The sequence below is a fragment of the Aeromonas bivalvium genome, from assembly GCF_046078285.1.
Taxonomy (GTDB): Bacteria; Pseudomonadota; Gammaproteobacteria; order Enterobacterales; family Aeromonadaceae; genus Aeromonas; species Aeromonas bivalvium.
On the sequence record NZ_JBGXBV010000005.1, the window covers coordinates 53,771 to 111,441 of the forward strand.

At 58.3% G+C, this 57,671-nt stretch carries 44 protein-coding genes, 7 tRNA genes and 1 pseudogene (2 of these 52 running past the window's edge); 16 read left to right on the top strand and 36 right to left on the bottom strand.

Annotated elements, in window-relative coordinates; genetic code table 11:
- The 10 genes and pseudogenes from deoA to ACEUCR_RS12915 form a co-directional block, all read right to left on the bottom strand.
- Positions 1 to 643 carry the beginning of a thymidine phosphorylase gene (deoA, locus tag ACEUCR_RS12870; RefSeq protein WP_408790631.1) on the bottom strand. 689 nt of this gene lie to the left of the window's left edge, so 643 of the gene's 1,332 nt are visible here — the first part of the coding sequence; its start codon is at positions 641 to 643; its stop codon lies off the left edge, out of view.
- A gap of 82 nt (positions 644 to 725) precedes the next feature.
- Positions 726 to 1,499 carry a deoxyribose-phosphate aldolase gene (deoC, locus tag ACEUCR_RS12875; protein ID WP_408790634.1) on the bottom strand — a complete coding sequence of 258 codons (774 nt, stop codon included), beginning with the start codon at positions 1,497 to 1,499 and terminating at the stop codon, positions 726 to 728.
- A 387-nt stretch (positions 1,500 to 1,886) separates the two neighbouring features.
- On the bottom strand, positions 1,887 to 2,057 hold the full coding sequence (locus ACEUCR_RS12880) for a XapX domain-containing protein (RefSeq protein ID WP_042002084.1): 171 nt from the start codon (positions 2,055 to 2,057) through the stop codon (positions 1,887 to 1,889).
- 121 nt (positions 2,058 to 2,178) lie between these two features.
- Entirely contained in the window at positions 2,179 to 3,453 is a 1,275-nt protein-coding gene (locus tag ACEUCR_RS12885; RefSeq protein ID WP_042002081.1) for a NupC/NupG family nucleoside CNT transporter, read from the bottom strand.
- A gap of 225 nt (positions 3,454 to 3,678) precedes the next feature.
- Entirely contained in the window at positions 3,679 to 4,452 is a 774-nt protein-coding gene (locus ACEUCR_RS12890; protein ID WP_408790637.1) for a TatD family hydrolase, read from the bottom strand.
- 373 nt (positions 4,453 to 4,825) lie between these two features.
- The gene (locus ACEUCR_RS12895) at positions 4,826 to 5,335 is read right to left on the bottom strand and encodes a GNAT family N-acetyltransferase (protein ID WP_408790960.1); all 510 of its coding nucleotides are present in this window, start codon (positions 5,333 to 5,335) and stop codon (positions 4,826 to 4,828) included.
- A 122-nt stretch (positions 5,336 to 5,457) separates the two neighbouring features.
- Positions 5,458 to 6,810, bottom strand: coding sequence for a 23S rRNA (uracil(1939)-C(5))-methyltransferase RlmD (gene rlmD / locus ACEUCR_RS12900; RefSeq protein ID WP_408790639.1), 1,353 nt, complete (start codon positions 6,808 to 6,810; stop codon positions 5,458 to 5,460).
- Between the two features lie 863 nt (positions 6,811 to 7,673).
- Positions 7,674 to 9,104 (bottom strand): hypothetical protein, encoded by a 1,431-nt coding sequence (locus ACEUCR_RS12905; RefSeq protein WP_194759457.1) that lies wholly within the window; start codon positions 9,102 to 9,104, stop codon positions 7,674 to 7,676.
- Positions 9,101 to 13,585, bottom strand: coding sequence for a P-loop domain-containing protein (locus tag ACEUCR_RS12910; RefSeq protein WP_408790963.1), 4,485 nt, complete (start codon positions 13,583 to 13,585; stop codon positions 9,101 to 9,103). Before ACEUCR_RS12910 ends, ACEUCR_RS12905 begins: the two co-directional genes overlap by 4 nt.
- Positions 13,574 to 13,775 (bottom strand): annotated as a pseudogene (locus ACEUCR_RS12915) (transposase); the annotation flags it as partial. The gene ACEUCR_RS12910 and the pseudogene ACEUCR_RS12915, both read right to left, overlap by 12 nt.
- Positions 13,776 to 13,932: 157 nt before the next feature.
- Here ACEUCR_RS12915 and ACEUCR_RS12920 point away from each other — a divergent pair.
- On the top strand, positions 13,933 to 14,622 hold the full coding sequence (locus ACEUCR_RS12920; RefSeq protein WP_194759459.1) for a hypothetical protein: 690 nt from the start codon (positions 13,933 to 13,935) through the stop codon (positions 14,620 to 14,622).
- 29 nt (positions 14,623 to 14,651) lie between these two features.
- Here ACEUCR_RS12920 and ACEUCR_RS12925 read toward each other — a convergent pair whose 3' ends face one another.
- Complete coding sequence (locus tag ACEUCR_RS12925) at positions 14,652 to 15,341, bottom strand: RES family NAD+ phosphorylase (RefSeq protein ID WP_408790644.1); 690 nt, start codon at positions 15,339 to 15,341, stop codon at positions 14,652 to 14,654.
- A gap of 394 nt (positions 15,342 to 15,735) precedes the next feature.
- Entirely contained in the window at positions 15,736 to 16,338 is a 603-nt protein-coding gene (locus ACEUCR_RS12930; RefSeq protein WP_408790647.1) for a recombinase family protein, read from the bottom strand.
- 366 nt (positions 16,339 to 16,704) lie between these two features.
- On the opposite strand from ACEUCR_RS12930, the gene ACEUCR_RS12935 reads away from it, so the two are divergent.
- On the top strand, positions 16,705 to 18,531 hold the full coding sequence (locus ACEUCR_RS12935; RefSeq protein ID WP_408790649.1) for a hypothetical protein: 1,827 nt from the start codon (positions 16,705 to 16,707) through the stop codon (positions 18,529 to 18,531).
- 730 nt (positions 18,532 to 19,261) lie between these two features.
- On the opposite strand, the gene ACEUCR_RS12940 is transcribed toward ACEUCR_RS12935, so the two are convergent.
- The 3 genes from ACEUCR_RS12940 to ACEUCR_RS12950 form a co-directional block, all read right to left on the bottom strand.
- Entirely contained in the window at positions 19,262 to 19,822 is a 561-nt protein-coding gene (locus ACEUCR_RS12940) for a terminase small subunit-like protein (protein WP_408790652.1), read from the bottom strand.
- 748 nt (positions 19,823 to 20,570) lie between these two features.
- Positions 20,571 to 22,091, bottom strand: a complete 1,521-nt coding sequence (locus ACEUCR_RS12945; RefSeq protein ID WP_103244175.1) for a helicase RepA family protein — start codon at positions 22,089 to 22,091, stop codon at positions 20,571 to 20,573.
- 7 nt (positions 22,092 to 22,098) lie between these two features.
- Positions 22,099 to 22,308 carry a hypothetical protein gene (locus ACEUCR_RS12950; protein ID WP_203134094.1) on the bottom strand — a complete coding sequence of 70 codons (210 nt, stop codon included), beginning with the start codon at positions 22,306 to 22,308 and terminating at the stop codon, positions 22,099 to 22,101.
- Between the two features lie 110 nt (positions 22,309 to 22,418).
- On the opposite strand from ACEUCR_RS12950, the gene ACEUCR_RS12955 reads away from it, so the two are divergent.
- The 4 genes from ACEUCR_RS12955 to ACEUCR_RS12970 all read left to right on the top strand — a co-directional run bounded on the left by ACEUCR_RS12955 (position 22,419) and on the right by ACEUCR_RS12970 (position 26,952).
- On the top strand, positions 22,419 to 22,565 hold the full coding sequence (locus tag ACEUCR_RS12955) for a hypothetical protein (RefSeq protein WP_408790655.1): 147 nt from the start codon (positions 22,419 to 22,421) through the stop codon (positions 22,563 to 22,565).
- A gap of 146 nt (positions 22,566 to 22,711) precedes the next feature.
- Positions 22,712 to 23,506, top strand: coding sequence for a hypothetical protein (locus tag ACEUCR_RS12960; protein WP_408790657.1), 795 nt, complete (start codon positions 22,712 to 22,714; stop codon positions 23,504 to 23,506).
- 1 nt (position 23,507) lies between these two features.
- The gene (locus ACEUCR_RS12965; RefSeq protein ID WP_263684850.1) at positions 23,508 to 25,247 is read left to right on the top strand and encodes a hypothetical protein; all 1,740 of its coding nucleotides are present in this window, start codon (positions 23,508 to 23,510) and stop codon (positions 25,245 to 25,247) included.
- Complete coding sequence (locus tag ACEUCR_RS12970) at positions 25,219 to 26,952, top strand: LeoA/HP0731 family dynamin-like GTPase (protein ID WP_263684851.1); 1,734 nt, start codon at positions 25,219 to 25,221, stop codon at positions 26,950 to 26,952. The genes ACEUCR_RS12965 and ACEUCR_RS12970 overlap by 29 nt, the downstream gene beginning before the upstream one ends.
- 553 nt (positions 26,953 to 27,505) lie before the next feature.
- Here the strand turns inward: ACEUCR_RS12970 and ACEUCR_RS12975 are convergent.
- The 3 genes from ACEUCR_RS12975 to ACEUCR_RS12985 form a co-directional block, all read right to left on the bottom strand.
- Positions 27,506 to 28,549 carry a hypothetical protein gene (locus tag ACEUCR_RS12975; RefSeq protein ID WP_408790661.1) on the bottom strand — a complete coding sequence of 348 codons (1,044 nt, stop codon included), beginning with the start codon at positions 28,547 to 28,549 and terminating at the stop codon, positions 27,506 to 27,508.
- Positions 28,546 to 29,571: a tyrosine-type recombinase/integrase gene (locus tag ACEUCR_RS12980; protein ID WP_408790664.1), complete on the bottom strand. Its 1,026-nt coding sequence runs from the start codon at positions 29,569 to 29,571 to the stop codon at positions 28,546 to 28,548. The genes ACEUCR_RS12975 and ACEUCR_RS12980 overlap by 4 nt, the downstream gene beginning before the upstream one ends.
- A gap of 114 nt (positions 29,572 to 29,685) precedes the next feature.
- Positions 29,686 to 29,770: transfer RNA gene (locus tag ACEUCR_RS12985), tRNA-Leu, on the bottom strand.
- Positions 29,771 to 29,912: 142 nt separating this feature from the next.
- Between ACEUCR_RS12985 and ACEUCR_RS12990 the strand changes: the two genes are divergently transcribed.
- Positions 29,913 to 30,437, top strand: a complete 525-nt coding sequence (locus ACEUCR_RS12990) for an RDD family protein (protein WP_408790666.1) — start codon at positions 29,913 to 29,915, stop codon at positions 30,435 to 30,437.
- Between the two features lie 65 nt (positions 30,438 to 30,502).
- Here ACEUCR_RS12990 and lptG read toward each other — a convergent pair whose 3' ends face one another.
- Together lptG and lptF are read right to left on the bottom strand one after the other, a co-directional pair.
- Positions 30,503 to 31,573: an LPS export ABC transporter permease LptG gene (gene lptG / locus ACEUCR_RS12995; protein WP_042002062.1), complete on the bottom strand. Its 1,071-nt coding sequence runs from the start codon at positions 31,571 to 31,573 to the stop codon at positions 30,503 to 30,505.
- Between the two features lie 124 nt (positions 31,574 to 31,697).
- Positions 31,698 to 32,822, bottom strand: a complete 1,125-nt coding sequence (gene lptF, locus ACEUCR_RS13000) for an LPS export ABC transporter permease LptF (protein WP_042002059.1) — start codon at positions 32,820 to 32,822, stop codon at positions 31,698 to 31,700.
- A 171-nt stretch (positions 32,823 to 32,993) separates the two neighbouring features.
- Here lptF and pepA point away from each other — a divergent pair, with 171 nt between their 5' ends.
- The 6 genes from pepA to pbpG all read left to right on the top strand — a co-directional run bounded on the left by pepA (position 32,994) and on the right by pbpG (position 41,117).
- Positions 32,994 to 34,502 carry a leucyl aminopeptidase gene (pepA, locus tag ACEUCR_RS13005; RefSeq protein ID WP_042002056.1) on the top strand — a complete coding sequence of 503 codons (1,509 nt, stop codon included), beginning with the start codon at positions 32,994 to 32,996 and terminating at the stop codon, positions 34,500 to 34,502.
- A 162-nt stretch (positions 34,503 to 34,664) separates the two neighbouring features.
- A complete protein-coding gene (locus ACEUCR_RS13010; protein ID WP_408790669.1) occupies positions 34,665 to 35,117 on the top strand; it encodes a DNA polymerase III subunit chi in 453 nt (150 codons plus the stop codon).
- Between the two features lie 53 nt (positions 35,118 to 35,170).
- Positions 35,171 to 38,023 (top strand): valine--tRNA ligase, encoded by a 2,853-nt coding sequence (locus ACEUCR_RS13015; protein ID WP_408790672.1) that lies wholly within the window; start codon positions 35,171 to 35,173, stop codon positions 38,021 to 38,023.
- A 153-nt stretch (positions 38,024 to 38,176) separates the two neighbouring features.
- Complete coding sequence (locus tag ACEUCR_RS13020) at positions 38,177 to 39,481, top strand: hemolysin family protein (protein WP_042002048.1); 1,305 nt, start codon at positions 38,177 to 38,179, stop codon at positions 39,479 to 39,481.
- A 5-nt stretch (positions 39,482 to 39,486) separates the two neighbouring features.
- Complete coding sequence (locus ACEUCR_RS13025) at positions 39,487 to 40,158, top strand: DedA family protein (RefSeq protein ID WP_408760318.1); 672 nt, start codon at positions 39,487 to 39,489, stop codon at positions 40,156 to 40,158.
- 200 nt (positions 40,159 to 40,358) lie between these two features.
- On the top strand, positions 40,359 to 41,117 hold the full coding sequence (pbpG, locus tag ACEUCR_RS13030; protein WP_374704020.1) for a D-alanyl-D-alanine endopeptidase: 759 nt from the start codon (positions 40,359 to 40,361) through the stop codon (positions 41,115 to 41,117).
- A 342-nt stretch (positions 41,118 to 41,459) separates the two neighbouring features.
- Here the strand turns inward: pbpG and ACEUCR_RS13035 are convergent.
- The 12 genes from ACEUCR_RS13035 to pncC form a co-directional block, all read right to left on the bottom strand.
- Positions 41,460 to 41,536, bottom strand: a tRNA-Arg gene (locus ACEUCR_RS13035).
- A gap of 28 nt (positions 41,537 to 41,564) precedes the next feature.
- Positions 41,565 to 41,641 (bottom strand) — tRNA-Arg (locus ACEUCR_RS13040).
- A 29-nt stretch (positions 41,642 to 41,670) separates the two neighbouring features.
- Positions 41,671 to 41,747, bottom strand: a tRNA-Arg gene (locus tag ACEUCR_RS13045).
- A gap of 24 nt (positions 41,748 to 41,771) precedes the next feature.
- Positions 41,772 to 41,848 (bottom strand) — tRNA-Arg (locus tag ACEUCR_RS13050).
- 98 nt (positions 41,849 to 41,946) lie between these two features.
- Positions 41,947 to 42,023: transfer RNA gene (locus ACEUCR_RS13055), tRNA-Arg, on the bottom strand.
- A gap of 4 nt (positions 42,024 to 42,027) precedes the next feature.
- Positions 42,028 to 42,120 (bottom strand) — tRNA-Ser (locus tag ACEUCR_RS13060).
- Between the two features lie 214 nt (positions 42,121 to 42,334).
- Positions 42,335 to 42,523 (bottom strand): carbon storage regulator CsrA, encoded by a 189-nt coding sequence (gene csrA, locus ACEUCR_RS13065; RefSeq protein ID WP_005315760.1) that lies wholly within the window; start codon positions 42,521 to 42,523, stop codon positions 42,335 to 42,337.
- Between the two features lie 93 nt (positions 42,524 to 42,616).
- Entirely contained in the window at positions 42,617 to 43,864 is a 1,248-nt protein-coding gene (locus tag ACEUCR_RS13070; RefSeq protein ID WP_408790675.1) for an aspartate kinase, read from the bottom strand.
- 16 nt (positions 43,865 to 43,880) lie between these two features.
- Entirely contained in the window at positions 43,881 to 46,505 is a 2,625-nt protein-coding gene (gene alaS, locus ACEUCR_RS13075; protein ID WP_408790678.1) for an alanine--tRNA ligase, read from the bottom strand.
- Between the two features lie 924 nt (positions 46,506 to 47,429).
- Positions 47,430 to 47,921 carry a regulatory protein RecX gene (locus ACEUCR_RS13080; protein WP_408790965.1) on the bottom strand — a complete coding sequence of 164 codons (492 nt, stop codon included), beginning with the start codon at positions 47,919 to 47,921 and terminating at the stop codon, positions 47,430 to 47,432.
- 34 nt (positions 47,922 to 47,955) lie between these two features.
- Positions 47,956 to 49,020 (bottom strand): recombinase RecA, encoded by a 1,065-nt coding sequence (gene recA, locus ACEUCR_RS13085; RefSeq protein ID WP_042002028.1) that lies wholly within the window; start codon positions 49,018 to 49,020, stop codon positions 47,956 to 47,958.
- Between the two features lie 76 nt (positions 49,021 to 49,096).
- Positions 49,097 to 49,588: a nicotinamide-nucleotide amidase gene (gene pncC, locus ACEUCR_RS13090; protein WP_392441529.1), complete on the bottom strand. Its 492-nt coding sequence runs from the start codon at positions 49,586 to 49,588 to the stop codon at positions 49,097 to 49,099.
- Between the two features lie 161 nt (positions 49,589 to 49,749).
- On the opposite strand from pncC, the gene mutS reads away from it, so the two are divergent.
- Positions 49,750 to 52,329, top strand: a complete 2,580-nt coding sequence (mutS, locus tag ACEUCR_RS13095) for a DNA mismatch repair protein MutS (protein WP_408790682.1) — start codon at positions 49,750 to 49,752, stop codon at positions 52,327 to 52,329.
- Between the two features lie 161 nt (positions 52,330 to 52,490).
- On the opposite strand, the gene ACEUCR_RS13100 is transcribed toward mutS, so the two are convergent.
- Both ACEUCR_RS13100 and ACEUCR_RS13105 read right to left on the bottom strand, forming a co-directional pair.
- Entirely contained in the window at positions 52,491 to 54,092 is a 1,602-nt protein-coding gene (locus tag ACEUCR_RS13100; protein WP_042002019.1) for a BCCT family transporter, read from the bottom strand.
- A gap of 9 nt (positions 54,093 to 54,101) precedes the next feature.
- Positions 54,102 to 54,629, bottom strand: a complete 528-nt coding sequence (locus ACEUCR_RS13105; RefSeq protein ID WP_111873286.1) for a hypothetical protein — start codon at positions 54,627 to 54,629, stop codon at positions 54,102 to 54,104.
- A 161-nt stretch (positions 54,630 to 54,790) separates the two neighbouring features.
- Between ACEUCR_RS13105 and ACEUCR_RS13110 the strand changes: the two genes are divergently transcribed.
- Positions 54,791 to 55,261: a MarR family winged helix-turn-helix transcriptional regulator gene (locus tag ACEUCR_RS13110; RefSeq protein WP_408747762.1), complete on the top strand. Its 471-nt coding sequence runs from the start codon at positions 54,791 to 54,793 to the stop codon at positions 55,259 to 55,261.
- A 60-nt stretch (positions 55,262 to 55,321) separates the two neighbouring features.
- On the opposite strand, the gene ACEUCR_RS13115 is transcribed toward ACEUCR_RS13110, so the two are convergent.
- Positions 55,322 to 55,903 (bottom strand): YjaG family protein, encoded by a 582-nt coding sequence (locus ACEUCR_RS13115; RefSeq protein ID WP_042002012.1) that lies wholly within the window; start codon positions 55,901 to 55,903, stop codon positions 55,322 to 55,324.
- Positions 55,904 to 56,061: 158 nt separating this feature from the next.
- Between ACEUCR_RS13115 and ACEUCR_RS13120 the strand changes: the two genes are divergently transcribed.
- Positions 56,062 to 57,006: a D-2-hydroxyacid dehydrogenase gene (locus tag ACEUCR_RS13120; RefSeq protein ID WP_392441524.1), complete on the top strand. Its 945-nt coding sequence runs from the start codon at positions 56,062 to 56,064 to the stop codon at positions 57,004 to 57,006.
- An 88-nt stretch (positions 57,007 to 57,094) separates the two neighbouring features.
- On the opposite strand, the gene mepM is transcribed toward ACEUCR_RS13120, so the two are convergent.
- Positions 57,095 to 57,671: the 3' end of a murein DD-endopeptidase MepM gene (gene mepM, locus ACEUCR_RS13125; RefSeq protein ID WP_042002008.1), read on the bottom strand. The gene runs 761 nt beyond the window's last position; 577 of the gene's 1,338 nt are visible here — the last part of the coding sequence; the start codon falls outside the window, past its right edge; the stop codon is at positions 57,095 to 57,097.

Here is a 57,671-nt window from a genome sequence, read left to right on the forward strand (position 1 = left end):
CAAAGGTCGGCATGAAGGCGCCGGAGCCCACTTTCACGTCCATCACCAGGGCTTCGAGCCCGGAGGCGAGCTTCTTGGAGAGGATGGAGCCGGTGATCATGGCGATGGATTCGACGGTGGCGGTGATGTCCCGCACCGCATAGATACGCTTGTCGGCCGGAGCGAGATCGCCGGTCTGGCCTATGATGGCGACACCCGCCTCTTTCACCACTTTCAGGAAGCGATCGTTGTCGACCGAGGTCTGGTAGCCGGGGATGGCATCCAGCTTGTCCAGGGTACCGCCGGTGTGGCCCAGGCCACGGCCGGAGATCATGGGCACGAAACCGCCGCAGGCGGCGACCATGGGGCCCAGCATCAGGGAGACGACATCACCCACGCCACCGGTGGAGTGCTTGTCGACGATAGGGCCACCCAGATTGAGGTGGTCCCAGGCCAGCACCATGCCGGAATCGCGCATGGCGCAGGTCAGGGCGACCCGCTCATCCATGGTCATGTCCTTGAAGTAAACCGCCATGGCCAGGGCCGCTATCTGCCCTTCGCCTATGGTGTTGTTGGTAATTCCCTGGACGAAGAATTGAATCTCTTGGGTACTGAGCGCTTCACCGTTGCGCTTCTTGCGAATAATTTCTTGAGGCAAAAACATCTTTCATTCCCTCCGTGCATCACGCACGAACACAGACCGAACCAGACCAGAAAGGGGGCGGCGCACCGCCCCCTGTCCCCGCTTAGTAACCGCTGGTATTGGCGGGCTTGTCGCCGTGGCCCAGGGTCGCCAGCAGGCTGGCCAGCAGGCTGGAGGCACCGAAGCGGAAGGTGCGCGGGGAGACCCACTCCTTGCCCAGGATCTCTTCGGCCATGGCCAGGTACTGACCGGCAACGGCGGCGTCTTTCACGCCACCAGCAGGCTTGAAGCCCACTTTCGGGTTCTTGGCCTTGATCACTTCCATCATGATGCGGGCAGCTTCCGGGGTCGCATTGACCGGCACCTTGCCGGTGGAGGTCTTGATGAAGTCGGCACCGGCGTCGATGGAGATCTCGGAGGCGCGACGGATCAGCGCCTCTTCCTTCAGTTCGCCGGTCTCGATGATCACTTTCAGCAGCGCCTTGTCGCCACAGGCGTCCTTACAGGCTTTGACCAGATCGAAACCGATCTGTTCATTGCCGGCCATGAAGGCGCGGTACGGGAAGACCACGTCCACCTCGTCGGCACCGTAGGCGACGGCGGCGCGGGTCTCGGCCACGGCGATCTCGATGTCGTCGTTGCCGTGGGGGAAGTTGGTCACGGTGGCGATGCGCACGTCGGCGGCGCCGATGTCACGCAGGGTCTTGCGCGCGATGGGGATGAAACGGGGGTAGATGCAGACGGCGGCAGTCAGGCCGGCCGGAGACTTGGCCTTGTGGCACAGATCGATCACCTTCTGATCGGTGTCATCATCGTTCAGGGTGGTCAGGTCCATCAGGTTCAGGGCGCGTTGGGCGGCCAGTTTCAGATCGGTCATGATATTCTCCAAAGTCTTTGATTAAGCCCGACAAGGGGACATGTCAGCTGCGACAACACCATTTGCTGACAGGTTCCACCCAGCTTGGGGGCATGGAAATACAGTGCGACTGCACGGGCAATAGACTGTAAATAAGGCAAGAGCCCTGTCACTTTCTTACAAAAGTGCGGACTTGGTTCCATGAAGACTTGAGACAGGTCATGCACATCAGAGCCTGGTTCCCAATCAATTCCATTTGACCGCCAACACCCGATCCCATCGGGTATTAGTCAATGCCAGCACCCTGCTGGCAATGCCTATTTCAGCCGAGATACCCCCTGTTTGCAAGCCGGATTTGCCAATTCCAGGGGTATCTCACACCGGGCAAATCCGTCTGTTCATCCCGTTCTAAGAGAAGAAACGGGTCACTAACCAGGAGTAGGCGATACCGCCAAGATAGACTCCTACGATCCCCATCACCCCGGACAATACCGGGGGGGCCGGGATCGGCAACTTGAGGAAGGAAAACAACAAGCCAACGATAAAGCCAGCCGCCATGGCCAGTAGCACTTCGTTCATAACACCTCCGTGTGACTCACGCTTTCTTATCAGTCTAGGGAGGAAAACGGTTGTCAGCCCCCCAAATGCGAACGCCACAGCATCTGCTGTGGCGTTCGGCTTAAGGCTTGTCTGACCGCGGTTACATGGCGGACAGGGCCAGGAAGAAGCCTGCGATGGTAGCAGACATCAGGTTGGACAGAGACCCGGCCAGTACGGCTTTCAGACCGAAGCGAGCGATGTCGCCGCGACGGTTCGGTGCCATGGAGCCCAGACCACCCAGCAGGATGGCAACGGAGGACAGGTTGGCGAAGCCGCACAGAGCGAAGGAGATGATCGCCTTGGTGTGGTCGGACATGGCCACGCCGTTGATCAGCACTTCATCTTTCAGGTAGGGGGCGAAGTTCAGGTAAGCCACGAACTCGTTCACTACCAGCTTCTGGCCGATGAAGGAACCGGCGACGGTCGCCTCGCTCCAGGGTACACCGATCAGGAAGGCCAACGGGGAGAAGATCCAGCCCAGCAGCAGCTCCAGGGAGAGTTGCGGGTAACCGAACCAGCCGCCCACACCGGAGAAGATACCGTTGATCATGGCGATGAGGCCGATGAAGGCCAGCAGCATGGCGCCGACGTTCAGGGCCAGTTGCATACCGGAGGAAGCACCAGCAGCGGCGGCATCGATCACGTTGGCAGGCTTGTCGTCCAGGTCGCCATCGGCGCTGTTTTCGTCATAGTTCGGGCTCTGGGTTTCCGGCACCAGCAACTTGGCGAACAGCAGACCACCGGGGGCGGCCATGAAGGAGGCGGCGATCAGGTATTCCATCTTGACGCCCATGGCGGCATAACCGGCCAGGACGGAACCGGCAACGGAGGCCAGACCACCACACATGACGGCAAACAGCTCGGAGTCGGTCATCTTGCCGATGAAGGGACGCACCACCAGCGGCGCTTCGGTCTGACCGACGAAGATGTTGGCCGTCGCGGACAGGGATTCGGTGCGGGAGGTGCCCAGCACTTTCTGCAATGCGCCGCCCAGCAGCTTGATGATCAGCTGCATGATGCCCAGGTAATAGAGCACAGCAATCAGAGAGGAGAAGAAGATGATGACCGGCAGAACACGGAAGGCAAATACGAAGCCACCGCCACCAAATACTTCAAACATCTTGTCGCTGACCAGGCCACCGAACAGGAAATTAATACCGTCCTGGCCATAGCTGATGACACTGGAGACGGCACTGGATACGCCGACCAGAATATCGCGGCCTACCGGAACATACAGAACGAATGCCCCCAGACCGGCTTGAATAACAAACGCACCTGCCACGGTACGTATATTGATTGCCTTGCGGTTGCTGGAGAACAGCACCGCGATAAGGATGAGTGTTGCCATCCCTACCAGACCCATGATCAAACTCATTGTTATCTTCCTCGTAGTAGCACCTTCCAACTTGTTAATAAGTTGTGTCCCAAACTTATCAATCAAGGGTGCGCATTATACTAACTGGCTCGCGACAAAGTATAAGGGCGGTCACATTTCGTAAGCATCAAATCGGCTAACTGGCGTTAAATTAGACCGCAAACGATTTTTATCCGGCATTTTTTTCGCCCCGAACTCCCCTTGAGTTATCAGAGTGTTAAATATCTATTTACCGAGATGGAAAATATCTTGAGTGGATTCATATAACACCGCAGCAACATGCGAAACAGGCAAACGTTTGAGCGCTGCCAATTCATCCAGCACCCGCAGCAGGGACAAAGGGGTATTGCGCATGCCCTGATGGCCACAAATGGGCATGTCGGGAGAGTCGGTCTCCAGCAAGAGAGCCTCAAGCGGCATGGCCGCCACCGCCTCCCGGGTCTTGTTGGCCCGCTCATAGGTGATGGTACCCCCTATTCCCAGCCTGAAGCCCAGTTCCCAGAAACGCTCGGCCTGGTGCAGAGAGCCGCTGAAGGCATGGATCACGCCGCCCCGGCCGGGTCTGTGGCGACGCAGCAGCTTGAGCACAGTGTCATTGGCCCGCACCGAGTGCACGATCAGCGGCAGATCCAGGGTCATGGCCAGCCTCACTTGCGCCTCGAACAGTTGCTGCTGGCCCGCCTGAGGCAGATGGGAGCGCCCATCCAGACCGCATTCGCCGATGGCCACCAGACCCGAAGGCCGCTGCTGCACCAGCGTCGTCAGCCGGGCCATCACATCCGTGGGTTGCTGCGCCACGAAACAGGGATGAACCCCAAGGGCAAAGCAGATATCGGGCTCCCTGGCCGAGAGCGCCATCACCCGCTGCCAGTTGTCGGCGCCGATGGCGGGCACCATGAATCCGGTGATGCCGCGCAGGCGACATTCGGCCAGCAGGCCGGTGCGGTCGGCATCAAACTCGGGGGCGTCGAGGTGACAATGGCTGTCAAACAAGGGCATGGAACATGGGCTCGCTATATAAGGAAAGAGCGTGGCCACCGCCAACGGATGGGCCACGACAGGTCTGAGTTTAGCCCCACCGGCCCGGGGCATCATAGCGGCTCATCGGCGCCCGTGCCGCTCGGCCGTGCACCGATCGTCGGCCTCTGCGCATGGCTCCGACTCTTCGCCGCGATCGGCCCGGGCCTCGTCACGCCTGGGGGTGCAACAACGGCCATACTCGGGGGCCAGCCCCCAACGCCGTGACCAGGCATCATACCGGGCCAGCCAGGCCAGCAAGCTCTGCTTCATAGTCTGCTCCTTGCGCCACTGTATCTGCCCACCAGCCTGCCTCATCCCTCCTCTCTGACCAAGGATTGGCACGCCAGCGGCATCATGGCTCGCTGAGCGGCAACAGCAGCCCCATGCTGATCTCGTCGACATAGCCCTCGTCCAGCCGATACGCCTGCCGCCGCAGCCCCTCATCCAGGAAACCGCACTTGCGATAAAGTGAATGAGCCACCTCGTTATGGGCCATCACCCCCAGCTCCAGTCTGCTGATGCCGCAATCCGGCGCGCTCGCGATCAGGGTACGCAGCAGCCGCTCGCCCCAGCCCTGGCCGCGCGCACTCGACCGCAATCCCATCACCACCAGGGCGCAGTGGCGGTTGCGCGCCAGGCCGCCGCCGATGAGCACGGCAAACCCCTGCACCTCTTCGGCCAGCACCAGCAGCCACATGGCCTGATTGGGGACCTCTGCCATGGCCTCGAGCCGCTGGCGCTGCCCCTCGATATTTGAGGGGCGCTCCCCCGCCTCATAAAGCATGAAGCGGGTCTCCCGATCCAGCTGCCCAAAGAAGTGATCCAGCGCCGCTGCATCCTCCACGTCCGCCAAACGAATCATCACCCCGCTCTCCCTGCCTGGTTGTCATGCCGCTCCACGGCCATAAAAAAACGACTCCATTTGGAGTCGTTTTTATCAGAGCCATCTGGCTAATGCCATGCCCTCGTGGCGCGGCAGCCCGATCAGCCTTGCGCCGGCAGGCTCAGGCGAGCGACCGCTTCCACGTGCATGGAGTGAGGGAACATGTCCACCGGCTGCACCTCGTCCAGCACGAAGCCCTGCTTGACCAGCCAGGCAAGATCCCGGGCCAGGGTCTGGGGGTTGCAGGAGACATAGACCAGACGGCGCGGCGCCATGGCGACCAGGGTCTGCAGCACCGCCTTGTCACAACCCTTGCGGGGCGGATCCATCACCACCACATCGGCGGTCACGCCCTGGGCGTGCAGCTCGGGCATCAGTTGCTCGGCCTTGCCCACGTGGAATTCGGTGTGCTCTATGCCGTTCAGGGCGGCGTTGCGGCGGGCATCGCTGATGGCGCTCTCCACCGACTCTATGCCCACCACCTTGGCGGCCTTGCCCGCCAGGAACAGGGAGATGGTGCCGATGCCGCAATAGATGTCGAACACAGTCTCGTTGCCGGTCAGCTCGCTGTATTCCAGTGCCTTGGAGTAGAGCACATCGGTCTGGCTCGGGTTGTTCTGGAAGAAGGAGAGGGGCGAGACCTCGAACGCGAGCTCGTGGATCTTGTCGCGGATCACCCCTTCCCCCAGCAGCACGCGGTTGCTCGTCCCCAAGATACGGTTGGTGCGCTCGTCATTGATGTTCTGCACCAGGGTAGTGATGGGCAGATCCCTCAGGGCCGCCAGCAGTTCGGCCTCGAAGGGCAGCGCTTCGCCCAGGGTCACCAGCACCACCATCAGCTCGCCGCTCTTGAAGCCCTTGCGGGTCATCAGGTTGCGCACGCAGCCGGTGTGGGCCACCTCGTCATAGGCAGCGATGTCATGCGCGCGCATCCAGCCGCGCACCCTGGCATTGAGCTCCACATGCAGGGAGTCCTGCACCGCGCAGTCGTCGGCGGTGATGAGGTCGTGGGAGTGCTTGCGATAGAAGCCGATCTCGGCCCCCGCCTCGCTGCCACGCACGGCGTACTGCGCCTTGTTGCGGTAGGCGAAGGGGCTGTCCATGCCGAGGATGGGGTTGACCTGGGTCTCACCCAGCCCGACCTGCTCCAGCGCGCTCTGCACCAGGGATTGTTTCAGCTTGAGCTGGGCCGGATAGGCCAGCGGGCGCACCTGGCAGCCGCCGCACTCGGTGTTGGGGCAGAAATCGGCAACCCTGTCGGCGGACGGCTGGGTCAGCTCGACCAGTTTGCCGTGCAGATAGTTCGGCTTGACCTCGGTCAACTCGACCAGCGCCTGCTCACCGGGCAGCAGACCCTCGACAAACAGGGGGCGATCGAACAGGCGACCCTTGCCATCCCCCTTGTCGGTCAGTTCCAGAATATCGATCTGATGTTGGTGTCCCACTAACGGCATGAGCGGCTCCGAAGGCATAGAAGAAAGGGTGGAAGCAGGGTTGACCCGGCGACCCCGAATAAAGGGTGGCAGAGTTTAGCGGAGATCGGCCCAAATTGCAGGCACAAAAAAACCAGCATTGAGCTGGTTTGATGATGGTGCCCGGGGTCGGACTCGAACCGACACGGTTATTCACCGGCGGATTTTGAATCCCGAAACAACGGTTGAGATATAACTGTGGCAGTTATAACCCATTGATTCAAGCCGATTTGGTTATTTTTGGTTGCGTACAGTTTCTGGTGGTTTGCACTGAATTACACGAAATTGCACGAAAAAGGGAGGCAAAACAGAGGCTCGAATCGGGGTCCCAGCATATCAAATCAAAGACCAAGGACGTGTTCATCCCAAAGTGAACAGACCTGCGAGAGAGCACGGACGAGGAGGTTAGACAAGCGGAGCAATTGCTCAACTGGCGGCCTCGGAAATGTCTCAGGTTCAGGCAACCTGACAAGGTATTCGATGAGTATCGTCCGACTGCATAGGCTGTTGTCGCACTTCTAAGTTAAATTCGTGACTCACAGCCATGGATTGGAGGCTTGGCAACCCGGGGCGATTCACTATGAGTTTTATGGGTAGTCAGGCCGGTCTCTTCGTAATGCGAAGGTCGTAAGTTCGACTCTGTATTACCAGCACCATATACGGCAAGGTTCGCAGTGATGTAGGACTTGTTCATTTGAAGTCTGAGGTTACGCTGGGGTTACAAGCCATGCAAGTCAGCCCTCTGCCCTTGGCTTCTCCGGCGCCAACACTTCACGCCGATTACTTCACAACGTCCACCAACCAAAGACTGAGTCACCTTTAAGAACTCTGTTGTAGAACTACAATCAGCCTTTGTAGTGACCGCTTCTTTTTGTCTCAGCCCAAATACCATAGTCAGACTCACGGGTCCAAGTCGTAATTTGCCACACGTACTCCATCCTGCCGCCTAAGGGTTCGACCAACTGTCGAGCTGCATCTTGATCCAATGAGGTATAACAAGCGGTTGGAGATGGTTGATGTCGTAGGCTTGCGGGCTTCCAGTTCCAGTGCCACCAACTCCAGGAGCCTACGTTTCGACCACAAGAACGAAACACGGCACCTTCCTGCATTGGCACAAGTTCCAAGTTGGTTAAACCTTTGGATGACACAGGAACATAAGGGACTCGGCTAACAAGGTCAGACTGCAAATAGCCAACATGGGATCCAATAAGCGGTATTAACAGCGGTGTAAAACCGAGGTGCTCCAAGCCCTCATGTCCCAAGTCCGGAGAGATGAAAATTCCGAGAGAGTTGCGGTCAGGTGTAACTTTTCCCAGCAGGTATTCATAGAAACGAATCACCTGCACTGCATCTAAGTCATCGCGAGCTTTCGCAATGGCAAAGACCTCGAATTCGACATGGCATCTCGGCTCGTCAACTACAGCAAACGAGCAGTGCATAAGTTTTTCGTTTAGCTCAGCTTCTACTTTTTCAATCAGCCCCTTAGCGAAGGCAGGGGCATCCTCAGCCTCTGATGCTGTGCCACTCTGAACCTTTTGCGCCCACACGGGCGCACTTTGTGATGGTAGGCGCAGGAATATGGGCTCGGCCGGAAAGGCCGACTCGGAGACGCTAGAAGCAATAGTTACCGGCATACCCCAATTCTGTACCGCGAATGCGAGCGTGCGGAGGAAGGCAGATCTCGCTAAGTGGCTGCGATATGCAACAAATTGCCCACCAGTTTGTCTGTCGGAGCTGAGAAAGTAATTAAGATCGCCATCACCATTTCCACCGCAGCGATCACTGAGTACCTTAAATTCAAATGCCCACTGGCGAATAAAGGGTCGGCCAGACTGGCTCTCTAGCCTTTTAAGCTGATGCGAGAAAAATCGAGGAATAAAAGTACCAGAACGAAGTTGGGACTCTTCCTCATCCAGCTTTGAGAAGCTAGTTGCAGAGCCTGAATGGCAGCCGGTCCATGATGCGATCAACGTCGGCGACCCAGTCACGAGCGAGAACAACGCATCAGATGCCACCGACGGTCGACCAATAGCTTGGCGAATCAACGCAATCACTTCTGGTTTGGGCGTTGCAATCAACAGTGGGCAAATAGCCTCAAGACACTGTGATTCCAACTCGCGAGTGGAAACCCAATCGGCAAGAGCTTCGGCGAAAACAAGCGCGGTGTCGTCACTGTCTAACGCCTGTGCAACAGCTTGTATCGTTGCAAGCTTGGCCATCGGAATAGGAAGACCAAGACGGGCAACCGCCAAATCTGCGATCTGTCGTAGGTTCATGCGCGCTCCTCATCTAGCCACTCGGGTCTCGTGAGCGGCTGCACCTCGAACTCTTCCACCACGAGGTCCACGATTGTTTGCAACACGCTCATGGCACGCTGAACTTCGCCAACGCGGAGGAGAAGACTCATCAGGCCCACATCAGGAATCACACATTCGGGTTCATAGTGCTTCGACACAGATCTCGAGGTCTGGGCGACAAACTCTGCCCACCTTTTCGGATAGTGCTGTGCAACCAATGCGATACGTCGTGTGGAATCTTTCGCCCCATGGTATTGCTCAGACCACCCCCGGCGATGGCGATGAGCTTCAACAATCCAGCGAAATGCCTTATTTGGCCCGTGTAGTTTCAGGCACAGATGAAAAGCTCGATCAAGCAGTGCCGACTCTGCGCCAAGCTCCGGGCTGCCAAGTGCTATTCCCAATGCATCCAGCAACTCCACACCTTTCCCTCGATCACACCAATGCTCGAACCATCGTATGAACCATATTTCCGATTGGGAGTAGCGTTTCATATCTCGGACTGCAGCAGCAAAATCAGGAAGCATGGAGGGGGGATAGCTCTCGATCGCAGGCATCAATGATTCATCCAATGCCTCTTCTTTCGAACTTAAGTTTTCGCGGCTCTCATTTTGCAATTCAGATCGGCCTTGTTCCCATGTCGACAACATTACATCGAGCTGGAGGTTTGCCCCTTTCTTCACTCTTTTCCGGCTTTCTTCATCCCAGAGGAACGCCGTGACTACAGCTGTGGCCGGCATGCTTTCATCGATAGTCTCAATGAATGCAGCGAACACTTGTTCAGCTTCATACCACTCACCTCGGTCCAGTAAGAATCGATAGAACCGAAGGTAGGCTTCGGGCATCAGCTTTAGTAGCAGGCCTGCGAGATCGGACGTATTGGCACCGGATTTCTCGGTCATCTCTCCGATTTCTGAGTAGATTGGAGCAAGCTTTTCGAGCAAGCTTATAGCTGTCTGCGAATCGTACAGAGACGCTTCTGCCACAGCATCCAAGATAGAAGGCAATCTCCAATCTTTGCGCCAGCCATAGGCGAGACCGTAGCGATACGCATTCGCCAATAGGTGTTCCCCCAACTCCGACATCCCGTAGGCTGTGGCCCAGCCGCACAGTTCTGTCAGTTCGCTCCCTTTTTCATTGAACGGCCCCACTGTGCTGAGGACGGCTTGCGCCTGCGTCTCGATCTGAGCGCGCACCACGTTTTCAGAGAGCAAGCGGAAGTGGCGTGTCAGGAACAGCTTTCGCCAATCATGCAAAGCAAATAGCTCGCTCTGATAACTCCTCTTCCATTCGCCGGAGGGAATATAGTCCAGCCGTGAACGCGGCTTTCCCAGGAAAAACAGGTCCGCTGTAATCATCGAGAGCGCTTTGGTCAACGAGCGCAGGTCAGCCCAAGCCTCATGGTCACTAAGTGCTGGCCGCTTGAGGTCGACCAGTCGGTAAATTAGCGAGAAGTCTGGGTACTCACCGCGCGCGAACAGCGAGCCACACTTGTTCGCAGCCCCTGCCAACTTGTCTAAAGCCGCGTTTAGCCAAGTGCGTTCGCTGCTAACTCCCAATCCGCCGGGCTGTTGTGCACCTCGGAGCAACAACACATTGCCGACCGAAGCGAAAAACATGAAATGCAGATATCTGGCAAACTCCGTCTCGTCGTAGCTAACAAATTTTTGGACAAGTGCTTCATGAGGCTGGGTCGAAGGAATCTTATCGATGACAGAGTTATGCTTATAAAGTATTCGCCAGCACGACGACAACGGATGCTTCGTGAAGCGATTGAAGTCATCCCATTCATGTAGTTTCGCGTCAATCCAAGCTCCTGTACGCACAGCTTCAACTTCTACAAGTCGTCGTAAACTCACTGGCATCGGTTGCCGGACGAATGCCATGATGGGATTCAACTCACTAGCGAGACTCGCATCGCGTAGGAAGTTTTCGAAGACCTTCACTGAGCGATTATGCTGTCGAATCAATGCCAGAACTTTTGCTGGTTCATAGTGCCCTGTCCCGGCTGCGACCTCTAGATACAACTCCACCAGTTGGTCACGCTCGTGCGAAGCCATCACGCCCGACCGAAGACGATCGTTGATCTTGTGCCGCATTCGTTCCTGAACTTCAGTGCCACGCTCTGCCTGTCCTAAGGACAGGCAGAGCGTGGCAAACTGATGCAGGCCGGCGATGCTGTTCTGACTTACCTCGGACGCCAACAAGAGTGCGGGATACGGATCGGGTGTCAATCGAAGTGCATAATCCTCAAGTATGCTTGGATCATCTAGTTGGTGGGTTAGACCGCTGTCGAGCCGAATCTTCAGCCAGCGCTTGCGGATCGCCTGCTCATAGTCACCCGAAATGAAAGCAACTTCCTCCGCTGCCGCCAGAATGCGACTGATCTGTCCAACGGGGTACGCCCGGGTCAAAGCTGCTATCGCCCAGGTTCTAGTCGTTCCTGCAAGCAACGCTGTGTGCTCACCGAGGCGCGATTCATACAACCAGAGCCAAGCCCACCGTAGATAGGCTGGTGCTTCGTCCGTAAGCCAGCACCTCACATTGGGAAGAAGTGACTGCAATCGCGCATGATGATCGGCCTGACTGGAGACAAAGACGTAAAGGCTACCGTGGAACGCTATCAAACCAGCATCCACGGCGACCAATAAATGCCCGACCTCATCCTCCAGTTTCGAATTCGCAGTCCCTAGGCAGACGCCCAGCGCCCCCATCGGCCAAATGAAGCCATCTTCGGCCATGAGATGTAGAGCGTCCTTTGCCTGCCATGACAAACCTTGCCACAGCGCTCGATAATAGGCGCGAGCATCACCCAAAGGGTGGGGCGTGTGCTCGTAGATACGCCGCGCAGTCAACACCGGCGAGAGCTGTATGAGTGCAAGGTAGGTATAGGTCAGGACCAACGGATGTCCTTCAGTGATGTGTTCGAACGCTAAGGACAACTCCGCCAGTTGATCTGGCTGCTGCGTAACACTAACACTCTCGAGTCGGAACGTGCTGGCGACGAACTGGGCATCTAGCCATGCGCGTATAGAGCTGAGGCGCATACGTGGCAATTCTACCCAGTGCTCCTGCTCAGTGTATCTGTTCAGACGCGCTGGAAGCTGTGCGGGCTCGACGCGCTGAGTGCCCAGGATGAGTGACGTGTTCGCTGGCAACGGGAGCAACTGTGCAAAGAGCGACTCCAGCGGTTCGATTATCTCGGCATTCTCTCGCCACACGTGATCAAGGCCATCAATGATGACCACGAAGCGCTTCCCGATGGCCGCATAGGCATCGCCGTAGGCAGTAAGCCACGTCCTCAGGTCCTCAGGCTGGCTCCCTACGGGGGGGAGCACAACCGGGTCGGCCGCTTGCATCTGCGCGATCAAGGAGTGTGCGACACTCTTTAGGCTGAATCGGTCAGACGGATCCTGAAGATCTAGGAAGTAGTGATGCCTAACGAATGGCAACCCATATTCGGTCATTCGACTACACAGGTAGCTCAGAAATGTGCTTTTCCCCTGGCCCGGAGAGCCCCACAAAACGCGAATATTCCAGGATCCAGATGCAACCTCCTCAACGAAGGCATCTGCAAATTCTGGATCAGGTGGAAGATAGCCAGTAGGGATTCGGAAATTTTGATCAAGAGGCCGTGGTTGCCGCTCTGATATCGTGGCCCGCAGTACTTCGAGCGTGATTAGTCCATCCGGCGAAGGTGAATTGCGTCGAATGCTCCAGTCGATTGCTTGACGATACAGCGCGAGCCACCCTTGATGATCGGTGTGACGTCTCTCTAGTTCGGCACTCACATGCCTATCAAGGGTTTCATACCCTTCGTAGCTGTGTGAAAACTCGAATCTGTCGAAGAACAGCGTGGCGTTTGAGGCACCACCAACATGTTCTGCGACCTCATCTCGCAGTGCTTCTGGCAGCACAGTCAGATCTACTTTAGTGCCATACAACTGTGAGGAAAAACTAGCGTCAGGGCGTCGATTTGTGGTCAGGCTGACCTTACCAAGCCTGTCCAAACCAATACGAAATGCAGCAGCGGACCATTTCTCAAGCAGCGATTTTCCCTTAGTCCCCTTCCGCTGAAGTAGCCAAGACCATGAGAGTGCATTTTTAGGCTCAAAGGGATCCACTGTAAACTTAACTTGAACAAGCTCCAGCAGCCCATCAGGCCGTTGCGCCACGATATCATCTAGTCCTTTAGCATCCTCTTGATCGTCAGCCTCGAACTGGACCCAGTCGTACAACGCTGGGTTACTCAACCAGTCACAAAGCAATCGGATTCCGACAAGAGTCTGATATATGTAGCCACTGGCTGGGATTGCGGTGCGTTTGATTCTGTGCTGCACATCCACCCCTGATTGATAATCATCTCGATCAATTTGAACAATTCCATCAAACACCATCGTACTGATTTGCCGAAGTAAAATACACTGCGCCGCCCGAACGTAGTTCGGTCTGACCGCCATAGCTTTTGTCCACAACTGAATGCTGACACAGCTATAGTCCGGGGTGCACAGCCGCACATTCATCAGTTTGAACAGGGGGTCGAGTTGCCTCTTGGTTGCTCGCAGAGTGAGGCTGAAAGTCCCTTTGAGCATCATGAAGGTTGAGATGGTTTCGTCGATAAGAGCTGGCTGCGGCAAGTCGCCCATGGTGGTAATCAGATCACCGCCCCCTCAATGGGTTCCATTCAAACCGCACCGATTGAGCAGCGACGTAGTTAAAACCATTGCATAGAGTTAACAGGACAAAAGTTGTGCAACTTTTCGATTTATCGTACAATGCAATATGTGAAATCGAAAAGGAGGTTAAAATGACCACGACAGCACAAAAACGAAACGGTAGCGATCGTTCCTCCGCCAAGAACAATTTCCCTGACGTCGGTATTCCGGCGGCACGTCTGCAGAACTTTATTCTGGAATTGGCTGAAGACGTCCGGTCAGGCAATACCCCTATCAGTCAGGAAAGCATGGCTGAGACTGATGCCGTTTTTGCCATGGATATCATTCTGCAGTATTTGAAACACCGCGCAGTTAACAGTGTGACCAAAGAAAAGAGCCGTCAGCAGCGACGCCTGTATAGCAAGGCTCTATTTCTTCAAGCGCTTGAGAAAGATGGTGGGGTGTATAACTCAGTTCAGGCTGCAAAGATCTTGGGAAAAACCAAAACAACGGTCAGAAACTGGAAGGATGCTGGGCAACTGCTTGCCCTAGACATTGACGGTGAGTTTTACTTTCCGGTATTCCAGTTCACTGATGACGAGCGCGTATCAGAAAAAGGTGTACTCAGAGGGATCGCTGAGCTGCTTCCAATGCTGAGGAAGTTCAGTGACAGAATGCAGTACTCCTTCTTTATGGAAAAACGTAACACCGTATTAAATGGCCTATCGCCCGCCGGTCGGACCTTTACGGTAGCAGAGGTCCTGAAAAACAATCCTAGCAAGGAACTCCAAGCTGAGCTCCAGCGCCTAGCGCGCATCTACGGAACCCAAGATGCAGCATAATTAAGGGGGGTGCTTGCCCCCCCTTTTAGTTATTCTTCAACCGGAATACCCAGTCTATAAACAAGGATGTCAGCAGCTTCCTGACCTCCGTGTTTGAACTCACTTAGCCTGGTCTGGTCACGGGTTGTGGCCAACCCGGCTCCTGACGGCTCACCATGCCACAGTACGAGGCATGACTCACCGGTAACATTTGATAGAAACTCCATTCCATCAAATCCTGCTGAGTGTACTTTTTTGGCCAGCAAACGAGTCACGTCCCGCGTTGCAGTGGTTAAGTCGTGCAAAGTCACGCCGCTTTTTTTGATTAGCGTAGTGACCTGTAGGACTTTTACATCTCGTTCAATAATTACGGCACCCATAAAGTAATTATCGAGGTCCGACTCTTTGAGCCCCGTTTTGTTCTGGAAGACTTCTTTCATCGCGGTATCGGGAGCCCGGGCAAGATACATCGACCCGTTTTCACCATCGGTCAGACTAAAACGGTAATCCTTACCATTACGATTGAAAAAGACATTGCTTCCACCGTGGTCACCCGGTTGAAGCCGGTACGTCTCCGTTCCTGCGGCAACTATCTCACCGCATTGCTGGAACATATCGTCCTGCAACTGCCCAATTTTCTCGAGAGCTGCCTTATCTTGTTCATTCATGCCTGAGCTTACAGAAGCTTCAGATGTTTGTTTAACTTCGCCGTTTGGGTTTTCCCCTGATTTGATTGACATAAGAGCGTTCACCTTTCATTTTCTGGTATTCATAAGCCATAGGCTTAATCTCCATAGTTTTGAATTTTTGCCCGTGCAGGGTTCTGCTGCGGACGAGTTTACCCGCCGGTGGTACAGGCAGGGCCTGGTGAGCATAAACTATTAATCTTACTTAATAAAATCTAGAACAGAGCGTCTGTGAAAGAGTGGTGCATAAGTACTCACAGGAATAAAAGGCAATGAGTTGGCAGACAAATTGGCAAACTGGGCGATTACGACCAGTGAGGCTGAGTTCGTCAAATTCAATGAGATCTGGCAACCACATTAGAGTGAAAGACTGCTGAATCAATGGAGTCGAGGTGGTGACCAAGATTTGGTGTCATGGTGGCAGGTCGCAGAGTGAGCCTTTGGCGATTCAGTCTGTATGGTCCGCCAGACCTTGAGGCCGACAAGCGCGTTTCACACTGGCGGGCGAGATCCCAAAGTGCTCTGCGGTTAATTTAATGCTCGCTGAGTTTTCTTTACGCCAGATTGCGACGACGGCATCGTCAATAGTCTTTTCACGCCCAAGCGCCTTGCCCTCTGCCTTCGCCTTAGCGATCCCGGCCATCTGACGGATTTTGATGTTCGAGCGCTCCAGCTCTGCAACTGCGGCTAACATGGTGAGCATGGCTTTGCCGATGGGGGTGGACAGGTCGAATCCCTCCCGCAGACTGATGATTGAAACGCCCTTGCCTTGCAATGCCTCAACCGTGTTCAGCACGTCGATGGTATTGCGCCCAAGGCGATCGACAGCAGGTACGATCAGCGTGTCCCCCTTGCGTATGAACTTGAACAGTTCGGCGAACCCAGGACGCTCTAGCGCCTTCACTGCTCCCGATACGCCCTCATCAGCAAACCAGGTCTCCACCTTGTGAGTCTGCTCAATGCTGTGACGCTGCGCCCCAATGCTCTGCTCGCCCGAACTGACTCTGAGATACCCGATCACAGCCATAATACGTCCCTTTAATTGGCTCATTATCTATGGCTCTAAATGTAGGGGTGGCTCATATAAAATACAACAGCTTTGAGCCAGTGATTTGGGAAGGGGGACTAGCTGGGTCAAAAGGTACACGCTTTGAGCCATGATGAATGGGGAAGTAGCAGAAGGGGCGTCGCCCTAGATCAACTTCGCCTCGTTGACTCTCCTTGGTCGATTAGTTTAACCTTGACCTCAAGGGCTCGGAGACGCCCTGCCGGGTCGTCGGCGCCGCCAACGCCGAAAGCAAGTTCTCCTCGTTTCGAAAATCAGAACGACAAGTTATCAACATACTTGCAATCCAACTTAATCACGATCCCATACTGGCGGCCTTGGGGTAGGGGATGATTTTGTTAGGAGAACATAGTGTCTGATAACCTCAAATTTTCCGGGCGTCGTCTCGGCAACCTTCTTTTGCGCGATGGCCACGCCATTCCTCTGCGCGGAATCTCACCCGAAGACATCAAAGAAGGCGCGAAGCATCGCGTGCTTCATCCCGATGTCGATCCCTTGAAGTATCGACACACCCTCAATGCCATTGTCGACCGCTTGGGCTTTGCCGGTGACCACGGGACTTATCTCAACAAGGGCTGGCCGGAGTTTCAAGCCTTCCTGAAAAAGCACCGTTGCACCAACCAGGTCGGCGTCTTTCCGATAGATCACGGTGGCTGCATCGATCTTTTTTTTGCAAAGCATGGCGGCCCAAGCCCTCGCGAGTTGGCAGACCGTATTTTCTTCGGATCCCAAGCGCAGCGGCCTCGTCGGGTATTTCTTGGATACGGCGTGGACTGGTCCACTTGGGATAACGGGAATGGCTATCAAGTCCCAGCTGCTGCAATCAAGTCCATCAATGCGTTGCCGGAAGTTGCTGCTCAGCTTGGCAAAGATCTGTTTGCACGACGGCTCGATCTGATGGGCCAGTGGGGCTTTCTGGATAACAAGTTGGTTCATGGCCCGGTTACTTCTATCGTCGACAAAAGATACTGGGAGCTAAGTTACGGCCCCGAAGAACGGGCAAAACAACACGCAAAGACTTTTACCGCAGTCCTGGCATTCCGCGCTGTCTTTGACGCCCAGCCTGAAGGATGGGTTGATGTGCTCCCTTACAACGACCGCCTCGTCGTCCTGCGTGCTCATGACGGTGGCTGGGACCTGCTGTGGCGTAGCTACAGGGAAACTGAACCGCCCAAGCCGGAAGATGTGGCCGACTCATACAAGTTGGCGATTGCAGATTTGCCGTCAAGGTTGATGAGTGAAAGCGACCTACTCCGAGCCATTCATTTCCGCCAAGAGTTCTGGGACGAAGACGAAGCCCACAAAGCGGAACAAGCCTTCTACGACCGAGGCGGAAGCATAATGGAGCGGCAACTCACAACGTCCGTCGATGTGCGCCGCACATGGCTGACAGAGCAAGGCATTTGGCCATCACCAGAGCGCGCAAAATGGGCTGGGCCGCTACCAAGCGGGTTTCATCTCGTGGAGATTGATGGCCGCAAGCTGGCTGTCAGCGACCTAATCGACCTCGCTTCATTCCGGCAGATGCTGGTGGAAACCGGATTCGGTGAACGGCAGGGTGAACGTCGCGAGCCTTGGGATCGCGCCAATGAAGGAGCCTCTGATGATGCTCCCGTCGGCGCGTCGTGGGTTGATGCTCAGGCCTATTGCGCATGGCGCGAGCGGCAACTTGGTGTCAGCCTCAGGCTACTCACCCAGAAAGAGCTTCGCGCTATTCGTCCTGCTTACTCCAAGCACTACGAATCGATGGCGTTTGGTGATTTTCCGTGGGAAAACTGGCCACCTCGTCCACTGGTAGAAGCAAGCGAACAGGCTATCCGCCAAGATGTGCCATCAGCAGTCAATTGGTCTGAGCCAAGGTTTCTGGAGCCCAGTCCGGACGTCGCTGAATTCCCGCATACCAGCGGAATTAATGTCAGCAGCTCCAAAGCCATCAACGGTGGAGTTCACAAAATCTGGATCAAGGACTTTCCCCCTCATGCGGCATGGAAAGAGCAGATCCCATGGACAGAACATCAGGGCCTCGAGTTCATTGATGCGTGGGACGCCTACGAATGGTGTCAAGAAAAGGGCCACATTAGCGGGCGTTTTTGGGAAGGCGACATAGGATCAACTTCTTGGGGGGCCTATAAAAACATCAAGGTCTCTTTTCGAGTAGTCATGGACATCGAGGGATAGCGCGATGTTCAACAACTCAATCTGCCTCAACGCCCAAGGAAAGCCTCGTCGCGCCTACCCACGAAGACGGCGCGCGACATGCTCTCGTATCCTATGGCAAACGCATGATGCCCTACCATTGCGACCGATGCGGATCCTGGCACTTGTGCCCGGCAGATCGGCACACGCCAGGGCATCACTGCAATGACTGTTTGAAGCAGGCGTACGCCTCAGAAAGTGCAGCGGAGCGACGTGCACTCATTCTGGAACGAGAGCAGGGGACATTACTTCGTGTGTATGAATGTCCCTATGGCGAGGGATGGCACCTGACGAGTAAGCTTTAAACGGCGTATAGCGGGGCGGGGCATACGTGGCCCGCCCCCACCCCAAAACTTTGCTTAGCGCGAACCTTCATCCCCGCTTTCCCATTGCAGGTAGATCGCATCACCCCGTCCTTCTTGCTGCAAGACTAGGCAGACACACCTGTGGCAACCGCGCGGCTTCCCTCAACTGCGGATAAGTAGCCAAGAACAGGCCATTGCGGAGGGGATGAACAAGGGGTAGCAAAACAAAATGCCCCACAAATGCCCCACAGAACGGGAGGGCTAGAAATGCACAAGGGCCTAGCCGAAGCTAAGCCCTTGTTGAATTTGGTCGGTGTGAGAGGATTCGAACCTCCGACCCCTTCGTCCCGAACTAGATTGCCACGATGGCTTTGGGGCTTTCATTCGATCTTGCAAAATCAGTCATCCTAATCAACCTCGCTATCTTCGTCCCAGTTGGGTGGATGCACAAACGTGACTGTCGATTTCACCTGCATGCTCCCGTGGCTAAGGTCCGAATTTTCTCGCCGCCCCCCATCGCCGTACTTCTTGGGAGCCAACTTCGAGGCCAGCCATTTACGAACATCGATCTGCAGGCGGGCACGAGCAATCACATCATGATTAACTTTTACGTTCCCGTTGGCGTCGAGAAAGGTGTCATTACTGCTGTCATCGGCAATCTGGAGGATCTCGTCGGCCAGTTTGTCGGCCAGATCCTCACGCGCGCACGCGTACTGGTCCCTAAATTCTATGTAACGTTCATCAGCCAACCAGCGCATAACCATGGATTTGGACGGCATGCCTGGACGCGCAAGCAGTGCGCGTAGACTCACTCCATCAGCAATGGCGCTGCATATAGCCTCACCCAACTCGTTTGTGAATGCACTCCGACGACCTCTTGTTACCGTCTTGGGATTCGACGTATTGGTTTCCACAGTGGAAACCTGAGGAGTAAAAACTGGGATCATAACTTGAGTTGTAAAATCCACGTGTTCAGATCCCCTGATAGGGGGCGTAGGCATACCTGAAGATGAGGTAGCGTTCACGGGTGCTGTGACTCTTGACCATTTGTGTGTCTTGGCCCGCTTGTTAATGGCGGTATGTGAAACACCGTACTCTATCGCTATTTGGCGCACACTCTGGCGGCCAGCACAGTACGCGAGTTCGATACCGTGCCAGTCTGGGGAATCTTGTGTATGCATAGGAGAATGGGTCAAGTTGGTCATCGGCGACCAGTATTTACGAGGGAGGTAGACTGGTTCCAGCCCTACAGGGGGACGATGATAATCGTTGCCCGGATGTGCGGAATTAAATCAGCTTGCCCTCCTTAGCTGAAACAGTGGATTACGCATCCGGCGCTAAGCTACTCAGGGCAAGGCATTACGGCCAGCAGCGGGAAAAAACGTGTGCAAAAACGAAAAAAGGCCCTGGGGGACCTTTGACCATGATACTTTTAGCGGGCTTTGCCTGCTTCCGGATCTCCTTCTCGAATTTTTCCTAGGACAGCGCCTTGTCGCGAAATAGCTGCCACTTCGCCATCACTAGGTCATCACTTTTACTCGCCATCACTACCACCTGAAAAAATAGACCCAGTGATGGCCGCCTTATCCCAGTAACCGCGCGGTTTTCAGGTCAATTTATCCCCTTCACCATCACTTTATTCGTATAAGCAAGAAAGTGATGGTGGCTGGTTATTTGCAGTGATGGCCATCATCGGCCATCACCTCACCATCACTTTTAGTCCTCGGCGCTCCCCATTACCCAGACTGTCTTTTTTTGGGAGTCGAAACCGATAACCCCCTCATCTATCAGCTTCTTGAACCAGCGGGAGCCGTTGGCTTTGTGCCAAGTGCCCGCCGCCTTCATCTGCTCGATGATGGTTGCCCGCTTGGCGGGCCCTCCCTGCTTTTCGCAAGCCTCCCGGATGACGTGGAACAGCGCCTTGTGGTTCACGGTCACGTTGCCAGCATCCTCCAGTTCGTCAGGGTCTGCCGGGTCGCGACTATCAGCGATAACCACCAAGCTCGTTACCTCGTCGTTGTCGTCGTCATAACAAACGACACGGGTACGCAGGTCGTATGCGCGGCGGCCGGGCTCGTCGCCGTCCTTCATTTTGGTGCAGAGCAAGGTGAACGCTTGGGCGTCTGTCACTTCACGCTTGAGAAGAAATTCAGCATCCAGGGCAGCACGGAACGCGCTGGAGCCGCGAGCGCCGTTGTCCTCGTTCTTACCGGTGTGGTGAACCAGAAGAATAACGGCCTTGGTCAGCGCCTTGATTGTGTCGCAACCGTTGATGAAGGCCCCCATATCCGCAGCCCTATTCTCATCGGCACCACCAAAGCAGCGAGCCACCGTATCAACCACAATGAGCCGCACGGGCTGACCGGTAGCCTCCTTCACCTGATTAACGGCAGCATTCAGGCGGGCGATCTGGGCACCATCAGCCATGAATACCGGCATATCAATGCGGTAGAAGTTGAACACATCCTGACCACGGTTGTACTGGTCGCACCAAGCGCGGATGCGCCGTGACACACCTGGGCCACCCTCACCAGCGATATAGAGCACAGCGCCCTCCTCCACACGGCGACCATCCCACTCCTTGCCGGTCGCAACATGGCAAGCCAGCGACACGGCAGCAAACGACTTGTACGAGCCGGACGGGCCGTAGATGGAACACATGCTCTCAGCAGGCAGCAGCCCCTTGATCAAATACGCCGATTGCCGATCAAACCCGGCATAACCAGCAACCAACGGGAATGACTCGGGTTGATGGGCCTCATCATTAGCAGCCAGCACGGCATTCACCAAATTGTCCCAGGGTTCGGCTGTGTCACCATTGCGCCCGCGATAGATGGCGGCATTGGGTGCCTGCTTGCGCAGCTCGGAGGCCAGCCGTTGCAGCTTCTGGACTGGGAGGGAACCGCGAACATGAATGATTAACTTGGTCGTCATGTCACCATCAGCCATCTGATACAGCTTGCCGCCTTCCTCCAATTGCTTATTGCTCACGTAGAGGCTCTGGACTGGCTCCTGCTCTCCGGTGATGGGGTCGGCGGATTGGATGGAGACATTGTTGGTACGCTGCCAGATTTCGCGGTTCTCGGCGTTCGGGTCTGCTTGGTGCCCAGTATGGATAACGATGGTGCCCAAACTCTTCAGGTCCGAAAACTTGGTGAAGGGCGCCATTTGCACGACATTCTGCACGTCATTGGCACGGGGGCCGCGCTGTGCTTGAGTTTCAGTGGGTTTGGTCATCCGTCACCTACTGCTGTTCAGGCAATTGACCTGCCAACCACAGGCCGAACAACGGCACGTTGACATACAGGCGTTTCCCCACCAGACGGCTACACCTTTCCAGGCCGGGGCGGTCGGCACGTTTCCAGAAAAGAGTCTTCAGTGTCGAATAGCCAAACTGCTTATAGATGTTCGGCAACTGGCTCATCGGGACCCAGTTGTCCAGATTCTGCGTCATGCTAATAAGCTCGCTATTAGTCATCTAATACCCCTACATTTGTTGTCTTGAGTCACTGCGGTTTTGGTCAAACGCAGGATGCAACAAATCCGACCGCCATTTGGAAAGAAATGAAAAATGGTTTTTTTCCAACCTATCCGGAAGTCGATATCGATTGTGAAATGCACAACGGTGAGGAGGGGCAAGCAACGGCCTTGCAGGTGAAGCATCCCGTGCGGTGGGGCACTGTTGATTTACAACAGCAACAGCAAACGTAAACATGGTTCCAATGATCTGCTGAGCCCGGTAGAGTTCGAGACCCGTTACCGAGAACGGCTGGGAAGTGTCTCGGAAAGTAGGGGCGATTCAGAGTATATTGCCGAACGAACCCCTGCCTGACATAGCCTCATCACAAGGACGCGTAATGAACTCCCCTGAAGACCTAAACCGCCTCTATACCTATGTGTCGGACAGCATTGGCAGCGCAATGGCAGACATTCTCGCGCTCAATGTTGAGCACAAGGATGGTAAGCGAGAAATCGGTAATATCACCGACAAGCTGCGTGACATACGGGGCCGATTCGACAGCGAATTGCAGCAGTTGAAAACCCATGCCGAGTGGGACACGTTCACCCTGGCGTTTTTCGGTGAGACCAACGCGGGCAAGAGCACGATCATCGAATCTCTGCGCATCCTGTTCAAGGAAGAATCCCGCCAGGCACTGCTGCAACAACATGCCGACGACCTGGAACAGTTCTCCCAGGCCCTTACCGCTCAGCTCGAACACGTCCGCGAAGGCTTGCGTGCCTTGTACAGTGAGTACACCGGTGAAGTGGCCAGCATCTGCCAAAGCACAGCCCGACTGACGCAAATTGTTCAGAGCGAAGCCCAGGAACGAAACACGATTGCCCAAGCCGAAGCAGATGCAAGAACCCGGATTGCCCAGCAAGAGGCTGAGGCACGCATTGCGGTGCAACAACAGGTAGCAGCGCATCGCCAGCAGATAGCCGAGGCTGACGCGAGGGCCAAGCGCGATCTCGCCGAACAGGAGTCCAACGCACGCCTGGCACTGGAACAGCAGGAAACCTCACAGCGTCTGGAAATTGCGCAAGCGCATGCGATATCGCGTTTCAAGGTCCGCTTGGCCTTGTTCGGCGTCGGTGGGGTTTTGATCGGCGCCTCAGCTGTGGCGGCAGTCCTGACGTTGGCAGGAGCCTGAAATGTCCCGACATGAACTCGATGAACTGTTCGATGAGGCTACCTCAACGCCCTTGCCTGTTTCCTCGGATGATGCGCCTGCCCTCCAATACATCGAGGCTCGCTCCCCGGCGCTGGATGCCCTGGTCAATCAGCAACTCACGGCACTGCATGACAAGTTGTTGGCGCACGAGCGTAAGAAGGCTCAAACACGCCGGGTAGACGGGCTGATCATCGGCACTGGTGAAGCTGATTTCACCAAGGGCAACACGCTCTACCCCCTGAACTACAAGGGCAAACGCTTTCAGCTGATCGACGTGCCCGGTATCGAGGGTGACGAAAGCAAGTACGCGCACATGGTTCGCGAAGCGGTGGCCAAGGCTCATCTTGTCCTCTATGTGAACGGCACCAATAAAAAGCCTGAAAAGGCCACCGCAGAGAAAATTCGTTCCTATCTGCGGCTAGGAACTCAGGTCTGTCCCTTGGTCAACGTGCGTGGTAATGCTGATGCCTACGAGTTCGAGGAAGACCGCGAGTCGCTGACAGCGCACGGCGGAGCTACCGCTGCCTTGCAACAGACCGAGGACGTGCTGCGTTCGGTATTGGGCAGCAAGGTCTTGCAGCCCGGCTACTGCGTGCAGGGCCTGCTAGCGTTTTCGTCGCTGGCGAGCGATGCGCAAACTGGGCGCACGACAATCGACCCTGCCCGTGGCCGAGACTTGGTCATTCAGCAGCGCAATTATCAGAAGCACTTCGCCTCGTCGAAAGCGATGTACGAATTCAGCCAGATCAAGTCGGTCGCCAAAGTGCTGCATTCCAAACTTGCGACGTTCCGCGAAGACATGGTCGAGAGCAACAAGACCAAGGTGTACGAACTGCTGGTTGAAAACATCTCGACCTTGCAATCATTGCACTCCGCCCATGAAGCATTTGTGGCTAGATCCAAGCCAGAGTTTGAGAAGTGCCGCGAAGCGATCAAGGGTTCCATGGAGCGATTCGAACGGCTGGTCATGACCGGAAGGCGAAACCTTTGGGACAATCTGTTCAATAGCCTGAAGGAAGACGCCGACGATATCGTCGAACGCCATTTCGGCGACAACGACGCTATTTCCAGCCAGATCAATCGTGCCTTCAAGACCCGGCAGAGTTCGCTCAAGGAAAAACTGCAGGAGCAGTTCGAGCGGTACCTCGACGACTTGGGCAAAGACCTGCAGCAGGCCATTCAGCGCCTATTGGAGGACGTTGCACGGGTGGAGTTCGAGCAGCTTCTCTATGACACCGAAACCCTGAACATCAATTACAAGACACCTGACTTGGACCTTGGCCTTGAGCTGGGTGACTATGGCTGGATGGCCTTCAACATAGGCTCCTACGCATTAGCAGGGGCAGGTATCGGCACAGCGTTTCCTGTGATAGGTAACCTGATAGGCGCTGCTGCCGGTGCTCTAGTGGGCATCCTAGTCAGTTTGCTGAGCGTCTTCACCGGCAAGGAAAAGCGTATTCGCAAGGCGCAGGGGCAAGTGCAGGAGAAGATCGATGAAGCCTGTTTTGAAGCACATAAAGCCTTGAAGGAAGAGCGCAAAACTCTGTTTGCCCCCGTGCGCAAGCAAATTGATGAGACCGTGTTGTCTCGTGTGCAGCAACTTGACGAGTCGCTCAGGCGCCCTCTGAAGATCATCGAACAGCAGATAGCGCTGATGACCCGTACCAAAGAACAACTGGAGAGCATGCCTTATGGAACAATTCAAACAGTTCAATGCTGAGAAGCAGACCGCACTCAAAGGGTTGGAGCAACTGCGAGCAGTGCTCGACGAGTTGGGCGAGATGGGCGCGGATGTCGGCAGCGAGCTGCAGAAAATAGACTCGGCGGTACAGGCGGTCGAGTCCGACGTTCTGCGTATCGCCTTGCTCGGTGCTTTTTCCGATGGCAAGACCAGTGTGATTGCCGCTTGGTTGGGCAAGATCATGGCTGACATGAACATCGACATGGACGAGTCCTCCGACCGCCTGGCCATCTACTCCCCAGAGGGGCTGCCGGAAAAGTGCGAAATCGTCGACACCCCCGGCCTGTTCGGCGACAAGGAAAAGAGTGTCGACGGCGAGCAGGTGATGTACGAAGACCTGACCAAGCGCTACATCTCTGAGGCGCACCTGATTCTGTATGTGGTGGACGCCACTAACCCGCTCAAGGAAAGCCACTACGACATCGTCAAGTGGGTGCTGCGGGACTTGAACAAGCTGTCCTCGACCATTTTCGTGATCAACAAGATGGACGAAGTGACCGACCTCACTGAACAAGTGCTGTTCGATGCCCAGGCTACGATCAAGAAGGACAACCTCAAGGGCAAACTGCAGCGTGCGGCCAATCTCAGCTCAGACGAAATGGCCAGGCTGAACATTGTCTGCCTGGCATCCAACCCCAATGGGCGTGGCCTACCGTTCTGGTTCGGCAAGCCGGAGCACTATGAAAGCCGCTCGCGCATCAACGACCTCAAAGCCATGACCACAGAAGTGCTGCGGAACAATGTGCCGGCGATGCTGATCGCTAAGACAGGCTTGGATGTGGTGCGGGATGTTGTCGGCCAGCATGTACTACGCGCCGAAGAGCAATTGGAGCAACTCAAGGTCTTTGCCGAACAGAATGCCGAAGAATCGGCACGCATCAGTCAGGACATTGCCACGGGCCGCCGTGAGGTCAAGCGATTGGCTGGCGAGCTCTTCGAGGAACTTCAGAACCTTGAAAAAGGTTTGCTGGGCAAGCTCCGTCCTCTTGGCCTGGAAAACATTCGTGAATTCCTCGAGGACGAACTCGGTTACACCGAGGAAGGCATAGGCTTCAAGCTGAACCTGAAGATCAAGGGTGCGATCGACCGCTCATTCGATCAATCGTCCAAAGTGACCTGTCGCATCTCTCAGGATATTGGCCGCCAGCTCAACTCCAGCGAAAGTTTTCTCAATGCCATGGGCGACAGTGCATTGAAGTCGATGGGTGGTGCTGCCAAAGGCATTGCGAATCTGAGCCCAGACATTATCAAGGGCGCGGTCTTCGCGGCCCGCGATGCGCTCAGCGCGGTGACCGGTGTCGCGATCAAGTTCAAGCCCTGGCAGGCGACTAAAATCGCCGGAGCCATTTCGAAATGGGCAGGCCCTGCAGGTGCAGCCATCACTCTTACCTCGGACCTGCTCAGCGCATACAAAGCGCATGAACTGGAACAAGAGTTGAAGAGCGCCAAGGAGTCGATTGCCGAGGTGATCAAAAGTGCTTTCAAGGATATCTACAACATCATCGGCGACGACGAAAAGCTGCTGGATTTCTTTGCACCACAGCTCAAGGCGTTCGAGAAGATCGTGGAAACGGTGGAGGAGCGCTCGGCTTTTATCAGAGCCAATCAGGCCAAGCTTCAGGGTGTGAAGGCTAAGTTGAATGCACTTGCGTCTACGCCAGCGCGGTTGAAAGCGACTGTTTGAAGGAATGGCGAGGGGCGCTGGCGCCGGCGCCCAACCATTCGCTGCAGGCCGACGTCCCTGACGGGCCGCGGCCTGAGTTCAAACGTTAGCAGGCTTATGGTGAATTTCTCTTCGAGGCAAAAGTTTTCGGCATGGCCCAATCCGGACCTGCCGCCAGTTGCTGCCGGGGTATATGCGGTATGGGAAGGAGATACTCTTATTTACTGCGGTATGTCAGGCCGTGAGTTTGAAAAGGCCGTTTCAGCCGCTAAGCCAAAATTTGGCCTAGGCTGTGTTCCTAAAGTGGTCACGGGTGGAGTGGATGATTTTATGAATGCGCGCAGTTGTGGCCGCGGTATGGGTGGTAAGATGGCCATCAACTCAGTCCTTTGGGTGTGATTGGTTTTGTTTGGCGACTAATCAGATCGCACAAACTGGACTGAGTTCCCTTCCTCCTGTGATCTACTATTCGGAACAGTTATTTAGATCTGTACACCCTGAGAAGCTTGCCCTGAATCGCTTTCTTGTCGAATTGGGTGACCGCTTGAACGGTCACCTGTAATGGAGTGGGTAGTTACACAGAATGATTTACAGGCTCAGAGTGACCGCTTTTGGTTACTCCAAGTAGTTGGTCATTAAGGCCCCTCCATTGATTCACAATGAGCTGCCTTCGGTTCAAAAGGTACTGCCATCGGTTCTCAGGTTCCTGCCATCGATTCTCAAGTTCCAACCATAGGCCCTCAAGATCATGCCATCGCTCCTGAAGGCCCTGCCAGCGGTTCAAAAGGTCCTCCCATCGGCTTAAAAGGTCCGGCAATTCCGTAGAACGAGATTTAAAGTCCAGGAGTTCCTGCGTTTCTTCCCGTAGGATTTCACGCATGTGCTCGAGTAATTGTTCCTGAAGGTCATTAACTTGGTTCAGCAATTGTATGGTGTTGCGATCCTCTTCTTTACGACGCATGCGCCGCCTCGCATCGCGAAACCGAGGAATTCGCTCCACTAAGTCATTCGGAAGCGGCGTAAAGGGGACCCAAAGCTTCATCAGGTCAAGTTCATCGTGATCATAGTGATACTTGGCCAACTCCGTGAGAGTGCTGAGCATTTCATACCGTTCAGCTTTGCGCATATCCTGCGTATCTTGTGCTGGGTACACCCACCGAAAGAAGTCGACGTGATACTCGACGTCATTCCCAGTGATGGTTAGATAGTTACCTACCGTACGAGGATGGCAATCCAGTTCGGCTGCTATTTCGCTTCGGAGTTTTTGGTCGCTGACCCCATCGCTCATTCCGAAGCGTTCATAGATGACTTGCACCATGCCGACCACTCGCGGGCACAGAGATCGCTTTGCATTTGTCGGCCATGGCACACCATTAGCACAAAATTTGCCAGCACCATCGGCCATGAAATCCATCATCCAATCGGGTGGTACAATCTTTTCCGCCCACAAGCTGCGGAAGTTTGTAAGCACGCCTTTAATCCTGCGAATGTCCGCTCTATGGGGCTCATACAAAAAAGGATTTTGTTGCCGTGGGTCCTGCTTATGCCAGTCCTCCAAGAATCTTTTGGTCGGTAGAAATTCATCCTCATTTTCATCGTTGTATTCGTATTTTTTCATTTTTCAATGCTCGTTATGTCACCAAAAACACGTTCTGTCAGGGCTGATTTATGGGCCACACACAAGTGGGCATACCGCATAACCATCGCCAGCGTCTTGTGTCCCAAGTGGTTGGCAATCTCCAACAGGGTGGCACCATTCATGGCAAGCAAGGAGGCGCAGGTATGGCGCAAATCGTGGAATCGGAAGTCGGTGATTGCGGCCTCGATAAGGCATGCTTTCCAGTGATGATCGAAATGCTCAAACGGACCATGCAGCTCTGAAGTGTGGGGGAACAGATAGACATCGCCCACCTGGCGGAACGGCATAAGCTCTTGAATGACGGATGCAGTCAGCGCCAAGATGCGCGGATCCTCATTCTTAGTACGCGGAAGGCGAGCGGTTTTGCGTTGAAAATCGATGTCCGCCCATTTCAGGTTGATCAGCTCGCTCCTGCGGGCACCGGTGGCGATAGCCATGTGGATAAGCAGATGCAGGCGTTCCCACTTACTGGCACTTGCGGCTTTCAGCAGGCGGGACAGCTCATCATCAGATAAGAAGCGGGTGCAACCATTGTCCTCAGTCTTCTGGCGAACTTCACGGGCGGGGTTGTGCTTAACGTCGTGCTTGTCGTTGAACCATTGGAATACGGAAGAAATGGCCGCTTTGTAGCGGTTGAGCGTGCCGGGGCTTTTCTCATCTTTTTGGAGAGCCTCGAGAGCAGATTTGATGTGCTGCCGAGAAACCTTACCGACGGGCTTGCCCTTGAGACGGTCAGCCCACCAGCCAAGACGCTGGATGATCGAACGATCACGGCCTTTATACTGGTCGAGAAATGCCGTTATTGCGGAATCAATGAGGATTGTGGAAAGGCTGGAGTGCGTCAAAGCATCGGCCATGTCATCGTAAACAATGAGCTGTGCCATAAAGGCTTCGGCGGCTTTTTTGGTTTTGAAGGTTTGACCGATTCGACGGCCATTTTTCATGAACTGTACGCGATAGCTACTGCCACGCTTACCGGTGATTTTTTGAATGTTTGCCATGGTTGAAACCCTTTGCACGAAATTGCACGAAGTTTTGGTTTTCAACCGCAGTACTCAGGAGACATAACGCCGCATTTGCCACGTTAACCTGTTGACCAAACAGGGTTTTAATAATGGTGCCCGGGGTCGGACTCGAACCGACACGTTTTGCAACGGCGGATTTTGAATCCGCTGCGTCTACCGATTTCGCCACCCGGGCAACTGCGAGGGATTATACGAATGGCGCCTGACCATGCAAGGTGTTTTTCGCAGGCCTCTCGCTGTTTGCTCATTTATTCAACGTCTTGCCGTCGATTGCCCAGTTACTTAGAATGCCCTCAACTTCTTGATGGAAAATCCCCATGGCCAAGCGCAAGTCAGTCACGCCTCCTCCGGCGACGCCCCCCGTCCACACTCACCCCTCCGCAGGTCTGTTACGCCGCCTCGGCGCCCTGCTCTATGACTACCTGGTGGTCATCTCGCTGCTGGTGATCGCCGGCTTCATCGGCATGGGGGTGGCCCAGTTGCTGCTCGTCACCGGCCTGGCGACCGTGCCCGAGGGCAGAGATGCCAGCTGGCTGCTGACCAGCCCCCTCTACAGCGCCTGGCTGGCGCTGGTGATCATGGGTTTCTATGTCTGGTTCTGGACCCGGGCCGGCCAGACCATCGGCATGCGCGCCTGGCGGCTGCGCATCCAGAATGTGGATGGCAGCAATATCCGCATCACCCAGGCACTGATCCGGCTCGCCACGGCGGCATTCGGTCTGGGCAACCTGATGTGCCTGCTGGGCGGCGAGCGGCCCAAGGCGTTTCAGGACATCTGGGCAGAGTGCGAGGTCATCGTGCTGAGCAAGGATGAGAACCTGAACATGCTCGACAAGTCATGACGAAGAGCAGACAGCAGAAAGGGCACCCAGGTGCCCTTTCTTGTTTCTAGCCACTGTGACCCTATCTAGCGCCTGCGACTCAGGATATAGAGGGACACACCGCCGAACAGCAGGCTGGGTGCCACGGCCGCTATGATGGGGGGCACCGAATAGACCAGGCTGACCGGGCCGAACACCCGATCGCTCACATAGACCACGAAGCCGGTCATGATCCCCATCAGCATCCGCGCCCCCATGCTCACCGAGCGCAGCGGCCCGAAGATGAAGGAGGAGGCCAGCAGTATCATGGCCACCACCGAGAGCGGCGCCAGCAACTTGCGCCACAGCTCCAGCTTGTAGCGCCCCGCATCCTGCTTGTTGGCATCCAGATAGCCGACATAGTCCCGCAACCCGGAAATGGAGAGGTTCTCGGGATCTATGCTGACCACCCCCAGCTGCTTGGGGGTGAGATCCGATTGCCAGGTCATCTGGGGCAGATCCTCACTCACGACCCGGGTCGGATCATCGAAGCGGGTGGCATGAACCGATTTCAGTACCCAGTGGTGCTGCTCGAACATTCCCTCCTGGGCCTGCACCACATCGATCAGCTTGCGCGCCGGGGTGAAGCGGTAGAGGGTGATGCCGGTCAGGGCGCCATCGTTGCGCACCCCGTTGATGCTGACGAAGTTGTTGCCGTCCCGCGCCCAGACCCCGGACGCCGAGATGGTCAGTCGCCCCTCGGACATGGCACCGGCCTTGATATCGTCTGCGGTGCGCTTGGCGATGGGAGCCACATACTCACCCACCAGGCTGAACACCAGCATCAGCGGAATGGCCGTCTTGAGCGCCGCCACCACTATGCTGAGCTTGGAGCGACCCGCCGCCTGCATCACCACCAGCTCGGAGCTGCTCGCCAGCTGGCCGAGGCCGATGAGACCACCCAGCAGCGCCGCCAGCGGGAAGAAGAGCACCGCCTCCTTGGGCATGGAGAGCATGACGAAATAGAAGGCGCTCACCATGTCATAGTTGCCGTCACCGACCGACTTGAGCTGCTCCACATACTTGATGAGGGCGGAGAGGCCGACCAGGGTCACCTCGCACAGCAGGATCGACATGAAGATGACCCGGCCTATGTATCTGTCGAGAATGCCAAACATCAGCAGAGGTTCCTATATTGCAGCATCATGCTTTTTCTCTTGGAATATCGCGCACCGCAGAGGTTCGACTTAAAGGCGACCCCATCAACATGCCTGGCGAGAATGTCACACATCGGCAGAATCCCTATTTGGCAGCATCGGCGGATCCTCCATTGAAGAAGCGCCCCTTGGCCCCGTTCCACCAGGCGGTCCCCTGCAGGTTGAGCGGCACCCCGATCAACAGCAGATAGGCAACCGGCACCCAGAACATGCCGGGCCAGTGGGGCAGGCGGCCGCTGTCGATGGCCGAACGCGCCGCGGACAGCAACAGGAAATAGGAGAGATAGAGCAGGATGGCCGGCAGTAGCTTGGCGTAGCGCCCCTGGCGTGGATTGACCCGGGCCAGGGGCACCACCAGGAAGGTGAGCACAGGAATGGAGAGCGGCAGGGAGATGCGCCACTGCAATTCGGCCATCAGCTGGTTGTCCTGGGTACCGAACAATTCCATGGTCGGCTTGGCCGCCGACTTGCGATTGGAATGCTCCGCCTCCTGCTGGCGGATCACCAGGCTGTATTCCCGAAAATCGGAGATCTGAAATTTCCTGGTGTTGAAGTCCCCCTCGTAGCGAGAGCCATCCTTCAGGGTCAGCCACTGCAGACCATTCTCATCCACCGTCACCTGACCTTCGGTCGCGATCACCACCGAGGGCGGTGTCGTGCCCTGAGCCCGCTGCAGCACGAAGATCTTCTGCAGCACAGATCCCTTGTCATTGAGATCCTGGATATAGGCCACCAGCTTGCCGCCGTCGAGGTCCATGAAACGCCCCGCCTGCAGGAAGGAGATGCCGGGATCGGCCTTGAACTCGTCGATCACCTGATACTCCCGCTCCTTGGCGAGCGGCGCGACCCAACCTGTGTTGAAACCGGCGACCAGGGCGGTAAGCAGGGCCAGCACCATGGTGGTCAGCATGACCCGGCGCGGGCTGACCCCCACCGCATGCATCACTGTCATCTCACTTTCGGCATAGAGACGACCGTGAGCGAACAAGATGGCCAAAAACAGACTGATTGGCAGCATCAGCAGCGCCATGTTGGGCAGGTTGAGCAGCATCAGGGTGGAGATCAGGCGCGTCGGCACCTCGCCATCGGCGGCATCGCCAATGATCTTGATGAATTGCTGGCTGACGAAGATAAGCAGGAGTACGAACAGCACCGCCAGCTGGGTTTTCAGGGTTTCCCTGAACAAATATCGGAAAACGATCACAGTCATTCCCAAGTAAACTTGTGTTTTTAGTCGAATGCCTGAAAAATAGGGCCCTATATTGGATTTTTACCAGTTTGAACTGCGGAGCCTGTGGCTGTTCGCTCCGCCTCTGATACCCAACAAGCACTGCATTATTCAATAAAAGGTGCCTTTTGTCTTTAGGATGTAGGAGATTCCATGGAGTTCAGTGTAAAGAGTGGCAGTCCTGAGAAGCAGCGCAGTGCCTGCGTCGTGGTCGGTGTGTTTGAACCCCGCCGCCTCTCTCCGGTGGCCGAACAACTGGACAAGATCAGCGATGGCTACCTGAGCTCGCTGCTGCGCCGTGGTGACCTGGAAGGGAAACCAGGCCAGATGCTGCTGCTCCATCAAGTACCGGGCGTACTGAGCGAACGGGTACTGCTGGTGGGCTGCGGCAAGGAGCGGGAGCTCGACGAACGCCAATACAAGCAGATCATCAACAAGACCATCACCACCCTGAACGAAACCGGCTCCATGGAGGCTGTCTGCTTCCTGACCGAGTTGCACGTCAAGGGTCGGGACACCTACTGGAAGGTGCGTCAGGCGGTGGAGAGCACCAAGGCGGGCCTCTACAGTTTCGATCAGTTCAAGACCAACAAGGCCGAGCCACGCCGCCCCCTGCGCAAGCTGGTGTTCAACGTGCCGACGCGTCGGGAACTGACCATAGGCGAGAAAGCCATCGCCCACGGCCTGGCTGTGGCGAAAGGGGTGCGCGTCTGTCGCGACGTGGCCAACATGCCGCCCAACGTCTGCAACCCCGCCTATCTCGCCTCCCAGGCCCGTCGTCTGGCCGATGCCTTCGACAACATCACCACCAAGGTGGTGGGTGAGCAGGAGATGGCCGAGCTCGGCATGAACTCCTATCTGGCGGTGGCCCGCGGCTCCGAGAACGAAGCCATGATGGCCATCATCGAATACAAGGGTCATCCCGAGGCCAAGCCCATCGTGCTGGTGGGCAAGGGGCTGACCTTCGATTCCGGCGGCATCTCCATCAAGCCGGCGGACGGCATGGACGAGATGAAATACGATATGGGCGGCGCCGCCTCCGTGCTCGGCACCATGCACGCCCTGGCCGAACTGCAGCTGCCCATCAACGTCATCGGCGTGCTGGCGGGCTGCGAGAACATGCCGGGCGGCAATGCCTATCGCCCGGGGGACATCCTTACCTCCATGTCCGGCCAGACCATCGAAGTGCTCAACACCGACGCGGAAGGTCGCCTGGTGCTGTGCGATGCCCTCACCTATGTGGACAGATTCGACCCGGATACGGTCATCGACGTGGCCACCCTGACCGGTGCCTGCATCATCGCCCTGGGCCACCACACCTCGGGCCTGCTGGCCAACCACAACCCGCTGGCCCATGAGCTGCTGGGGGCCTCCGAGCAGGCGGGCGATCGCGCCTGGCGCCTGCCGCTGTTCGACGAATACCAGGAACAGCTGGAGAGCCCGTTTGCCGACATGGCCAACATAGGGGGCCGTCCGGCCGGCACCATCACGGCTGCCGCCTTCCTGTCACGCTTCACCAAGAAGTACAACTGGGCCCACCTGGATGTGGCCGGCACGGCCTGGAAGAGTGGCAAGGACAAGGGCGCCACTGGGCGCCCCGTGCCCCTGCTGACCCAGTTCCTGCTCAACCGGGCCGGCGTCGATATCGAAGAGAAGGAGTAACTCCCCTACCCCTTCCGATGAATGCGTCGGAAGCCAGGGAGTTGCCCAGTACCACAAGGAAGAGGCTCGCCTCTTCCTTGTTTCATTGAGCGTCGGCAGGCATACCCGCGGTCGACCCTCACGGCGGTCAAGCGTCCGTCACAGCCAAACGGGACCAAGCTGATGAGCCAAGTGACCTTTTACCTGATGAGTGCGCCCGACGACGCTCAGGCGTCTGCGGTCGAACGCCTCGCCTGCCAGCTTGCGGCCGATGGCTGGAGCGCGGGCCATATCTACCTGCTGTGCGACGACGAGGCCCAGGCCCTGCGCCTGGACGAGCTGTTGTGGCAACTGCCGCCGGATCGCTTCGTGCCGCACCAGTTGCAGGGGGAGAGCGGTCAGGCTCCGGTGGAGATAGGCCATCAGCCACCGAAGCGGCGCTATGCCCGCCTCATCAACCTGGCCCGGCAGACACCTTTGTTTGCAGGACACTTCGCTCAAGTGGTAGATTTTGTCCCCACTGACGAAACGCAGAAGCAGCAAGCCCGCGAGCGCTACAAGCACTATCGCCAGGCAGGCCATACCCTCGAGATGAGGGATCAGCCCGTTGCTCCCCCGGATCCGGCGCAGCCCTGACTGCCCCGCGAGATCCAGCACCAGAATCCATCCATCCAGATTACGGCGAGACCATGGAAAAGACTTTTAATCACAACGCCATCGAACAGGCGCTCTACCAGCACTGGGAATCTCAGGGCTACTTCAAGCCCCACGGCGACACCAGCAAAGACTCCTTCTGCATCATGATCCCGCCGCCGAACGTCACCGGCAGCCTGCACATGGGTCACGCCTTCCAGCAGACCCTGATGGACACCCTGATCCGCTACAACCGCATGCAGGGCAAGAACACCCTGTGGCAGGCGGGCACCGACCACGCCGGCATCGCCACCCAGATGGTGGTGGAGCGCAAGATCGCCGCCGAAGAGGGCAAGACCCGTCACGACTACGGCCGTGACGCCTTCATCGACAAGATCTGGCAGTGGAAGGAAGAGTCCGGCGGCACCATCACCCGCCAGATGCGCCGCCTCGGCGACTCCGTGGACTGGGAGCGCGAGCGCTTCACCATGGATGAGGGCCTCTCCGACGCCGTCCAGGAAGTGTTCGTGCGTCTCTACGAAGATGGCCTCATGTATCGCGGCAAGCGTCTGGTGAACTGGGATCCCAAGCTCAACACCGCCATCTCCGATCTGGAAGTGGAAAACCGCGAGATCAAGGGCCACATGTGGCACCTTCGCTACCCCCTGGCCAACGGCGCCAAGACCAGCGATGGCCAGGATCACCTGATCGTCGCCACCACTCGTCCGGAGACCATGCTGGGCGATACCGCCGTGGCCGTGAACCCGGAAGACCCGCGCTACAAGGCACTGATCGGCCAGCACATACTGCTGCCGCTGGTGAACCGTCTGATCCCCATCGTCGCCGACGAGCACGCCGACATGGAGAAGGGCACCGGCTGCGTGAAGATCACCCCGGCCCACGACTTCAACGACAACGAAGTGGGCAAGCGCCACAACCTGCCGATGATCAACATCTTCACCCTGGACGCTCACGTGCGTGCCGAGGCCGAAGTGGTCGATGCCAACGGCAACCCCAGCACCGCCTATGACGCCGCCCTGCCGACCGAGTTCGCCGGCATGGAGCGCTTCGCCGCTCGCAAGGCCATCGTCGCCAGGCTGAACGAGCTGGGCCTGCTGGCCGAAATCAAGGATCACGTGCTGCAGCAGCCCTACGGCGATCGCGGCGGCGTCCCCATCGAGCCCATGCTGACCGACCAGTGGTACGTGCGCGTGGCCCCCATGGCCAAGACCGCCATCGAGGCGGTGGAAGATGGCCGCATCCAGTTCGTGCCCAAGCAGTACGAAAACATGTACTTCTCCTGGATGCGCGACATTCAGGACTGGTGCGTCTCCCGTCAGCTGTGGTGGGGTCACCGCATCCCGGCCTGGTATGACGAGGCCGGCAAGGTCTACGTGGGCCGTGATGAAGCCGAGGTGCGCGCCAAGCACAATATTCCGTCCGTGACCGTGCTGCGTCAGGACGAAGATGTGCTCGACACCTGGTTCAGCTCCGCCCTGTGGACCTTCTCCACCCTGGGCTGGCCGAACAACACAGAGGCGCTCAAGACCTTCCACCCCACCGACGTACTGATGAGCGGCTTCGACATCATCTTCTTCTGGATTGCCCGGATGATCATGATGACCATGCACTTCATCAAGGACGAGAACGGCCAGCCGCAAGTTCCGTTCAAGACCGTCTACATCACGGGGCTCATCCGTGACGAAGAAGGGCAGAAGATGTCCAAGTCCAAGGGCAACGTGCTGGACCCCCTCGACATGATCGACGGCATCTCCCTGGAAGATCTGCTGGAGAAACGCACCGGCAACATGATGCAGCCGCAGATGGCCGAGAAGATCGGCAAGCGTACCGCCAAGCAGTTCCCGGAAGGGATCGAGGCCCACGGCACCGACGCCCTGCGCTTCACCCTGGCGGCGCTGGCCTCTACCGGTCGTGACATCAACTGGGACATGAAGCGCCTGGACGGCTACAACAACTTCTGCAACAAGCTGTGGAACGCCTCCCGCTACGTGCTGATGAACACCGAGGATCAGGATTGCGGCCTTAACGGCGGCGAAATGCAGTTCAGCCTGGCGGATCGCTGGATCCAGTCCCAGCTGCAAGTTGCCATCCGTGACTTCCGCACCGCCCTCGATACCTATCGCTTCGATATCGCCGCAGGCGTGCTGTACGAATTTATCTGGAACCAGTTCTGCGACTGGTATCTGGAGCTGACCAAGCCGGTGCTGGGCAAGGGCTCGGACGCCGAGCAGCGCGCCACCCGTCACACGCTGGTGACCGTGCTGGAGACCCTGCTGCGTCTGGCACATCCCATCATCCCCTTCATCACCGAGACCATCTGGAAATCGGTGGCGCCGCTGACCGGTGTGCACGCCGACACCATCATGGTGCAGGCCTTCCCCGAGTTCGATGCCGCCAAGGTAGACGAAACCGCCATGGCGGATAGTGAGTGGGTGAAGGAGTTCATCGTCAGCATCCGCAACATCCGCGCCGAGATGAACGTGGCGCCGAGCGTGCCCCTCAACGTGCTGCTCAAGTGCGATGGCAAGGACGCCCAGCGGGCCACCGACAACGAGGCCTTCCTCAAGTCCCTGGCCCGTCTGGAATCCATCCGCGTGCTTGGCGAAGGTGAAGTCGCCCCCCTATCGGTCAAGAAACTGATCGGCAACACAGAGCTGATGATCCCCATGGCCGGTCTCATCGACAAGGAGGCCGAGCTGGCCCGTCTGGCCAAAGAAGTGGCCCGTCTGGTCGGTGAGTGCGGCCGTATCGAAGGCAAGCTTGGCAACGAGGCTTTCGTGGCCAAGGCGCCGGAAGCCGTCATCGCCAAGGAGCGCGAGAAGCTGGAAGATTACCGTCACCAGCTGGTGAAACTCGAGGCCCAGCAGGCCGAGATCGCCGCCCTGTAAGGGTCACGTCCCTCCCAAGAGCCCCCTGTCAGCAGGGGGCTTTTTTGTATCCCCTTGCCGCCGCGCCGACGCTCCACCATGAGTTTTACAAGCGCGGCCTCGTCAAATTCATTACACTGCCGCAGTATTCACCCCGTGGAGTTAGCTTCCTGTATGGAAATGTTGATCCTGATTGGATTGATCGTACTGAACGGCATTTTTGCCATGTCTGAAATCGCCATCGTCACGGCCCGCAAGGCGCGGCTCGGCAAACTCGCCGCCGAGGGCTCAGGATCGGCCGCCATCGCCCTGCGTCTGGCCGAGGACCCCACCCATTTTCTCTCTGCGGTGCAGATAGGCATCACCAGCATAGGCCTGCTCAACGGCATCTATGGTGAATCCGTGCTGGCCAAGCCCTTCGCCCTCTGGTTGCAGGAGTGGGGGCTGAGCGCCAGCGGCAGCAGCCTGCTCGCCACCGTACTGGTGGTGGTCAGCGTCACCTATCTCTCCATCGTTGTCGGCGAACTGGTGCCCAAACGTCTCGGCCAGATCAGTCCGGAACGCATCGCCTGCCTGGTGGCTCGCCCCATGCTCTGGCTGGCGACCCTGACCCGCCCCTTCGTCTGGCTGCTCTCCGCCTCGACCCATGGCTGCCTGCGGCTGCTGCGGGTCAGCCAGGAGAACAGCCATCAACTGACCCAGGAGGAGATCCACGCCATGCTGGAGGAGGGCTCCCAGGCCGGGGTCATCGAGGACCATGAGCGCACCATGCTGCGCAACGTGTTTCGCCTCGACGAACGCCGCCTCGAGTCCATGATGGTGCCCCGCAGCGACATCCGCTATCTGGATCTGGCCCAACCCACCGAGGTCAACCTGATGCGCATGGTGGAGTATGGTCACAGCTTCTTCCCGGTCTGCGACGGCAGCCTCTCCAACCTGGTGGGCATACTCAACGTCAACAAGGTTCTGCACGCCTATGTGCGCGGCGAGGACATCAATCTGGCGGCCCTCACCCAGGATGGCAGCCTGCTGCCTGAGACCCTCAACGGCCTGGAGCTGCTCAACCATTTTCGCAGTCATGCCGAACACATGGTGCTGGTGGTGGATGAGTATGGCGAGTTGCAGGGGCTGGTCACCCAGCAGGATCTGCTGGAAGCCCTGGCCGGTGACTTTCAACAAGGGGAGGCCCAGGATCACTGGGTCTACCAGCGCGCCGACGGCAGCCTGCTGCTCGACGGCCTCATCCCCCTGCCCGAGCTGAAGGATTGCCTGGGGCTCAACCGGCTGCCGGAAGAGGAGGAACATCACTATCACACCCTGGGCGGCCTCATCATGATGCTGCTGGGGCGCATGCCCCAGACCGGGGATCAGGTTGCCCTGGCCCAGTGGCAATTGGAAATCGTCGACATGGATGGTCTGCGTATCGACAAGGTGCTGGCGACGCCCGTACCCGAGCAGACGGCGCAAGCCGCGGAGTAAACGCGATGGAAGACTTCTATCAACTGGCACACGCCTTCATGCACCATGATCTGGTGACCTTGTCCGATCCCAAGATGGCGTTCATGGTCTGCGGTGTGCTGCTGACGTTTCTGGTACTGGAGAATGGCTTCATCCCCACGGCATTTCTGCCAGGTGACAGCCTGTTGCTGCTGACGGGGGTACTCATCTATCAGGAGGTACTCTCCCTCTGGGTGGTTCCCCTGCTGATCCTGGCCACCTTCGTCGGCACCTGGCTTGGTTACATGCAGGGCCGCCTGCTCGGCCACACCCGCACCTACCATCGCCTGATGTCCCACATGGACGAGAAGCACAAGCAGAAGGTGTTTTACCTGCTGGACAAGTACGGCATCCTGACCCTGATCACGGCGCGCTACATCGCCTTCGTGCGCACCGTCTACCCCTATATCGTCGGGGCCACCGAGATCCCCCAGGGGCGTTTTCTGATGGTGAATCTCGTCAGCTCCATTCTCTGGGTCAGCCCCCTGGTCAGCCTGGGCTACTACCTGAGCCACACCAGGCTGGCGGCCCAGTACGAGACCCAGTTCCTCAGCATCATCCTCTACCTGCCGCTGGTGCTGCTCGCCGCCGGTCTGCTGGCCCTGCTCTGGCGCACCCTGCTGCGGCGCAAGCGGGCGCCGGGGCGCCTGCCACAGTAAGCGAAGAGGCCATGGTGACATGGCCTTTTTTAATCACGCTCATTAATAAAATAGCCGCGGCTCCCCTTGTAAAGCCGGGGCAAAAATGCGTGAATCTACCGCCTTTTTTCTCGTGTTGGATGGAGTGTTGTATGAGGGGTCAGATCCGCGCCTTGGCGCTGTTGAGTACATTGGCTGGCCTGTTTCTGCCCGGCCAGGCCATGGCAGCGCCCAACCCGGCCAAGCTGCAGCTGCGCTCGAGCAGCGCCCTGGTGCTGGACGTGAATAGCGGCAAGACGCTCTACCAGAAGAATGCCGCCAGCCGACGCCCCATCGCCTCCCTCACCAAGCTGATGACGGCGCTGGTGGTGCTCGATGCCAGGCAGGATCTCGACCAGATCCTCACCGTGGATGGCCATGATCGCGATACCATCAAGCACACCTACTCCCGGATACGCATGGGCACCAGGATCAGCCGCCGCGATGCTTTGCACCTGGCGCTGATGTCTTCGGAGAATCGCATGGCCTCGGCGCTTGCCCGCCACTACCCAGGGGGGCGCGCTGCCTTCATTCGTGCCATGAACCACAAGGCCAGACAACTGGGCATGCGCAACAGCCGCTTCCATGATGCCACCGGCCTCTCCAGCAGCAATGTCTCCACCGCCCAGGATCTGGCCAGGCTCCTCTCGGCAGCCTATCGCCAGCCACTGATCCGCCAGTTCACCCAGGACGGCGATGAGGAGATGCGCTTTCGCACCCCGGACTACAGCCTCCATTTCAACAACACCAACCCCCTGGTCAAGAACCCGGACTGGAATGTACGCCTCTCCAAGACCGGCTTTACCAACGAAGCGGGACGCTGCCTGCTGATGCGCGCCAAACCGGACCGCCAGGAGCTGGCCATCGTCTTGCTCAACTCCTTCGGCAAGCGCACCCCCATCGGTGATGCCAACCGCATTCGCAAGTGGCTCAAGAGCTGAGACGTGAACAAAGGAAGGAGAAAGGATGCTGCGGCATCCTTTTTTATTGCCCGCACAGCGTACTCAGTCACACCGAGCCACCTGGGCAAGGGAGATGATAGCTCGACGGGCGAGGAGGATGCCTGGAGACCATGGTGAGGCGACCTTGCCAGGCACAAGGACAGCCGTGCCTGCTGGCAAGGACATGGCCAAGGATGGACGAAGCGACAGGAGAGAAGGCGAAACGCCATAACAGGGCGAGAGGGCAGGCGAAGCTGCATGGCCGGTGCGTGCTGTGCGGCGACAGAGCGCAGCCTCACGCACATAAAAAAACAGCCCCGACCGAGGTCGAGGCTGTCTGTATGGTGCGCCCGGGAGGATTCGAACCTCCGACCACCTGGTTCGTAGCCAGGTACTCTATCCAGCTGAGCTACGGGCGCTCATCAACTTTTGCTACTGCTTTCAAAATGGTGCGCCCGGGAGGATTCGAACCTCCGACCACCTGGTTCGTAGCCAGGTACTCTATCCAGCTGAGCTACGGGCGCTCACAAACTTTTGTGTACTGCTTTCAAAATGGTGCGCCCGAGAGGATTCGAACCTCTGACCACCTGGTTCGTAGCCAGGTACTCTATCCAGCTGAGCTACGGGCGCTCATGAAATCTGTGTTGCGTTAAATGGTGCGCCCGGGAGGATTCGAACCTCCGACCACCTGGTTCGTAGCCAGGTACTCTATCCAGCTGAGCTACGGGCGCCCTGATTTAAAGCGATAAAAAAAGCTTACTCATCAGTAAGCCTTTTCTATCGTGTCGACTTGCTGATGGTCAACACATGACCCTTTCGAGTCGTAATATGGTGCGCCCGAGAGGATTCGAACCTCTGACCACCTGGTTCGTAGCCAGGTACTCTATCCAGCTGAGCTACGGGCGCAAAATGGCGGAGAAGGGGGGATTCGAACCCCCGATGCGGGTATAAGCCGCATACTCCCTTAGCAGGGGAGCGCCTTCAGCCTCTCGGCCACCTCTCCGTTTGCGGGGCTGATAATACTTCACAGGGATTTTTAGTCAAACACTTTTTTGTAGAAAAAAGCGTGTTCGCTCAGCATTTGGCCAAAGCGTGGAATATTCAAACAAAATCGATACTTATCCCGCAGTTTGCTGCCTTGCAAAGCGTTCTGAGCCCCCAGAAAAACAAAAGGCGACACGGGAAGGTGTCGCCTGAACGCTGCTATGAAAAGCGGCTTAGAAATTCGGCTGGCCCGGTACTTTCTCGGCCTGTATCCGCATGTAGATCTCTTCGCGGTGTACGGAAACCTCTTTCGGTGCGTTCACACCGATGCGTACCTGGTTGCCTTTCACGCCCAGTACGGTGACAGTCACTTCGTCACCAATCATCAGGGTTTCCCCTACACGACGAGTCAAAATAAGCATTCGCTTGCTCCTGTATCCTGTTTTGTATTCATATCGACATGGGACATTATCTTACAAAGATATCGATATGGTAAATGGTTGAAACTAAATCAATCAGGGATTGTTGCCCAGCGGCTGTTCGCTCGGCGCCTGATCCAGCCCAAAGGCGCCATGCAGGGACCGTACCGCCAGCTCCAGATACTTCTCGTCAATCACCACGGATATCTTGATTTCGGAGGTGGAAATCAACTGCATGTTGATCCCCTCCTCACCCAGTACCTTGAACATGGTGCGGGCCACACCGGGGTGATTCCACATCCCCACCCCGACGATGGAAACCTTGGCTATCTCACCATTGCCCTGCACACAGGCCGCCCCCAGGTCGCTGGCGGTCTGCTCCAGCAGGGCGCGGGCCCGTCGGTAGTCATCGCGATTCACCGTGAAGGTAAAATCTGCACTGCCATCCCCCAACGTATTCTGAACAATCATGTCCACGTCGATATTGGCATCGCTGATGGGACCCAGGATCTGGGCCGCGACCGTGGGCCTGTCCGGCACACCGAGTATGGTCAGGCTGGCCTCGTTGCGATTGAACGCTATGCCCGATACCAGGGGAGCTTCCATCCTCTCACCTCCATATGTGATTAAGGTTCCCTCGCCATCGATGAAGCTCGACAGCACCCTTAGCGGCACCCGGTACTTGCCCGCAAATTCCACCGAACGGATCTGCAGCACCTTGGCCCCCAGGCTCGCCATCTCCAGCATCTCCTCGAAGGTGATGGTAGCGAGGCGACGGGCCTTGGGCTCGATGCGCGGATCCGTGGTATAGACCCCATCCACGTCGGTGAATATCTGGCATTCGTCTGCCTCGAGTGCCGCCGCGATCGCCACCGCAGTGGTATCTGAGCCACCCCGGCCCAGGGTAGTGATGGCATTGTGCTCATCACGCCCCTGGAATCCGGCCACCACCACCACCTTGCCCGCACCCAGCTCGGAGCGAAGCGAGGCCGTGTCTATGTGGGTGATCCTGGCCTTGCCATGGGCGGAGTCGGTGTGGATACGCACCTGATCCCCGGTCATGGAGACCGCCGGACAGTCCCGACGGGTCAAGGCGATGGCCAGCAGGGCAATGGTGACCTGCTCGCCGGTGGAGACCAGCACATCCATCTCGCGCCGATTGGCATCGGGGTCCAGCTGCTGGGCCATGCCCAGCAAGCGGTTGGTTTCCCCCGACATGGCGGAGACCACCACCACCACATCATGGCCCTGGGCCCTGGTCTGAGCGACCCGCTCGGCGACCGCCTCGATCCGCTCCAGGGAGCCGACCGATGTACCGCCAAATTTCTGTACATAGAGTGCCACAGATCACCTCGCCCGATTACAGGCGCTCTTCCAGCCAGGAGTGAACGGATTGCAGTGCCGCAGGCACGGCCTCTGGCTGGGTGCCCCCCGCCTGTGCCATGTCCGGACGACCACCGCCCTTGCCGCCCACCTGCTGGGCCACCAGGTTGACCAGCTCGCCGGCTTTGACCTTGCCGGTCAGGTCATTGGTCACACCGGCGATCAGATTGACCTTGCCCTCACCGCTGGTCGCCAGCAGCACGACACCGGACTTCATCTGATTCTTCAGCTCGTCCAGCATGCCGCGCAGGGATTTGGGATCTGCCCCTTCCAGTGCCGCTACCAGCACCTTCTGGCCATTGATCTCGATCACCTGGCCCAGCAAATCGTTACCGGCCTGCGCGGCCAGCTTGGCCTTGAGCTGCTCCAGCTCGCGCTCCATCATCTTGGCCTTGTCCATCATCTGACGCACTTTATCGGCGATGGAGAATTGATCCCCCTTCACCAGGGCCGCGGCTTCCTCGATTTGCTCACCTATCTGGTGCATGAAGTCGATGGCGCCCTTGCCGGTCACCGCTTCGATGCGGCGCACGCCAGCGGCGATGCCACTCTCGGCGATGATCTTGAAGAAGCCGATATCGCCGGTGCGCCTGGCGTGGGTTCCGCCGCACAGCTCGGTGGAGTAGTCACCCATGCGTACGACACGCACGTCGTCTTCGTATTTCTCGCCAAACAGCGCCATGGCGCCGGCCGCCTTGGCCGCTTCCAGATCCATCACCTGGGTGGCGACCTCGTGGTTGGCGCGGATCTGGGCGTTCACCAGCTCTTCGACCCGGCGAATGGTCGCCATGGTCAGCCCCTCGAAGTGGGAGAAGTCAAAGCGCAGACGCTCGGCGCCCACCAGAGAGCCTTTCTGGGTCACGTGATCACCGAGCGCCTGACGCAGGGCCGCGTGCAACAGGTGGGTGACGGAGTGGTTGAGAGCCACGGCCTGACGGCGTTCGCCATCGACCTCGGCCACGACTGCGGCCCCCTCTTCCAGGGTGCCCAGCTCCAGGTAACCCGTGTGGACGATGGCCTTGCCCGCCTTCTGGGTGTCGGTCACGGCGAAGATGCCGTCATCCACCCGGATGATCCCGGTATCGCCCACCTGACCGCCAGACTCGGCGTAGAAGGGGGTCTGCTCCAGCACCACCACGGCCTCTTCGCCGGCGATGAGGCCGCTCACCTGAACGCCCTCTTTGTAGATGCCCAGCACCCGGGTCTGCTCGGTCAGGGTCTTGTAGCCGGTGAAGGGGGTCTCGAAGTCGAGCTTGAGCACGTCGTTGTAGTTGACGCCAAAGCTGGACGCCTCCTTGGCACGGGCGCGCTGCTTCGCCATCTCGGCGTGGAAACCCTCTTCGTCGATGGCGATGTCGCGATCGCGCACCACGTCGGCGGTCAAATCCGCCGGGAAGCCGTAGGTATCATAAAGCTTGAAGACCACCTCGCCCGGCACGACCTTGGCATCCCCCAGGTTTGCCAGCACGTCTTCGAGCAGCAGCAGCCCCCTGTCCAGGGTGCGGACGAACTGCTCCTCCTCGATGCGCAGCACGCGCTCGACCAGGGGCAGCTGGGCGATAAGCTCTTCGGCCACATCCTTCATCTGCACCGACAGCTCGGCAGCGAGTTTGTAGAAGAAGACCTCGGTGGCACCCAGCTTGCGGCCGTGACGCACGGCGCGACGAATGATGCGACGCAGCACATAGCCACGCCCCTCGTTGGAGGGCATGACGCCGTCGGCAATCAGGAAGGCACAGGAGCGGATGTGGTCGGCGATGACTCGCAGGGACTGGTTGTTCAGGTCGCTGCAACCCACTATCTCGGCCGCCTTCTTGATCAGCGCCTGGAAGATGTCGATCTCGTAGTTGGAGTGCACGCCCTGCATGATGGCGGAGATACGCTCCAGCCCCATGCCGGTATCCACGGACGGGCGAGGCAGCGGCTCCATGGTGCCATCGGCCTGACGATTGAACTGCATGAAGACCACGTTCCAGATCTCGATGAAACGGTCGCCATCCTCTTCCGGTGAGCCGGGAGGGCCACCCCAGATGTGGTCGCCATGGTCGTAGAAGATCTCGGTGCAGGGGCCGCAGGGGCCTGTATCGCCCATCTGCCAGAAGTTATCGGAAGCGAAGGCCGCCCCCTTGTTGTCACCGATGCGCACGATGCGATCCGTCGGGACACCGATCTCCTTGGCCCAGATGTCGAATGCCTCGTCATCTGTCTCATAGACGGTGACCAGCAGGCGCTCCTTGGGCAGCTTCAGGGTTCCGGTCAGGAATTCCCAGGCGAAGCGGATGGCATCCTGCTTGAAATAGTCGCCGAAGCTGAAGTTGCCCAGCATCTCGAAGAAGGTGTGGTGACGGGCGGTATAGCCCACGTTTTCCAGGTCATTGTGCTTGCCGCCGGCACGCACGCAGCGCTGGGAGCTGGTGGCCCGGTTGTAGGCACGCTTGTCGGCACCGAGGAAGACATCCTTGAACTGGTTCATCCCTGCGTTGGTGAACAGCAGAGTCGGATCGTTGTGCGGCACCAGTGAACTGGACGACACCACCTGGTGCCCCTGAGAGCGGAAGTACTCGAGAAACGCGCTGCGGATCTCTGACGTGGACATATACATGGAAAATCCTGCTTGATTCGGATACGGACTTTTAATCGCCCTAATGTAAGTTTTCTGCGCAGTAAAGTAAAACCCGCAGGCCACGGGGCCCCGAAAAAGCCGGGGTGGCGTGACCTCACAGGAACGCACTGTTGCTGATGGGCTGAGCGGCAGCGGCCAGACGCCATCGACGGCTGGATGCAAGCGCCGCCAGCCCATGACGCCGCCATGCCAGACGGGGTAAATCGCCATGAGCATCGCCATCGATGGCGCCACTCCCCTCCCGCCAAGAACCGAGCCGACGAAGTGAAACGCGATCCGTTCCACATAGGGGGTCGGCTTGCATGGCGGTGAAGAGACCTAACCAGGGAGATCCGGCCCGTGGCGCACTGCCAGGAAAAGGACACAAGGAGGGAAAACGCGGCCAACGAGGGGATAGCCTTACGAGACATATCCAGAACCCGGTGACAAGAGAGCGAACTTTAGATGTTGGGACCGGTTGTCGATGAAGAGGCCACTCAGGAAATCAAGCGCAGAGCATTCAACATGGGGCCCACTCGTCGAGATAGGCAAGACGGTCAGGAGTATGCTCGAGGCGCAGGAACAGGGTGTCGATGAAGGGGCTATTCAGGGAATCAAGCGCAGAGCATTCAACATGGGGCCCGCTCGTCGAGATAGGACAAGACAGTCAGGAGTGTGCTCGAGGCGCAGGAACAGGGTGTCGATGAAGGGGCTATTCAGGGAATCAAGCGCAGGCCATTCAACAAGTGAACCAGCTTGAGGGGATCTAACCCGTTGGCAGCGACAGGACAGGTTTGGGGGCACGGCGAGCGAGCCGCGCGCCACGGGCCAGCCTAGAGCCCGGCCTTCGCCCCTGACAGACGGATCCGGCGCCCCTAGCCAGGTGCGCCAGGAGGCTGCCTGTCAGCTTTGCTGATCTTCCTGCTAGGCTCGCTCCTGCAAGGTGGCGATGGCATAACGCGCCTGATCCTGGCTAAAACCGCGCCCCAGCAGGAACTTGAGCCACTTCATGCGCGGTTTGAACTCCTTGAGTGCGGAGCCATCGGTGCGCCGCTCAAGCAGGGTCAGCGCCAGCTCGAACCAGTCCAGCTCGGGTTGTGCGAATGCCAGATCCAGCTCGGTATCGCTCAGCCCCTTGCGGCGCAGATCGAAGCGGATCCTGGTCGGGCCATGACCCTTGGCCGCCCCGGCCCGTACCGCCATGGCGCCGTAACGCTCGTCGGATACCCAGTGATGGTCGCGGCAATAATCGAGCACGGCCTGACTCACCGCCTCATCATAGCCCTGCTTGCGCAGGCGCATCAGCAACTCTGACTCGGCGCTCTCGCGCCTGGCCAGGCTGCGCATGGCATAGGCACGGGCGGCGGCGAACCGCTCTTCGAAGGTCAACTCGGGCGGTGCGTCCTGCCCCTCCATAACAACAAAGCCGGGGGTTAGCCCGGCCTTGTTGTTATTCAAATTCCTGTTCATCTTCAGGCTCGAACTCGTCGATGGCGGCCACAGCCACCTTCTCGTCCGGGGCGCCGCCCTTGGTCAGCAGCAGTTCACGCAGCTTGGCTTCGATCTCCCCCGCCATCGCCTTGTTCTCGGCAAACAGTTTCATGACGTTGGCCTTGCCCTGACCGATCTTCTCGCCGTTGTAGCTGTACCAGGCACCGGCCTTGTCGATCAGCTTGTGTTTGACGCCCAGATCCACCAGCTCACCCTCCTTGGAAATGCCGGCACCGTAGAAGATCTGGAATTCGGCCTGCTTGAAGGGGGGCGCCACCTTGTTCTTGACCACCTTGACCCGGGTCTCGTTGCCGACCACTTCGTCCCCTTCCTTGATGGCGCCGGTGCGACGGATATCCAGACGCACGGAGGCGTAGAACTTGAGGGCGTTACCACCCGTGGTGGTCTCGGGGCTGCCGAACATGACGCCGATCTTCATCCGGATCTGGTTGATGAAGATGCACAGGCAGTTGGCGTTCTTGATGTTGGCGGTCAGCTTGCGCAGCGCCTGGGACATGAGACGGGCCTGCAGGCCGACATGGGAATCCCCCATCTCGCCTTCGATCTCCGCCTTCGGCGTCAGGGCCGCCACCGAGTCGACTATGATGACGTCCACGGCGTTGGAGCGTACCAGCATGTCGCAGATCTCCAGCGCCTGTTCGCCGGTATCCGGCTGGGAGATCAGCAGATCGTCGACATTGACCCCCAGCTTGGCGGCATAGACGGGATCCAGGGCGTGTTCGGCATCGACGAAAGCACAGGTCTTGCCTTTGCGCTGAGCCTCGGCGATGACTTGCAGGGTCAGCGTGGTCTTGCCCGAGGATTCCGGGCCGTAGATTTCGACCACACGGCCACAAGGCAGACCGCCGATGCCGAGCGCCACGTCCAGAGAGAGGGAGCCAGTCGAGATGGCTTCTATGTCCATGGTCTTGCTGTCGCCCAGACGCATGATGGAGCCTTTACCAAACTGCTTCTCAATCTGACCCAGCGCTGCCGCCAGTGCCTTCTGCTTGTTCTGATCCATGCCAATCTCCGCTGGAAATCGTGATAAGGTGAAGTTGGGTCAAGTATACTGTCTATTCATACAGTATCAAGCCCTTTTACTTGAGCAATGCGAGGAGACCGGACAAAGCCTGTCTGATGGCCAGTTGTCGCACCTGGTGGCGATCCCCATCGAAACGGGCGAGCAGCGAGCGTTGTCGCCCCCCCTGCTCGGCCCAGGCGAACCAGACGGTGCCGACCGGCTTGTCATCGCTGCCCCCGCCCGGCCCGGCGACGCCACTGATGGCGACGCTGATGCTGGCATCGGAGCGAGCCAGCGCTCCCCTCGCCATCTCCAGCACCACAGTCTCGCTGACGGCGCCGTGGCGCAGCAGGCTGTCGACGCTCACCCCCAGCATCTGCTGCTTGGCCTCGTTGCTGTAGGTCACGAAGCTGCGGTCGAACCAGGCCGAGCTGCCCGCCACCTCAGTGATGGCGTAGGCGACGCCGCCGCCGGTGCAGGATTCTGCCGTGGTCGCCAGCCCGCCCCTGGCGGTGAGGGCCTGGCCCAGCTCTTGGGCGAGGCTGGCTATCTCTCTATCAAGGGTCATGGCACCTCCCGTGGTCGAGTGGCCATTATGCTATCCCCGTCGGGGCGACCGCAACCGTCCGGGTCATGGCCGACAGGTTCCCCCCCCTGCCCCGTTCCGTGTAAAATGCCCCCCAAAACGACTCATCGCACCGGCCACTCGGCCACCATCCGGGATCGAACATGAACGCATTATCCGCCCACACAGGGGCGCCCAGCGCCGCCCTCAGCCAGCATACGCCCATGATGCAGCAGTACCTTACCCTCAAGGCCGAGAACCCGGAGATACTGCTGTTCTATCGGATGGGGGACTTTTATGAGCTGTTTTATGACGATGCCCGCCGGGCCGCGCAGCTGCTCGACATCTCATTGACCAAGCGCGGCCAGTCCGCCGGCACCCCCATTCCCATGGCGGGGGTGCCCTATCATGCCATCGAGGGCTATCTCGCCAAGCTGGTGCAGCTCGGGGAGTCCGCCGCCATCTGCGAACAGGTGGGGGATCCGGCCACCAGCAAGGGGCCGGTGGAGCGCAAGGTCATTCGTATCGTCACGCCGGGGACCGTCTCCGACGAGGCCCTGCTCAGCGAGCGTCAGGACAACCTGATTGCCGCCGTCTATCACGATGGCCGTCAGTTCGGCTACGGCACCCTGGACATAGGTTCTGGCCGTTTCTTCATCAATCAGTTCGAGAAGGAAGAGACCTTGCTCGCCGAGTTGCAGCGTACCAACCCGGCCGAGTTGCTCTATCCTGAGTCCTTCGAGTTCATGACCCATATCGCGGGCCGCCGCGGCCTGCGCCGCCGCCCCGAGTGGGAATTTGAGCTGGGCACGGCCCGCAAGCTGCTCTGTCAGCAGTTCGGTACCCAGGATCTGGTGGGCTTTGGCGTCGAGCGCAGCGAGACAGCCCTGTGCGCCGCCGGCTGCCTGATGCAGTACGTCAAGGACACCCAGCGCACCGCCCTGCCCCACATTCGCTCGGTGCGACTGGATCAGCCGGACCACGCCGTCATCATGGATGCCGCCACCCGCCGCAACCTGGAGCTGACCCAGAACCTGGCCGGCGGCTACGAAAATACCCTGGCCGAGGTGCTGGACCGCACCCAGACCCCCATGGGCAGCCGCTTGCTCAAGCGCTGGTTGCACCAGCCCATTCGCGATCGGGTGTTGCTGCGCGGTCGCCAGAGCACCATCTCCGAGCTGATAGAGCAGAACCTCTATGACGAGCTGGGGGCCCTGCTGCGCCAGGTGGGTGACATGGAGCGGGTGCTGGCCCGCCTCGCCCTGCGCTCCGCCCGTCCCCGGGATCTGACCCGGCTGCGCCAGGCCTTCGCCCAGCTGCCCCACCTGCAGACCCTGCTGGCGGGCAGTGAACACGAGGCGGTGCAGCGATTGAGGGAACGGGCCGCCACCTTCCCCGAGCTGCAGGACCTGCTGGAGCGCGCCATCATGGAGACGCCCCCTGTGCTGATCCGCGATGGCGGCGTCATCCGCGCCGGTTTCAATGCCGAGCTCGACGAGATACGGGATCTGGCGGACGGCGCTACCGCCGTACTGGCCCGCATCGAGGAACGGGAGAAGCAGGAGACCGGCATCAACACCCTCAAGGTGGGCTACAACAAGGTCCATGGCTTCTTCATCGAGGTGAGCCGGGCCAACAGCCATCTGGTGCCGAGCCACTATATCCGCCGTCAGACCCTCAAGAACAACGAGCGCTACATCATAGATGAGCTCAAGCAGTACGAAGACAAGATACTGACCGCCCAGAGCCGGGCCCTGGCGCTGGAGAAGCGCTTGTACGAGGAGCTGCTCGATGCCCTGCTGCCCCAGCTGGCCGAACTGCAGGAGTCGGCTGCCGCCCTGGCGGAGCTGGACGTGCTGGCCAACCTGGCGGAGCGGGCAGAGACCCTCAACTACCAGTGCCCCACCCTGACCGACGAGGATCAGATCCTGATAGAAGGGGGGCGCCACCCCGTGGTGGAGCAGGTGATGAAGGATCCCTTCATCGCCAACCCAGTCAGCCTGAAGCAGGGGCGGCAGATGCTGATCATCACGGGCCCCAACATGGGGGGTAAGTCCACCTACATGCGCCAGACGGCACTCATCGTGCTGCTGGCCCATATCGGTGCCTATGTGCCCGCCGACAGCGCCCGCATCGGCCCCATCGATCGCATCTTCACCAGGATCGGGGCATCGGACGATCTGGCCTCGGGAAGATCCACCTTCATGGTGGAGATGACGGAGACCGCCAACATCCTCAACAACGCCACCGCCCAGAGCCTGGTGCTGATGGACGAGATAGGGCGCGGCACCAGCACCTACGACGGCCTCTCCCTGGCCTGGGCCTGCGCCGAACAGCTGGCAAGCAAGATTGGCGCCTACACCCTGTTTGCCACCCACTACTTCGAGCTGACCCGCCTGCCCGAGCTACTGCCCAATCTCGCCAACGTCCATCTGGATGCGGTGGAGCACGGCGACACCATCGCCTTCATGCACGCGGTGCAGGAGGGGGCGGCCAGCCGCTCCTACGGCCTGCAGGTGGCCGCCCTGGCGGGAGTGCCAAAGTCGGTGATCCATCAGGCACGCCACAAGCTGGCGGAGCTGGAGCGCGCCGTCCCCGCCCCCAGCGGCGACGAGCGCCAGGCGCAGCCCGCGCCGGCCCCCCAGCCCCACCCCGTGGTGGAGGAGCTGGAGGCGCTGCGACCGGACGAGCTCACCCCCCGCCAGGCGCTGGATCTGCTCTATCGCCTCAAGCAGTTGCTCTGACGCTGCGGGCAAAGGGTCCGCAAGGAAAAGAGGGAGCCATTGGCTCCCTTCTTGTTGCCGTCGATCTGCGCCGGGGCACGTCGACGCCAATGCCAGGGCAAAAAGAGAGGGGAACCCTGGGGTTCCCCTCTCTCATTGCGACGTGCCCGGCAAGACGCCCATCAGGTGCCCGGACCGATGCGATCCTTGAGGCTGATGTGAACCGAGCCATCGTGCCGCTTGAGATTCTGGCGATATACCATCTGACGCTGGCTCTCCTGCTTGAGGCCGAGGATCAGCGAGTAGCACATGGCCAGCATGATCACCGAGAAGGGCAGCGCCGCTATGATGCTGGCGGCCTGCAGGGCGGCCAGGCCCCCCGATATCAGCAGGATGGCGGCGACCAGCCCCTGACCCAGACCCCAGATGGCACGGTGGCGCACCGGCGGTTCACTCTCGCCGATGGAGAGCAGCGTCGTGATCACGAGCGTGCCCGAGTCACAGGAGGTGATGAAGTAGGTGCAGATCAGCAGGGTCAGCACCCCCTTGGCGATCAGACCAATGCTGCCCCAGTCGAGCATATCCACCGTCTTGTAGAGCGCCTGGGTCACATCCTGGTTCACCGCCTCGGTGACGCCACCGGCACCAAACAGCTCGAGGTGGATGGCGCTGCCGCCGAATACGGTCAGCCAGAACATGCCAAGCAGGGACGGCACCAGCAGCACCCCCATGACGAACTCACGTATGGTCCGCCCCTTGGAGATGCGGGCGATGAACATGCCGACGAAGGGTGCCCAGGCTATCCACCAGCCCCAGTAGAAGGCAGTCCAGGAGGATTGCCAGGCCGAGGTGCCGTTCGCTTCCGTGTTGGTCCAGAAGCTCAGCTTGACCAGGTTTTGCAGGTAATCCCCTATGTTCTGCACATAGGAGTTGAGGATGTAGGTCGTCGGTCCCATCACCACGAACACCAGCAGGATCAAGGCACTGAGCCAGATGTTCAGCTCGGAGAGGATCTTGACTCCTCGTCCCACACCGGAGACCGCGGACAGGGTCGCAATCAGGCTGATGCCGGCGATGAGCCAGAGCTGGTTGGCCTGAGAGACCTCCATCCCCATCAGCTGATTGAGACCTGTATTCATCTGGGCCACACCCAGACCGAGGGAGGTCGCCACCCCGAACACGGTACCGAACACCGCCAGCACATCGGCGGCATGGCCCCAGCCACCATAGATCTTGTCGCCCAGTATGGGATAGAGCACGGAGCGAATGGCCAGGGGCAACTTGCGCCGATAGCTGAAGAAAGCCAGGGACAGGCCGACGATCACATAGATGGCCCAGGGGTGCAGACCCCAGTGGTAGAAGGTGAGTCGCATGGCGACCTGGGCCGCCTCCGACGTCATGCCCTGCTCGATGAAAGGGTTCGCCTGCAGGTGATACATGGGTTCGGCGATGCTCCAGAACACCAGTCCAATGCCCATGCCGGCGCTGAACAGCATGGAGAACCAGGCGAAGTAGCCAAATTCCGGCTCCTGATCGTCATCCCCCAGCCGGATGCTGCCAAAGCGGCTGAACATCAGATAGATGGCGAAGAACAGGAAGAGGGCAACCACCAGGATGTAGTACCATTTGAAGCTTGCAATGATGGTGTCCTTCGCCCCGCTGAACCAGGACGCCGCCGTGTCGGGATCAAATACCCCGAACAGCAGGAACAGGGTGATCACGGTCAGTGCCGTGGTCGCCATGGTGGGGTTGAGCCCTTTGAATATGCCTTTGGTCGCTCGCATTGACCCTCCTTAGTCCTGGTTGTAAAAGTCTTCGCCGACATGGTCACCGGCGCCGCCGATGGCGCGGTAGACCAGCTTGCCGGCACTCTCTTCCCTGTGGTCGACCAGGCTGACGGAGGGCTGGCCATTCACCGCGTGGCGCTTGCCGAGGAAGATGGCCATGGGAATGCCGCAGTTGGAGATACCGCTGCTGATCCAGAGGCGATTGAAGTCGTAGCTGCCGCCGATGAATTCCAGCTGGGCCAGACCATTGTCCAGGCCGGAGAGATAGAAGTTCATGGCGCTCTCATCGGGGAACAGATGCACCAGCACATAGGCATAACGCAGCTCGTTGACCAGGGCCTTGAGGGTGAACTCCCCGGTGTTGGTGCAAGAGAGCGGGATCTCGCCGTCGTAATGGTGCACCTTGAGGGTGTTGGGATCCTCATCATAACGGGGTTGATAACGGATGAAGGCTGAGGTGTCAGGCAGCTCATAGCGCACGCGCACCACGGTTAACTCGGCAACCAGAGACTTGATATCCAGATCGTTTATCATCATAGCGTTCCTCAAATATCAGGTTTAAATTTGGCAAAGGGCACACAAAATAACATAAAAATGCTTCGACCTGAAACTAATTACCATGCTGAGCCTATTGACCGGAATACTGATAAGTCCGAGAATCCGCTCCCACAACGCCCCTTTAATGGTCTTAACCCATGGAAAAACATGATGAAGTGTTGATCGCGCTGCGCCAAATCATCCGCGCCATCGATATGCATTCGAAGCGCCTGATCAAAGAAGCGGGCCTGACAGCACCACAACTATTGCTGCTCAAAGGAATAAATGAGTTGGGGCAGATCTCCATGCGCCAGCTGGCTAACCACACCAACATGAGTCAGGCCACCGCCACCACCATCATGGATCGGCTGGAGAGTCGTCAGCTGGTGGAGCGCGTGCGCAGCCAGACCGACAAGCGCAAGGTCCACGCCACCTTGACGGAACAAGGCAGGCAACTGCTCAGCAATGCGCCGACACCGCTGCAGGATCATTTCATCCAGCGCTTCCAGGCACTGGAAGGGTGGGAGCAGACGCTGCTGCTCTCTTCCCTGCAGCGCATCTCCCACATGATGAACGCCAGCAACATAGATGCCGCCCCCGTGCTCAGCGTCAACCCCCTCACGGATTGAATCCCATCAACGAAAAAGCTCCCCGAGGGGAGCTTTTTTTCATCTGAACGTCGCGCGGATCTAGTCGTCCAGCGAGATGCCGATATTGGAGACACCGTCCTGGGCTGCGAAGCCCTTGATGGCCAGGATGCGGTCGCTGTCACGCTCATGGGCGACCCGCTTGAGCAGCTCGACCTGAAACTCCAGCTCCGCCTCCATGTATTCGTGCTCGTAGAGCTCTTCTTCCGTCAGCTCCCGCTCTGCCAGCAGCTCGATGAAACCCGCAACTGTGCCCACCGAGGCGTGGCTGGCATCCGTGGCCTCTTCCCCCACCCGGCAGATCACCGAGTTGTAGGCGCAGCCCAGCGCCACACACGCATCCAGCGCCGGGTAGGCGCCGTAGGACTCGAACTTGCTGGGCTCGGGAATATAGACCTCGAACGCCTCCAGAATGGCCCCCAGATTGACCCGGGAGCCCTTGACCGTGAGGTAGTTCCACATCTGATCCAGGGCATGGCGATAGGCCTTGGCATCACCGAAGCCGGAGGCCTGGGCAAACAGGGCATAGTTCGGATACATACGCTCGGCCAGGGCCAGGGTATAGACGGTTTGCTGCCAAGGCTGCAGCTCGGCCAGTCGCTTATAAAACTTGTCACCAAACACGGCGGGGGATCCTTTACAAAATGTGGGGCAGATTGTAGCCCACGGGGGGCGCGGCGAAAACGAAAAAGCGAGCTGGTCGACTTTGTTGCCCTGGCAAGTCGCGTAAGATGAAGGCAGCGGCTCCTGTCCCCGCCGCATGCCTTATGAGGAATTCGCCAATGAGCCAACGTACCCTGCTGCTGCTCAGTCAGGACAATGCCCACTATCAGCGCCTGCTCCAGGCTGCCCGTCTGCCCCATCTTCGCATTCTGCGCGCCGACACCCCAGCCGAGGCCGAGTCGCTCATCGGCGAGGCGCACATACTGCTGGCCGAGCCCGCTCGCGCCAAACCCCTGCTGGCCAAGGCGAACAAGCTCAGCTGGCTGCAATCCAGCTATGCCGGGGTCGATGTGCTGCTCGACAGCCGCTGCCGCCGTGACTATCAGCTCACCAATGTGCGGGGCATCTTCGGCCCGCTGATGAGCGAATATGTGTTCGGCCAGCTGCTCAGCCTGACGCGCCAGCTGCCGCGCTATCGCGAGCAGCAGACGCAGCGGATCTGGCAGAGCCATCCCTATCAGGGCCTGAAGGGCAAGACGCTGCTGATCCTCGGTACCGGCAGCATAGGCCAGCATATCGCCCAGACCGGCCGCCATTTCGGCATGCGGGTACTGGGGGTGAGCCGCAGCGGCCACGAGCGGGCCGGGTTCGACGAGGTCTATCAACTGGCGGCCCTGAACCGCCTGCTGGGACAGAGCGACGTGGTCGTGAGCGTGCTGCCCGCCACCCGCGAGACTCATCACCTCTTCACCCGGGAACGCTTCGCGCACTGCAAGCCCCAGAGCATACTGTTCAACGTCGGCCGGGGCAGCGCCGTCCACACCCAGGATCTGCTCGACGCCCTGGCGGCCGGCAAGCTGGCCCACGCCGTACTGGACGTCTTCGAACAGGAGCCCCTGCCCGGTGACAGCCCGCTCTGGTCGACTCCCAACCTCACCCTGACCCCGCACAACAGTGCCTACAGCTTCCCCGAGGATGTGGCCCAGATCTTCGTGCGCAACTACATTCGCTTCCTCGATGGCCAGCCGCTCGATGGCCGCATCGATTTTGACAAGGGTTACTAAGGCCCTGCCAAGCCTGGGCTAACTCTTCCCCATCAAGCAAAAAAGAGCCCGGACGGGCTCTTTTTCGTGATGGCTATGCCGGCGGGGATCAGCTCGCCGCCAGCTCTTTTCGATAGCCTTGCACCTTGGCGAGGAACTGGCGCTTGGCCTTGCCGCTGAGGGGCTCGGCCATCGGCAGCTTGACCGTCATCGGATTGACCGGGCGATTGTTGATCCGCACCTCGTAATGCAGGTGGGCACCGGTGGAGCGGCCCGTGTTGCCAGAGAGGGCTATCTTGTCCCCCATCTTCACCTTCTGCCCCGGTTTCACCAGCAGCTTGCTCAGGTGCAGGTAACGGGTCGTCAGGGTGCGGCCGTGCTTGATGACCACATAGGTCCCCGCCAGGGGGTGACGGGTCGCCTTGAGGACGACACCGTCCCCCGTCGCCAGCACAGGGCTGCCGATGGGCATGGCGAAGTCGGTCCCTTCGTGGGGGCGCACCAGGCCCGTGATGGGATGGCGACGCGCCGGGTTGAAGGTGGAGCTGATGCGATAGCGGCTATGGGTCGGATAGCGACGGAAACCGCGCTCCAGGCTCTGGCCCTCGGCATCGTAATAATTGCCATCTTCCGCCAGCCAGGCGGAGAAACGCTTGCCCTTGCTCAGCACCTCGACCCCCAGCAGC

Coding starts and splice junctions, on each gene's coding strand:
- ACEUCR_RS13015 (WP_408790672.1), top strand. CDS start 35,171: ATGGAAAAGACTTTTAATCACAACGCCATCGAACAGGCGCTCTACCAG.
- ACEUCR_RS12920 (WP_194759459.1), top strand. CDS start 13,933: ATGACCACGACAGCACAAAAACGAAACGGTAGCGATCGTTCCTCCGCC.
- ACEUCR_RS12950 (WP_203134094.1), bottom strand. CDS start 22,308: ATGACGCAGAATCTGGACAACTGGGTCCCGATGAGCCAGTTGCCGAAC.
- mutS (WP_408790682.1), top strand. CDS start 49,750: ATGAACGCATTATCCGCCCACACAGGGGCGCCCAGCGCCGCCCTCAGC.
- ACEUCR_RS13010 (WP_408790669.1), top strand. CDS start 34,665: ATGAGCCAAGTGACCTTTTACCTGATGAGTGCGCCCGACGACGCTCAG.
- ACEUCR_RS12975 (WP_408790661.1), bottom strand. CDS start 28,549: ATGAAAAAATACGAATACAACGATGAAAATGAGGATGAATTTCTACCG.
- ACEUCR_RS12945 (WP_103244175.1), bottom strand. CDS start 22,091: ATGACCAAACCCACTGAAACTCAAGCACAGCGCGGCCCCCGTGCCAAT.
- recA (WP_042002028.1), bottom strand. CDS start 49,020: ATGGATCAGAACAAGCAGAAGGCACTGGCGGCAGCGCTGGGTCAGATT.
- ACEUCR_RS13110 (WP_408747762.1), top strand. CDS start 54,791: ATGGAAAAACATGATGAAGTGTTGATCGCGCTGCGCCAAATCATCCGC.
- ACEUCR_RS12885 (WP_042002081.1), bottom strand. CDS start 3,453: ATGAGTTTGATCATGGGTCTGGTAGGGATGGCAACACTCATCCTTATC.
- ACEUCR_RS12895 (WP_408790960.1), bottom strand. CDS start 5,335: ATGATTCGTTTGGCGGACGTGGAGGATGCAGCGGCGCTGGATCACTTC.
- deoC (WP_408790634.1), bottom strand. CDS start 1,499: ATGACCGATCTGAAACTGGCCGCCCAACGCGCCCTGAACCTGATGGAC.
- ACEUCR_RS12965 (WP_263684850.1), top strand. CDS start 23,508: ATGTCCCGACATGAACTCGATGAACTGTTCGATGAGGCTACCTCAACG.
- lptF (WP_042002059.1), bottom strand. CDS start 32,822: ATGACTGTGATCGTTTTCCGATATTTGTTCAGGGAAACCCTGAAAACC.
- ACEUCR_RS12990 (WP_408790666.1), top strand. CDS start 29,913: ATGGCCAAGCGCAAGTCAGTCACGCCTCCTCCGGCGACGCCCCCCGTC.
- csrA (WP_005315760.1), bottom strand. CDS start 42,523: ATGCTTATTTTGACTCGTCGTGTAGGGGAAACCCTGATGATTGGTGAC.
- ACEUCR_RS12910 (WP_408790963.1), bottom strand. CDS start 13,585: ATGGCGGTCAGACCGAACTACGTTCGGGCGGCGCAGTGTATTTTACTT.
- ACEUCR_RS12955 (WP_408790655.1), top strand. CDS start 22,419: ATGAAAAATGGTTTTTTTCCAACCTATCCGGAAGTCGATATCGATTGT.
- pncC (WP_392441529.1), bottom strand. CDS start 49,588: ATGACCCTTGATAGAGAGATAGCCAGCCTCGCCCAAGAGCTGGGCCAG.
- ACEUCR_RS12960 (WP_408790657.1), top strand. CDS start 22,712: ATGAACTCCCCTGAAGACCTAAACCGCCTCTATACCTATGTGTCGGAC.
- pepA (WP_042002056.1), top strand. CDS start 32,994: ATGGAGTTCAGTGTAAAGAGTGGCAGTCCTGAGAAGCAGCGCAGTGCC.
- lptG (WP_042002062.1), bottom strand. CDS start 31,573: ATGTTTGGCATTCTCGACAGATACATAGGCCGGGTCATCTTCATGTCG.
- pbpG (WP_374704020.1), top strand. CDS start 40,359: ATGGCAGCGCCCAACCCGGCCAAGCTGCAGCTGCGCTCGAGCAGCGCC.
- ACEUCR_RS12880 (WP_042002084.1), bottom strand. CDS start 2,057: ATGAACGAAGTGCTACTGGCCATGGCGGCTGGCTTTATCGTTGGCTTG.
- rlmD (WP_408790639.1), bottom strand. CDS start 6,810: ATGCCGTTAGTGGGACACCAACATCAGATCGATATTCTGGAACTGACC.
- ACEUCR_RS13105 (WP_111873286.1), bottom strand. CDS start 54,629: ATGATAAACGATCTGGATATCAAGTCTCTGGTTGCCGAGTTAACCGTG.
- ACEUCR_RS12905 (WP_194759457.1), bottom strand. CDS start 9,104: ATGAACCTACGACAGATCGCAGATTTGGCGGTTGCCCGTCTTGGTCTT.
- ACEUCR_RS12980 (WP_408790664.1), bottom strand. CDS start 29,571: ATGGCAAACATTCAAAAAATCACCGGTAAGCGTGGCAGTAGCTATCGC.
- alaS (WP_408790678.1), bottom strand. CDS start 46,505: ATGTATATGTCCACGTCAGAGATCCGCAGCGCGTTTCTCGAGTACTTC.
- ACEUCR_RS13120 (WP_392441524.1), top strand. CDS start 56,062: ATGAGCCAACGTACCCTGCTGCTGCTCAGTCAGGACAATGCCCACTAT.
- ACEUCR_RS12925 (WP_408790644.1), bottom strand. CDS start 15,341: ATGTCAATCAAATCAGGGGAAAACCCAAACGGCGAAGTTAAACAAACA.
- ACEUCR_RS12890 (WP_408790637.1), bottom strand. CDS start 4,452: ATGCCCTTGTTTGACAGCCATTGTCACCTCGACGCCCCCGAGTTTGAT.
- ACEUCR_RS13020 (WP_042002048.1), top strand. CDS start 38,177: ATGGAAATGTTGATCCTGATTGGATTGATCGTACTGAACGGCATTTTT.
- ACEUCR_RS13025 (WP_408760318.1), top strand. CDS start 39,487: ATGGAAGACTTCTATCAACTGGCACACGCCTTCATGCACCATGATCTG.
- ACEUCR_RS13080 (WP_408790965.1), bottom strand. CDS start 47,921: ATGGAGGGGCAGGACGCACCGCCCGAGTTGACCTTCGAAGAGCGGTTC.
- ACEUCR_RS12930 (WP_408790647.1), bottom strand. CDS start 16,338: ATGAGCCAATTAAAGGGACGTATTATGGCTGTGATCGGGTATCTCAGA.
- ACEUCR_RS13100 (WP_042002019.1), bottom strand. CDS start 54,092: ATGCGAGCGACCAAAGGCATATTCAAAGGGCTCAACCCCACCATGGCG.
- ACEUCR_RS12970 (WP_263684851.1), top strand. CDS start 25,219: ATGGAACAATTCAAACAGTTCAATGCTGAGAAGCAGACCGCACTCAAA.